This window comes from Serratia sp. CY71090 (assembly GCF_052166845.1).
Taxonomy (GTDB): Bacteria; Pseudomonadota; Gammaproteobacteria; order Enterobacterales; family Enterobacteriaceae; genus Serratia; species Serratia nematodiphila.
In genome coordinates this window covers 1-57671 of the sequence record NZ_JBJNOA010000003.1, presented here as the reverse complement: position 1 = coordinate 57671, position 57671 = coordinate 1, and the positions used below count along the sequence as shown (strand labels likewise).

45 protein-coding genes and 2 pseudogenes (1 of these 47 running past the window's edge) are annotated in these 57671 nt (G+C 53.3%); 33 read left to right on the top strand and 14 right to left on the bottom strand.

All coding sequences use genetic code 11. The annotated features are described in order from the left end of the window. Together ACJ8OK_RS06560 and ACJ8OK_RS06555 are read left to right on the top strand one after the other, a co-directional pair. A protein-coding gene (locus ACJ8OK_RS06560) for a type II toxin-antitoxin system CcdA family antitoxin (RefSeq protein ID WP_078061989.1) crosses the window boundary here: on the top strand, nucleotides 1–132 show its 3' portion. Its footprint begins 111 nt before the window's first position; only the last 132 of its 243 coding nucleotides appear in the window; the start codon falls outside the window, past its left edge; the stop codon is at nucleotides 130–132. Nucleotides 133–134: 2 nt separating this feature from the next. Next, nucleotides 135–443 carry a CcdB family protein gene (locus ACJ8OK_RS06555; protein ID WP_033633716.1) on the top strand — a complete coding sequence of 103 codons (309 nt, stop codon included), beginning with the start codon at nucleotides 135–137 and terminating at the stop codon, nucleotides 441–443. 36 nt (nucleotides 444–479) lie between these two features. Here the strand turns inward: ACJ8OK_RS06555 and fghA are convergent, their stop codons facing one another. Genes fghA through ptrR form a run of 3 tightly spaced genes read right to left on the bottom strand, consistent with a single transcriptional unit; the run spans nucleotide 480 to nucleotide 3411 of the window. Then, nucleotides 480–1322 (bottom strand): S-formylglutathione hydrolase, encoded by an 843-nt coding sequence (gene fghA / locus ACJ8OK_RS06550; protein ID WP_048322602.1) that lies wholly within the window; start codon nucleotides 1320–1322, stop codon nucleotides 480–482. Nucleotides 1323–1336: 14 nt separating this feature from the next. Next, nucleotides 1337–2461, bottom strand: coding sequence for an S-(hydroxymethyl)glutathione dehydrogenase/class III alcohol dehydrogenase (locus ACJ8OK_RS06545; RefSeq protein WP_180295530.1), 1125 nt, complete (start codon nucleotides 2459–2461; stop codon nucleotides 1337–1339). A 29-nt stretch (nucleotides 2462–2490) separates the two neighbouring features. After that, the gene (ptrR, locus tag ACJ8OK_RS06540; protein WP_004938975.1) at nucleotides 2491–3411 is read right to left on the bottom strand and encodes a putrescine utilization regulator PtrR; all 921 of its coding nucleotides are present in this window, start codon (nucleotides 3409–3411) and stop codon (nucleotides 2491–2493) included. A gap of 105 nt (nucleotides 3412–3516) precedes the next feature. Between ptrR and ACJ8OK_RS06535 the strand changes: the two genes are divergently transcribed. The 7 genes from ACJ8OK_RS06535 to mglC all read left to right on the top strand — a co-directional run bounded on the left by ACJ8OK_RS06535 (nucleotide 3517) and on the right by mglC (nucleotide 11888). Next, on the top strand, nucleotides 3517–4674 hold the full coding sequence (locus ACJ8OK_RS06535) for a YbfB/YjiJ family MFS transporter (protein WP_004938972.1): 1158 nt from the start codon (nucleotides 3517–3519) through the stop codon (nucleotides 4672–4674). Between the two features lie 244 nt (nucleotides 4675–4918). Then, a complete protein-coding gene (gene folE / locus ACJ8OK_RS06530; protein ID WP_004938969.1) occupies nucleotides 4919–5584 on the top strand; it encodes a GTP cyclohydrolase I FolE in 666 nt (221 codons plus the stop codon). Between the two features lie 79 nt (nucleotides 5585–5663). Continuing rightward, nucleotides 5664–6836: a DUF418 domain-containing protein YeiB gene (gene yeiB, locus ACJ8OK_RS06525; protein WP_048322605.1), complete on the top strand. Its 1173-nt coding sequence runs from the start codon at nucleotides 5664–5666 to the stop codon at nucleotides 6834–6836. Nucleotides 6837–6963: 127 nt separating this feature from the next. Continuing rightward, complete coding sequence (galS, locus tag ACJ8OK_RS06520; protein ID WP_442530467.1) at nucleotides 6964–8001, top strand: HTH-type transcriptional regulator GalS; 1038 nt, start codon at nucleotides 6964–6966, stop codon at nucleotides 7999–8001. Nucleotides 8002–8265: 264 nt separating this feature from the next. Beyond that, nucleotides 8266–9258 carry a galactose/glucose ABC transporter substrate-binding protein MglB gene (gene mglB, locus ACJ8OK_RS06515; protein ID WP_004938962.1) on the top strand — a complete coding sequence of 331 codons (993 nt, stop codon included), beginning with the start codon at nucleotides 8266–8268 and terminating at the stop codon, nucleotides 9256–9258. Nucleotides 9259–9357: 99 nt separating this feature from the next. Further along, the gene (gene mglA / locus ACJ8OK_RS06510) at nucleotides 9358–10866 is read left to right on the top strand and encodes a galactose/methyl galactoside ABC transporter ATP-binding protein MglA (protein WP_004938959.1); all 1509 of its coding nucleotides are present in this window, start codon (nucleotides 9358–9360) and stop codon (nucleotides 10864–10866) included. 11 nt (nucleotides 10867–10877) lie between these two features. Next, complete coding sequence (mglC, locus tag ACJ8OK_RS06505) at nucleotides 10878–11888, top strand: galactose/methyl galactoside ABC transporter permease MglC (RefSeq protein WP_004938953.1); 1011 nt, start codon at nucleotides 10878–10880, stop codon at nucleotides 11886–11888. A 66-nt stretch (nucleotides 11889–11954) separates the two neighbouring features. On the opposite strand, the gene sanA is transcribed toward mglC, so the two are convergent. The 8 genes from sanA to metG form a co-directional block, all read right to left on the bottom strand. Beyond that, nucleotides 11955–12698, bottom strand: a complete 744-nt coding sequence (gene sanA / locus ACJ8OK_RS06500; protein ID WP_004938948.1) for an outer membrane permeability protein SanA — start codon at nucleotides 12696–12698, stop codon at nucleotides 11955–11957. A 169-nt stretch (nucleotides 12699–12867) separates the two neighbouring features. Beyond that, nucleotides 12868–14565 (bottom strand): NAD-dependent malic enzyme, encoded by a 1698-nt coding sequence (locus ACJ8OK_RS06495; RefSeq protein WP_004938945.1) that lies wholly within the window; start codon nucleotides 14563–14565, stop codon nucleotides 12868–12870. A 221-nt stretch (nucleotides 14566–14786) separates the two neighbouring features. Continuing rightward, the gene (gene cdd, locus ACJ8OK_RS06490; protein WP_033633714.1) at nucleotides 14787–15671 is read right to left on the bottom strand and encodes a cytidine deaminase; all 885 of its coding nucleotides are present in this window, start codon (nucleotides 15669–15671) and stop codon (nucleotides 14787–14789) included. Nucleotides 15672–15808: 137 nt separating this feature from the next. Next, entirely contained in the window at nucleotides 15809–16504 is a 696-nt protein-coding gene (locus ACJ8OK_RS06485) for a CidB/LrgB family autolysis modulator (RefSeq protein ID WP_004938941.1), read from the bottom strand. Next, nucleotides 16501–16908 (bottom strand): CidA/LrgA family protein, encoded by a 408-nt coding sequence (locus ACJ8OK_RS06480; protein ID WP_033633713.1) that lies wholly within the window; start codon nucleotides 16906–16908, stop codon nucleotides 16501–16503. Before ACJ8OK_RS06480 ends, ACJ8OK_RS06485 begins: the two co-directional genes overlap by 4 nt. A 138-nt stretch (nucleotides 16909–17046) precedes the next feature. After that, entirely contained in the window at nucleotides 17047–18261 is a 1215-nt protein-coding gene (locus ACJ8OK_RS06475) for an MFS transporter (protein ID WP_442530466.1), read from the bottom strand. A gap of 131 nt (nucleotides 18262–18392) precedes the next feature. After that, on the bottom strand, nucleotides 18393–19460 hold the full coding sequence (locus tag ACJ8OK_RS06470) for a sugar ABC transporter substrate-binding protein (RefSeq protein ID WP_033633711.1): 1068 nt from the start codon (nucleotides 19458–19460) through the stop codon (nucleotides 18393–18395). Nucleotides 19461–19684: 224 nt separating this feature from the next. Next, nucleotides 19685–21712: a methionine--tRNA ligase gene (gene metG / locus ACJ8OK_RS06465; RefSeq protein ID WP_442530465.1), complete on the bottom strand. Its 2028-nt coding sequence runs from the start codon at nucleotides 21710–21712 to the stop codon at nucleotides 19685–19687. A 159-nt stretch (nucleotides 21713–21871) separates the two neighbouring features. Here metG and apbC point away from each other — a divergent pair, with 159 nt between their 5' ends. Next, nucleotides 21872–22984, top strand: a complete 1113-nt coding sequence (gene apbC / locus ACJ8OK_RS06460; RefSeq protein WP_033633709.1) for an iron-sulfur cluster carrier protein ApbC — start codon at nucleotides 21872–21874, stop codon at nucleotides 22982–22984. A gap of 59 nt (nucleotides 22985–23043) precedes the next feature. Here the strand turns inward: apbC and ACJ8OK_RS06455 are convergent. Continuing rightward, nucleotides 23044–23658 (bottom strand): annotated as a pseudogene (locus ACJ8OK_RS06455) (phosphatase PAP2 family protein); the annotation flags it as partial. 231 nt (nucleotides 23659–23889) lie between these two features. Between ACJ8OK_RS06455 and udk the strand changes: the two are divergent. From udk to dcuC, 4 genes are all read left to right on the top strand, one after another. Then, nucleotides 23890–24531 carry a uridine kinase gene (udk, locus tag ACJ8OK_RS06450; protein ID WP_004938922.1) on the top strand — a complete coding sequence of 214 codons (642 nt, stop codon included), beginning with the start codon at nucleotides 23890–23892 and terminating at the stop codon, nucleotides 24529–24531. A gap of 125 nt (nucleotides 24532–24656) precedes the next feature. Beyond that, nucleotides 24657–25238, top strand: coding sequence for a dCTP deaminase (gene dcd, locus ACJ8OK_RS06445; RefSeq protein WP_004938917.1), 582 nt, complete (start codon nucleotides 24657–24659; stop codon nucleotides 25236–25238). Between the two features lie 44 nt (nucleotides 25239–25282). Then, the gene (asmA, locus tag ACJ8OK_RS06440) at nucleotides 25283–27115 is read left to right on the top strand and encodes an outer membrane assembly protein AsmA (RefSeq protein ID WP_261440685.1); all 1833 of its coding nucleotides are present in this window, start codon (nucleotides 25283–25285) and stop codon (nucleotides 27113–27115) included. Nucleotides 27116–27290: 175 nt separating this feature from the next. Further along, a complete protein-coding gene (gene dcuC, locus ACJ8OK_RS06435; protein ID WP_015377222.1) occupies nucleotides 27291–28643 on the top strand; it encodes an anaerobic C4-dicarboxylate transporter DcuC in 1353 nt (450 codons plus the stop codon). Nucleotides 28644–28673: 30 nt separating this feature from the next. On the opposite strand, the gene ACJ8OK_RS06430 is transcribed toward dcuC, so the two are convergent. Then, on the bottom strand, nucleotides 28674–30257 hold the full coding sequence (locus tag ACJ8OK_RS06430) for a TerC family protein (RefSeq protein WP_033633706.1): 1584 nt from the start codon (nucleotides 30255–30257) through the stop codon (nucleotides 28674–28676). A gap of 611 nt (nucleotides 30258–30868) precedes the next feature. Between ACJ8OK_RS06430 and galU (ACJ8OK_RS06425) the strand changes: the two genes are divergently transcribed. The 13 genes from galU (ACJ8OK_RS06425) (at nucleotide 30869) to ACJ8OK_RS06365 (ending at nucleotide 45471) form a co-directional block, all read left to right on the top strand. Continuing rightward, nucleotides 30869–31765 carry a UTP--glucose-1-phosphate uridylyltransferase GalU gene (gene galU, locus ACJ8OK_RS06425; RefSeq protein WP_033634124.1) on the top strand — a complete coding sequence of 299 codons (897 nt, stop codon included), beginning with the start codon at nucleotides 30869–30871 and terminating at the stop codon, nucleotides 31763–31765. Nucleotides 31766–31818: 53 nt separating this feature from the next. Further along, nucleotides 31819–32712 carry a UTP--glucose-1-phosphate uridylyltransferase GalU gene (gene galU, locus ACJ8OK_RS06420; RefSeq protein ID WP_033633704.1) on the top strand — a complete coding sequence of 298 codons (894 nt, stop codon included), beginning with the start codon at nucleotides 31819–31821 and terminating at the stop codon, nucleotides 32710–32712. Between the two features lie 280 nt (nucleotides 32713–32992). Then, nucleotides 32993–34126, top strand: coding sequence for a polysaccharide export protein (locus ACJ8OK_RS06415; RefSeq protein ID WP_025302165.1), 1134 nt, complete (start codon nucleotides 32993–32995; stop codon nucleotides 34124–34126). Nucleotides 34127–34141: 15 nt separating this feature from the next. Continuing rightward, entirely contained in the window at nucleotides 34142–34576 is a 435-nt protein-coding gene (locus ACJ8OK_RS06410; protein WP_044032106.1) for an arsenate reductase/protein-tyrosine-phosphatase family protein, read from the top strand. A 12-nt stretch (nucleotides 34577–34588) separates the two neighbouring features. Continuing rightward, nucleotides 34589–36763 (top strand): tyrosine-protein kinase Wzc, encoded by a 2175-nt coding sequence (gene wzc / locus ACJ8OK_RS06405; RefSeq protein WP_033633703.1) that lies wholly within the window; start codon nucleotides 34589–34591, stop codon nucleotides 36761–36763. Nucleotides 36764–36989: 226 nt separating this feature from the next. Further along, on the top strand, nucleotides 36990–38102 hold the full coding sequence (locus tag ACJ8OK_RS06400; RefSeq protein WP_228392563.1) for a glycosyltransferase family 4 protein: 1113 nt from the start codon (nucleotides 36990–36992) through the stop codon (nucleotides 38100–38102). Nucleotide 38103: 1 nt separating this feature from the next. Continuing rightward, nucleotides 38104–39432 (top strand): hypothetical protein, encoded by a 1329-nt coding sequence (locus tag ACJ8OK_RS06395; protein ID WP_060559043.1) that lies wholly within the window; start codon nucleotides 38104–38106, stop codon nucleotides 39430–39432. Nucleotides 39433–39437: 5 nt separating this feature from the next. Beyond that, entirely contained in the window at nucleotides 39438–40499 is a 1062-nt protein-coding gene (locus tag ACJ8OK_RS06390; RefSeq protein WP_074469399.1) for a glycosyltransferase family 4 protein, read from the top strand. Beyond that, nucleotides 40499–41584: a glycosyltransferase gene (locus ACJ8OK_RS06385; RefSeq protein ID WP_033633511.1), complete on the top strand. Its 1086-nt coding sequence runs from the start codon at nucleotides 40499–40501 to the stop codon at nucleotides 41582–41584. Before ACJ8OK_RS06390 ends, ACJ8OK_RS06385 begins: the two co-directional genes overlap by 1 nt. Before the next feature lie 105 nt (nucleotides 41585–41689). Next, the gene (wbaP, locus tag ACJ8OK_RS06380) at nucleotides 41690–43123 is read left to right on the top strand and encodes an undecaprenyl-phosphate galactose phosphotransferase WbaP (RefSeq protein ID WP_033633510.1); all 1434 of its coding nucleotides are present in this window, start codon (nucleotides 41690–41692) and stop codon (nucleotides 43121–43123) included. A 32-nt stretch (nucleotides 43124–43155) separates the two neighbouring features. Then, the gene (locus tag ACJ8OK_RS06375; RefSeq protein ID WP_060559049.1) at nucleotides 43156–44286 is read left to right on the top strand and encodes a glycosyltransferase family 4 protein; all 1131 of its coding nucleotides are present in this window, start codon (nucleotides 43156–43158) and stop codon (nucleotides 44284–44286) included. 1 nt (nucleotide 44287) lies between these two features. Next, nucleotides 44288–44872, top strand: coding sequence for a phosphoribosyltransferase (locus tag ACJ8OK_RS06370; protein ID WP_033633509.1), 585 nt, complete (start codon nucleotides 44288–44290; stop codon nucleotides 44870–44872). Then, complete coding sequence (locus tag ACJ8OK_RS06365; RefSeq protein ID WP_060559056.1) at nucleotides 44869–45471, top strand: haloacid dehalogenase-like hydrolase; 603 nt, start codon at nucleotides 44869–44871, stop codon at nucleotides 45469–45471. The genes ACJ8OK_RS06370 and ACJ8OK_RS06365 overlap by 4 nt, the downstream gene beginning before the upstream one ends. Nucleotides 45472–45581: 110 nt before the next feature. Here the strand turns inward: ACJ8OK_RS06365 and ACJ8OK_RS06360 are convergent, their stop codons facing one another. Further along, nucleotides 45582–46883, bottom strand: coding sequence for a cellulase family glycosylhydrolase (locus tag ACJ8OK_RS06360; RefSeq protein WP_079007606.1), 1302 nt, complete (start codon nucleotides 46881–46883; stop codon nucleotides 45582–45584). A gap of 365 nt (nucleotides 46884–47248) precedes the next feature. On the opposite strand from ACJ8OK_RS06360, the gene ACJ8OK_RS06355 reads away from it, so the two are divergent. The 6 genes and pseudogenes from ACJ8OK_RS06355 to ACJ8OK_RS06330 form a co-directional block, all read left to right on the top strand. Beyond that, nucleotides 47249–50257 carry a beta strand repeat-containing protein gene (locus tag ACJ8OK_RS06355; RefSeq protein ID WP_060559062.1) on the top strand — a complete coding sequence of 1003 codons (3009 nt, stop codon included), beginning with the start codon at nucleotides 47249–47251 and terminating at the stop codon, nucleotides 50255–50257. A 391-nt stretch (nucleotides 50258–50648) separates the two neighbouring features. Further along, the gene (locus ACJ8OK_RS06350) at nucleotides 50649–52421 is read left to right on the top strand and encodes a type I secretion system permease/ATPase (RefSeq protein WP_031299834.1); all 1773 of its coding nucleotides are present in this window, start codon (nucleotides 50649–50651) and stop codon (nucleotides 52419–52421) included. 52 nt (nucleotides 52422–52473) lie between these two features. Continuing rightward, nucleotides 52474–53805, top strand: a complete 1332-nt coding sequence (locus tag ACJ8OK_RS06345) for an HlyD family type I secretion periplasmic adaptor subunit (RefSeq protein ID WP_004938859.1) — start codon at nucleotides 52474–52476, stop codon at nucleotides 53803–53805. Nucleotides 53806–53807: 2 nt separating this feature from the next. Beyond that, on the top strand, nucleotides 53808–55184 hold the full coding sequence (locus ACJ8OK_RS06340; protein WP_033633507.1) for a TolC family outer membrane protein: 1377 nt from the start codon (nucleotides 53808–53810) through the stop codon (nucleotides 55182–55184). A gap of 274 nt (nucleotides 55185–55458) precedes the next feature. Continuing rightward, complete coding sequence (locus ACJ8OK_RS06335) at nucleotides 55459–56883, top strand: mannose-1-phosphate guanylyltransferase/mannose-6-phosphate isomerase (RefSeq protein ID WP_060559065.1); 1425 nt, start codon at nucleotides 55459–55461, stop codon at nucleotides 56881–56883. A gap of 12 nt (nucleotides 56884–56895) precedes the next feature. Next, nucleotides 56896–57671, top strand: a pseudogene (locus tag ACJ8OK_RS06330) (phosphomannomutase CpsG); the annotation flags it as partial.

Genomic DNA, 57671 nt, shown 5'->3' with positions numbered 1-57671 from the left:
GACGCATTGAGCGTTCGTGTCAGGGACATTGAGATTCAACAGTGGCGCGAGCAAAATCGTGCGGCGTTAGAAGAACTTAATCGTATCACTGAAGAAAATGGTTTGTTGTCTGATGAATATCGGACATTTTAAATATGCAGTTTACCGTATATGACAATACATATCCGGCATCAGCCTATCCCTACTTACTGGACGTTCAAAGCGATCTTATTGATGCCCTCTCGACCCGGTTAATGATCCCTCTTTATGCTTTGGATAACGTCAGGGTTAAAATTTCTGCACGCTTATGCCCGGAGATTGAGGTAAACGGCGAAAAGTTTCTCGTTATGACGCATGAGATGGCTGCCGTACGTATTTCACAGCTCGGGAAGGCCGTTGGTAATGCCAATGAGCACAGGAATCAAATTAAAGCTGCCATCGATTTTCTGATTGATGGCTTTTGAAGAAATCCGGGCGGTTTAACCGCCCGGATTTTTTTATCAGCGGAACAGGTGCTCGGCGTGGAAGCGCAGGTGATCTTCCACGAAGGTGGCGATGGTGAAGTAGCTGTGATCGTACCCCGGCTGAATGCGCAGCGTCAGCGGCCAGTCGCGCTGGCGCGCCAGTTCGGCCAGCCGCGCCGGCTGCAGCTGATCGGCCAGGAACTGGTCGTCGTCGCCCTGATCGATAAGGACCGGCATTTTCTCCGCGCCGCTGGCCAGCAGATGGCAGCTGTCGTACTGCAGCCACTGGCTTTCGTCGCTGCCCAGATAGGCAGTGAAGGCTTTGCGGCCCCACGGCACCTGGCACGGGTTGACGATCGGCGCGAAGGCCGATACCGAGCGGAAGCGCTGCGGATTGCGAAACGCCATCATCAGCGCGCCGTGGCCGCCCATCGAGTGGCCGAAGATCGACTGACGATCGCTGACGCTGAAGTGCTGTGCGATCAGCGCCGGCAGTTCGGCGCTGATGTAGTCGTACATGCGGAAGTGACGATCCCACGGCGCCTGGGTGGCGTTCAGGTAGAATCCGGCGCCCTGGCCCAGATCGTAGCCTTCATCGTTCGGCACCTCGTCGCCGCGCGGGCTGGTGTCCGGCATCACCAGCACCAGGCCCAGCTCGGCGGCGATGCGCTGCGCGCCGGCTTTCAACGTGAAGTTCTCGTCGTTGCAGGTCAGCCCCGACAGCCAGTACAGCACCGGCGGCGGGTTATCATCGCGCGGCGGCGGCAGGTAGATGCTGAATGTCATGTTGCAATTCAGGCTCTGCGCCGCGTGGCGATAACGCTGTTGCCAGCCGCCGAACATGCGGTGCTCTTCGAGAAGTTCCAATGACAACGTCATCTCTGCCTCCTGGCTTATTGGTCGAAGTGGATGACGGTGCGGATCGATTTGCCTTCGTGCATCAAATCGAACGCTTCGTTGATCTGCTCCAGCCCCATGGTGTGGGTGATAAAGTCGTTCAGCGCGAATTCGCCGTCCAGATAGCGCTCGACGATGCCCGGCAGCTGCGAACGGCCCTTGACGCCGCCGAATGCCGAGCCGCGCCAGACGCGGCCGGTGACCAGCTGGAACGGCCGGGTCGAGATCTCTTCGCCGGCGCCCGCGACGCCGATGATCACCGATTCCCCCCAGCCCTTGTGGCAGCATTCCAGCGCGGAACGCATCACGTTGACGTTGCCGATGCACTCGAAGGAGAAGTCGACGCCGCCGTCGGTCAGCTCGACGATCACCTCCTGAATCGGTTTGTCATAGTCTTTCGGGTTGATCAGATCGGTAGCGCCCAGCTTGCGCGCCAGATCGAACTTGCTGGTGTTGATGTCGATGCCGATGATGCGGCCTGCGCCGGCCATCTGCGCGCCGATGATCGCCGACAGGCCGATGCCGCCCAGGCCGAAGATCGCCACGGTGTCGCCCGGTTGCACTTTGGCGGTGTTGATCACCGCGCCCATGCCGGTAGTGACGCCGCAGCCCAGCAGGCACACTTCCTCCAGCGGCGCTTCCTTGTTGATTTTCGCCAGTGAAATTTCCGGCACCACGGTGTATTCGGAGAAGGTGGAGGTGCCCATGTAGTGGAAGATCGGCTTGCCGTCCTTGAAGAAGCGGGTGGTGCCGTCCGGCATCAGGCCTTTACCCTGAGTGGCGCGGATCGCCTGGCACAGGTTGGTCTTGCCGGATTTACAGAATTTGCACTCGCCGCATTCCGGGGTATAGAGCGGGATCACGTGGTCGCCGACCGCCACGCTGGTGACGCCTTCACCGACCGCTTCCACCACGCCGCCGCCCTCATGGCCGAGGATCGCCGGGAACACGCCTTCCGGATCTTTGCCGGACAGGGTGTAGGCGTCGGTATGGCAGACGCCGGTAGCGACGATCCGCACCAGCACTTCGCCTTTTTGCGGTGGCATCAGATCGACTTCCTCAATCTTCAGCGGCTGGTTCGGGCCCCAGGCAACGGCGGCGCGGGTTTTGATCATCTCCATCATAGTCTCCTCAGTGGTTTTCTTTTAAATCAGGCGATATCGCTAACGTCTGATAAATCGTTGGGGGTGCTTTCATCAACAGCGGCGGTTTCCGTCTGTTCAATAATCAATTCTTTCAGCGCGCGCACGTTCGGCCCGAACGCGTCGCGGCGCCACAGCAGCCAGGTGGCGGTGTCGGCCACGTCCGGCGGCAGGGTGTGAACCCGAACCCGCTCATGGCCCGGCAGCAGGCTGAGCACCGAATGAGGGATCATCGCCAGCCCGGCGCCGCTGGCGACGCAGGCCAGCATGGCGTGATAGGACTGGATCTCCATGATCTGCCCCGGCCGCGCGCCTTCGCGCTTGAACCAGGCCTCCAGCCGCAGGCGGTAGGAGCAGCTGGCGCGAAAGGCGAACAGCGTCTCGCCGTTGGCGTCTTTGGCGCTGTGGATCGGCGCGTGATCGAGACAGGAGATCACCACCATATGTTCAGGATAGGCGATACAGCCGTTCAACTCGTCATAAGGCACCGGGCCGTCGACCAGCGCCGCCGCCAGCGTGCCGGCGCGCACCCGATCGGCGATTTCGCCGGAGGTGCCGGTGGTCAGCGACAGTGAAACCTGCGAGAAGCGCTGGTGGTAAGCCGCCAGCAGCGAGGGCAGGCGGGTGGCGGCGGTGCTCTCCATCGAGCCGAGAGCGAAGTTGCCCGCCGGTTCGCCTGCATGGGTGATGCTCATCGCCTCGTCGCTCAGCGCCAGGATGCGGTTGGCGTAGCACAGAAAGTTATGGCCCATCGGCGACAGGCGCAGGCGCTGTTTTTCGCGGATAAACAGATCGGCGCCCAGCTCCTGCTCGAGCTGGCGCAGCCGGGTGGTCAGATTCGACGGCACGCGGTGCAGCTGCTCGGCGGCGCGGGCGACCGAGCCGGTTTCCGCTACGCAGCAGAACATGCGAAGCTGGGTCAGATCCATAATGTTCTCGTTTCGTGATGAACTTGATTAGTATTATTCAGTTTTTGTGAGTTTAATACTGCGGCATGATACTGGCAACTTTCTTTTAACCTTTTGGATGCCGATATGGCTTTACGTATTGCCTTGAGCGGGTTTGCCGCGCTGATCGTGGCGATGGGCATTGGCCGCTTCGCTTTCACCCCTCAGGTGCCGCTGATGATCGCGGAACATCAGTTCAGCCTGACCGGTGCCGGGCTGGTGGCGGCGATCAACTATTTGGGCTACCTGTGCGGCGCCTACGACGCGATGCGCGCCACGCGCCACGTCGAGCGGCGCCTGTGGCTGGGCGTATGGGGCGCGATGGCGCTGACGCTACTGTCGGCGCTGGCGCAGGATGAATGGACGCACGGTGCGCTGCGCTTCGTCATCGGCTGGGCCAGCGGCTGGGCGATGGTGCTGGTGGCGGCCTGGACCAACGAGCGGTTGGCGCACTATGGCCGGCCGGCGCTGAGCGCGGCGGTGTTCGCCGGACCGGGCGCCGGCATCTTTCTCAGCGGCATGCTGGCGGTGGGCATCAACGCGCTGGGGCTGACGGCGGCGCAGGCCTGGTTGGTGTATGGCGGGCTGGCGCTGGTGCTGGTCGGGGGGATTAGCGCCTTTCTGCCGCGCAGCGGCGAGCTGCATCGCCCGGACGTGGCCCCGGAGCCGCTGCTGCTGACGCCGGCGCTCAAACGCCTGGTGTGGAGCTACAGCCTGGCCGGCTTCGGCTATATCCTGCCGGCGACCTTTTTGTCGCAGATGGCGGCGGCGCGCTTTCCCGCCAGCCTGTTCGCGCAGTTCGTCTGGCCGGTGTTCGGCGGTGCGGCGGTGCTGGGGATTGTCATCGGCATTCTGACCCGCCATCGGCTGACCACTCAGACCCGGCTGGCGATCACGCTGTGGATACAGGCGCTCGGCGTACTGAGCGCCGAAGTGGTGCCGGGCGTGGCCGGCCTGGCGCTTGGGGCGTTGCTGACCGGCGGCGGTTTCCTCTGCGTGGTGCAGCTTGCTCTTCAGCACGGGCGTGAGCTGGCGCCGCGTCATGCGCGTTACATGGCCGGACTGTTGACCACCGGTTATGCGATCGGCCAACTGGTCGGGCCGATGCTGTCGGCGCTGTCGACCGCCTTGACCCATCGGCTGGAGCCGGCGCTGTATGTGGCGGTGGCGGCGCTGTTGGCGGCCGGAGGGCTGGTGGTGAATACCCCGGCGCGGCGGTTGGCGCAAAAAACGGCGACTCGGTGATTAAAATCCATACAAAACGCATGGAAACCCGCAGCCGGCCTGATTGTGCTAAATGCGAATATTTCACCTGCGGATGAAGCACTATCGCTGGATAATCGCCGCGCTCTCATCTACAGTGGGGGCAAAATCTTGACCGGGTTCACGTTATCCACCACGAAAACTCTGCCGTCACGAGAGCAAGCAATTCGCCGGCCGCACGCCCTATCAGGCCGCCGGCGGGTTCCGTCCGCAGGAGAACAAATACATGACATCATTAAGTAAAGAAGCCGCGCTGGTGCATGCGGCACTGGAAGAGCGTGGTCTGGAGACACCGCTGCGCGGGGAAGTGCTGGATCGCGAAACGCGCAAGCGTCGCATCAAAGAGCACATGACCGAAATCATGCAGCTGCTGAATCTCGATCTGTCCGATGACAGCCTGGCGGAAACGCCGCATCGCATCGCCAAAATGTATGTCGACGAGATCTTCTCCGGGCTGGACTACGCCAACTTCCCGAAAATCACCGTCATCGAGAACAAGATGAAGGTGGATGAGATGGTGACGGTGCGCGATATCACGCTGACCAGCACCTGTGAACACCACTTCGTGACCATCGACGGCAAGGCTACCGTGGCCTATATCCCGAAAGACTCGGTGATCGGCCTGTCGAAGATCAACCGCATCGTGCAGTTCTTCTCCCAGCGTCCGCAGGTGCAAGAGCGCCTGACCCAGCAGATCCTGGTGGCGCTGCAGACCCTACTCGGCACCAATAACGTGGCGGTATCGATCGATGCGGTCCATTATTGTGTCAAGGCGCGCGGTATTCGCGACGCGACCAGCGCCACCACCACCACCTCGCTGGGGGGGCTGTTCAAGTCCAGCCAGAATACCCGCCAGGAGTTCCTGCGTGCGGTGCGTCATCACCAGGGGTGATGGCGTTGCGGGGCGACCCGCAAGACGACAACAGGCGCCTGCGGGCGCCTTTTTCATGAGCGGAAGACAGCGATAAAAAATGAACAGTCATCCTCTGCCGCGCATTGCCACGCTGGACTGCGTGCGCGGCATCGCCATCCTCGGCATTTTATTGCTGAACATCAGCGCCTTCGGCTTGCCGAAGGCCGCCTACCTCAATCCGGCCTATCTGGGGATGCCGTCATCGCGCGATGCCTGGACCTGGGCGCTGCTGGATATCTTCGCCCAGGCCAAGTTCCTGGCGATGTTCGCGCTGCTGTTCGGCGCCGGGCTGCAAATGCTGCTGCGGCGCGGCAAAAGCTGGATCCGCGCGCGGCTGTCGTGGCTGGTGTTGTTCGGCCTCGCGCACGCCATCTTCCTGTGGGACGGCGACATTCTGCTGGCCTACGGGCTGATCGGCCTGGTGTGCTGGCGCATGATCCGCGAGGCCAAAGAAACCTTCCAACTGCTGAAAACCGGCGTCGTGCTGTACCTGATTGGCGTGGCGGTACTGCTGCTGCTCGGTTTTGTCTCGCACGGTGAGCCGGGCAGCTTCTGGCAGCCGGGCGTGGCGGAGTTGCAGTACGAGAAGTTTTGGAAGCTGCAGGGCGGTTTCGAAGCCTGGCGCAGCCGCGCCGATCTGCTCTCGTCCAGCCTGCTGGCCATCGGCGCGCAGTATGGCTGGGAGCTGGCGGGGCTGATGCTGTTCGGCGCCGGGCTGATGCGCAGCGGCTGGCTGCGCGGCAGCTATTCCTCCGGCTATTACCTGCGGCAGGCGGCGTGGCTGCTGCCGCTTTCGGTGCTGATCCAACTGCCGGCGGTGGCGCTGCAATGGCAGGTGCACTGGGACTATCGCTGGAGCGGTTTCCTGCTGCAGGTGCCGCGCGAGCTGGGCGCCCCGCTGCAGGCGATGGGCTATCTGGCGCTATGTTACGGTTTCTGGCCCGCGCTGTCGCGCCTGCGCATCGCTCGCTGGCTGACCCTGGTGGGGCGTATGGCGTTAAGCAACTACCTGCTGCAAACGCTGATCTGCACCACGCTGTTTTATCGTTTCGGCCTCTATGAGCAGTTTGACCGGCTTCAGCTGTTGGCGTTTGTGCCGCTGGTCTGGTTGGTCAACCTGGTCTTTTCCGCACTGTGGCTGCGTTACTTCGAGCAGGGGCCGATGGAATGGCTGTGGCGCAAACTGACGCAGTTGGCCGCCGGTGAAGCGGAAGCCAAAGCGCTGAAGTGAGCGCCCGTCGGCAGGTTAAAAAAATGTATGTAAACGTTTTCTTTCCTGTGACGTAATTCACGCAGAGCAGCGTGCCAATCGGGGTAGGATAGCGCCACCGGCCACTACCCCGATTTCAGGATCCCGCATGCCTCCAGTTCATCCGATCACCATTCGCGACGTGGCGAAACGCGCCGGGGTCTCCGTGGCGACCGTCTCCCGCGTGCTGAACCACAGCGCGCTGACCAGCAAAGAGACGCGCGAGCAGGTGCTGCAGGCGGTGGCGGATCTGGGCTATCGCCCCAATGCCAACGCGCAGGCGTTGGCGACCCAAAGCAGCGATACGTTGGGCGTGGTGGTGATGGACGTCTCCGATCCGTTCTTCGGCGCGCTGGTGAAAGCGGTAGACACGGTAGCGCAGAAACACCACAAGTATCTGCTGATCGGCAACAGCTATCATCAGGCGGACAAAGAGCGCCACGCGATCGAAGTGCTGATCCGCCAGCGCTGTAACGCCCTGATTGTTCACGCCAAAGCCCTGAGCGACGCCGAGCTGATCGGTTTTCTGGAGCAGGTACCGGGCATGGTGCTGATCAACCGGATTATCCCCGGCTATGAGCCGCGTTGCGTCGGGCTGGATAACGTCTGCGGCGCAGAAATGGCGATGCGTCTTTTGCTGTCGCAGGGCCACCGGCGCATCGGCTATCTGGGCTCCAATCACCCGATCGAAGACGGGCCGCTGCGCCAGCAGGGCTATGCGCAGGCGATGGCCGCCGCCGGGCTGGCCACGCCCGACAACTGGCGTGCCTACGGTTCGCCGGATCTGCAGGGCGGCGAGACGGCGATGGTCGAGCTGCTGGGGCGCAACTTACAGCTGAGCGCGGTGTTCGCCTACAACGACGCTATGGCCGCCGGCGCTATGGCGGTGTTGAAAGAAAACGGTATCACGGTGCCGCAGCATTTCTCGCTGATCGGCTTCGACGACATCCCCATCGCGCGTTATACCAGCCCCAAACTCACCACGGTGCGCTACCCGATCGTCTCGATGGCCACGCTGGCGACCGAGCTGGCATTGCAGGGCGCAGCAGGCCTGGCGGAGCCGCAGGCCGCTCACCTGTTCATGCCGACGCTGGTGCAGCGCCATTCTGTCGCCCCCTGGCAAAGTGAGGCGACGGTCACTCTCTGACGATTTAATCTTGTGTAACCGTTTTCAATCTGTGAGAAAATTCACAGAATATTAACATCGCGCCGTCTATGCTCTAGGCGTTTTCCGGCGCAAAGGCCCTTGCCGCTGCAACCTTTATCTCGCGCTGACACAGCATTTCTCGGAAATAACAAGATCCACGGACGACAGGTGTTGAGTGGAAATCGCCAGGCCTGGGGTGTACGCACTGCCGGTGACCATTGGCTCAAAGACGAGTAATACCCTACACAGAACCGGAGACTGACAATGAATAAGAAGGTTTTCACCCTGGCCGCCATGGCCGCTGCCATGATGTTTGGCGCCGCAGCCCATGCTGATACCCGTATTGGCGTCACGATTTACAAATACGACGACAACTTCATGTCGGTGGTGCGTAAGGCGATCGAGAAAGACGCCAAGGCTTCACCGGACGTTACCCTGCTGATGAATGATTCGCAGAACGACCAGTCCAAGCAGAACGATCAGATCGACGTGCTGCTGGCCAAGGGCGTGAAAGCGCTGGCGATCAACCTGGTCGACCCGGCCGCGGCGCCGGTGGTTATCGATAAGGCGCGCGCAAACGATATCCCGGTGGTGTTCTACAACAAAGAACCTTCCCGCAAGGCGCTGGACAGCTATGACAAGGCATATTACGTCGGCACCGACTCCAAAGAATCCGGCGTGATCCAGGGCGAACTGATCGCCAAACACTGGCAAGCCAACCCGGCCTGGGATCTGAATAAAGACGGCCAGATCCAGTTCGTGCTGCTGAAGGGCGAGCCGGGCCACCCGGATGCCGAAGCGCGCACCACCTACGTGGTGAAAACGCTGAACGAAAAAGGCATCAAGACCCAGCAGCTGCAGATGGATACCGCGATGTGGGATACCGCGCAGGCGAAAGACAAGATGGATGCCTGGCTCTCCGGCCCGAACGCCAACAAGATCGAAGTGGTGATCGCCAACAACGACGCCATGGCGATGGGCGCGGTGGAAGCGCTGAAAGCGCACAACAAGACCAGTATTCCGGTGTTCGGCGTCGATGCGCTGCCTGAAGCGCTGGCGCTGGTGAAATCCGGCGCGATGGCGGGCACGGTGCTGAACGACGCCGACAACCAGGCGAAGGCCACCTTCGAGCTGGCGAAAAACCTGGCGGCGGGCAAGCCGGCCACCGAAGGCACCCAATATAAAATCGAAAATAAAGTCGTGCGTATTCCTTACGTCGGCGTAGATAAAGACAACCTGTCTCAGTTTGTTAAATAAGAATTGAGATCCCGCTAAGACCCCGCCTGCGGCGCCAACACCAGGGATACCGCCGGCGGGGATGTTTACGACTGCAAGATCGTTAAGCCAGGTGTATTTATGGCCGATAGCTCACGCGAATTTTTGCTGGAAATGACGGATATCTGTAAGTCATTTCCCGGCGTCAAAGCCTTGGACAATGTCAATTTACGCGTCCGTCCGCACTCGATTCACGCCCTGATGGGGGAGAATGGCGCGGGGAAATCGACGTTGTTGAAATGCCTGTTCGGCATTTACAAAAAAGACAGCGGCAGCATTGTATTTCAGGGCCGGGAAATCGATTTCAAGAGCTCGAAGGAAGCGCTGGAACACGGCGTTTCGATGGTGCATCAGGAGCTGAACCTGGTGCTGCAACGCACCGTGATGGACAACATGTGGCTGGGGCGCTACCCGACCAAAGGCCTGTTCGTCGATCAGGACAAGATGTTCAAAGACACTCAGGCGATCTTCGACGAGCTGGATATTGACATCAACCCGCGCGAAAAGGTGGGCAACCTGTCGGTGTCGCAGATGCAGATGATCGAGATTGCCAAGGCGTTTTCCTACGACGCCAAGATCGTCATCATGGATGAACCGACCTCTTCGCTGACGGAGAAAGAGGTCAATCACCTGTTCACCATCATCCGCAAGCTGAAAGAGCGCGGCTGCGGCATCGTCTATATCTCGCACAAGATGGAAGAGATCTTCCAGCTGTGCGACGAGATAACGGTGCTGCGCGACGGCCAGTGGATCGCCACCCAGCCGCTGGAAGGGCTGGATATGGACAAGATCATCGCCATGATGGTCGGCCGCTCGCTGAGCCAGCGTTTCCCCGACAGGCAGAACACGCCGGGTGAGGTGATCCTCGAGGTGAAGAACCTGACATCGCTGCGCCAGCCTTCGATCCGCGATGTTTCCTTCGATCTGCACCAGGGCGAGATCCTCGGCATCGCCGGGCTGGTGGGCGCCAAGCGCACCGATATCGTCGAGACGCTGTTCGGCATTCGTGAAAAGGTGGCGGGCACCATCAAGCTGCACGGCAAGGCGATCGACAACCACAGCGCCAACGAAGCGATCAACCACGGCTTTGCGCTGGTGACCGAAGAGCGGCGATCCACCGGGATTTACGCCTACCTCGACGTGGGTTTCAACTCGCTGATCTCCAATATCCGCAATTATAAAAACAAGCTCGGCCTGCTGGATAACGCGCGGATGAAGAGCGACACCCAATGGGTGATCGACGCCATGCGGGTGAAAACGCCGGGGCATCACACCCATATCGGTTCGCTGTCCGGCGGCAACCAACAGAAGGTGATCATCGGCCGCTGGCTGCTGACGCAGCCGGAGATCCTGATGCTGGATGAACCGACGCGCGGCATTGACGTGGGCGCCAAGTTCGAGATCTATCAGCTGATGACCGAGCTGGCGAAAAAGGGCAAGGGGATCATTATCGTCTCGTCCGAAATGCCGGAGCTGTTGGGGATCACCGACCGCATTTTGGTGATGAGCAACGGCCAGGTTGCGGGCATCGTTAATACCAAGCAGACCTCGCAGAATGAAATCTTACGTCTCGCCTCCCTGCACCTTTAAGGATTCGAATTATGAACGCGCTAAATAAAAAAACCTTATTTACCTATTTCAAGGAAGGCGGCATTTACGTGGTGTTGCTGGTGCTGTTGGCTATCATCATCATTCAGGACCCGACTTTCCTCAGCCTGATGAACCTGAGCAATATCCTGACGCAGTCTTCGGTGCGCATCATCATCGCGCTGGGCGTGGCGGGGCTGATCGTTACCCAAGGCACCGACCTGTCCGCCGGGCGGCAGGTGGGGTTGGCGGCGGTGGTGGCGGCCACGCTGCTGCAATCGATGGATAACGTCAACAAGGTGTTCCCGCACATGGAAACCTGGTCGATTCCCCTGGTCATCCTGCTGGTATGTGCGGTCGGCGCGGTGATCGGCCTGGTTAACGGCCTGATTATCGCCTATCTCAACGTGACGCCGTTCATCACCACCTTGGGCACCATGATCATCGTCTACGGCATCAACTCGCTGTATTACGATTCGGTCGGCGCGTCGCCGGTCGCGGGCTTTGATCCGAAGTTTTCCACCTTTGCCCAAGGCTTCTTGCGCTTCGGCGACTTTAAGCTGTCGTACATTACCTTTTACGCGCTGATTGCCATCATTTTCGTCTGGATCCTGTGGACCAAGACCCGCTTCGGCAAGAACATCTTCGCCATCGGCGGCAACCCGGAAGCGGCCAAGGTCTCCGGCGTTAACGTACCGCTGAACCTGATCATGATCTATGCGCTGTCCGGCGTGTTCTACGCCTTCGGCGGCCTGCTGGAAGCGGGGCGTATCGGCAGCGCCACCAATAACCTCGGCTTTATGTATGAGCTGGACGCCATCGCCGCCTGCGTGGTGGGGGGCGTATCCTTCGCCGGCGGCGTGGGTACGGTGTGGGGCGTGGTGACAGGGGTGATCATCTTTACCGTCATCAACTACGGCCTGACCTATATCGGCATCAACCCGTACTGGCAGTACATCATCAAGGGCAGCATCATCATCTTCGCCGTGGCGCTGGACTCGTTGAAATACGCCAAGAAGAAGTAGAGCTACCGCAGCACAGACGACAAGGCCGGCAAAATATGCCGGCCTTTCTTTTTGGGGCATTACCCGTCAGGGCTGTTTGGCTTTCTGCTTCTCTTCTTTCAGCTTGTGCTCCAGCTCAACCAACTGTTCCGGCGAGACGGCGGGATAGCCCTGGGCGTCTTCCGGCACGGTGTGCATGGCGGAGATCGGGATCAGCGGGCCGAGGAAGCGCGGTTCACGCTTGAGGATGTACAGATCGGTCAGCGCGCCCAGGCGGGCGAAGATCTCGCGGGCGCGCACCGTCATCATGTCCTTCGGCGACGGCACCGCGTAACACTGCGCCTGAATGCCCATGTGCAGGGCGATGAACAGTGCGCGCTCGCAGTGGAAGCGCTGGGTGATGATGATGAAATCGTTGGTGTCGAACACCTTGCGGGTGCGCACGATGGAATCCAGGGTGCGGAAACCGGCGTAATCCAGCACGATATCGCTCGGCGCCACGCCGGCGGCAATCAGATCGCGCCGCATGGTCATCGGTTCGTTATAGCTTTGCTGGGCGTTGTCGCCGCTCAGCAGCAGGTATTTCACCTTGCCGCTGTTATAGGCGTTGATCGCTCCCTGAATGCGGTAACGGTAATACTGGTTGATCACCCCGGTGCGATAATACTTGGCGGTGCCGAGCACCACGCCGACCTGGCGATGCGGCAATTCCTGCAGTTCGTCGTAGACGTAAGGTGCGGTTTTCCAACTGATCCAGCGATCGAGCGCAATAGCCGAACCCATCAACACCGCAATGATGATGAACAGGCTGATGATCAGGCGTTTCCACATGTTGTTGCCTTACGCGCGCCGGGCTGAAAAAGATGGATCAAGGCTACTTTACCTGACCGACCGACGCAAGACGCGAACCGCCTGAAGCACGCGCGCCGCCGCATTTTTCGGCGGTTTTGCCGCACAAAAAAGCCCGGCGGAGCCGGGCTGGGTCATTTCAGCTCACCATTCAGAACGAGGTGCGCTTGTAGCTGCGGTACTGCGGCCGCCAGAAGTTGTGCTCGATGGCTTTCGACAGCGCATCTTCGGAGGTGACGATCGCCACGCCCTGCAGCTGGGCGGCTTTACCCACTTCCATGGCGATGCACTTCGACACGCCCTGAATATCGTCGATATTCGGCAGCAGCGCGCCGTGGCCGTCGGTAGCCAGCGGCGAACAGTCCGCCAGTGCGCGGCTGGCGGCCATCAGCATGGCGTCGGTGACGCGAGTGGCGCCGGAGGCCAGCACGCCCAGACCGATCCCCGGGAAGATGTAGGAGTTATTGCACTGGGCGATCGGGTACAGCTGCTCTTTGTAGCTTACCGGCGCGAACGGGCTGCCGGTCGCCACCAGGGCGGCGCCGTCGGTCCAGTTGATGATGTCTTCCGGGCGGGCTTCCACGCGCGAGGTCGGGTTGGACAGCGGCATCACGATAGGGCGTTCGCAGTGCTTGTGCATCTCGCGGATCAGCTCTTCGGTAAACAGCCCCGGCTGGCCGGACACGCCGATCAGAATGGTCGGCTTGGCGTTGCGCACCACGTCCAGCAGCGAGATGGCGTCGCTGGCGGTTTCCCAGCCGGCCAGGTTGTCGCTCTTCTGCACCAGCTTGCTCTGGAAATCGAGTAGGTTCGGCAGTTTGTCGGTCAGCAGGCCGAAACGGTCGACCATGAACACGCGGGCGCGCGCTTCGTCTTCGCTCAACCCTTCGGACTTCATCTGCGCGATGATCTGCTCGGCGATGCCGCAGCCCGCGGAACCGGCGCCGAGGAAGGTGACGGTTTGATCGCGCAGCTGGCTGCCGGCGGCGCGGCTGGCGGCGATCAGGCTGCCGAGGGTGACCGCGGCGGTGCCCTGAATGTCATCGTTGAAGCAGCAGATCTCGTCGCGGTAGCGGTTCAGCAGCGGGGTGGCGTTGTTCTGCGCGAAGTCTTCGAACTGCAGCAGCACGTTCGGCCAGCGGCGTTTGACCGCCTGAATAAACTCTTCGACGAAGGCGTGGTACTCCTCGCCGGAGATGCGCGGATGGCGCCAGCCCATGTACAGCGGATCGTTGAGGCGCTGCGGGTTGTTGGTGCCGACGTCCAGCACCACCGGCAGCGTGTAGGCCGGGCTGATGCCGCCGCAGGCGGTGTACAGCGACAGCTTGCCAATTGGAATCCCCATGCCGCCGATGCCCTGATCGCCCAGGCCGAGAATGCGCTCGCCGTCGGTGACCACGATCACCTTGACGTTCTGCTTGGTGGCGTTTTGCAGCATGTCATCGATGCGATCGCGGTTCGGGTAGGAGATGAACAGCCCGCGCGCGCGGCGGTAGATATCGGAGAAGTGTTCGCAGGCCTCGCCGACGGTCGGGGTGTAGATGATCGGCATCATCTCGCTCAGGTGCGAGTCCAGCAGGCGATAGAACAGGGTTTCGTTGGTGTCCTGGATGTTGCGCAGATAGATATGCTTATCGTTATCGTTCTTGAAATCCTGATACTGACGGTAGGCGCGTTCCACCTGTTCTTCGATGGTCTCCACCGCTTCCGGCAGCAGGCCGTGCAGGTTGAAGTGGCTACGTTCTTCCTCGGTGAAAGCGCTGCCTTTGTTCAGCAGCGGAAATTCCAGCAGAATCGGGCCGGCGTAAGGGATATAGAGCGGGCGTTTGCTTTCGTATTCTAGTTCCATCAGTTTTACTCTTCACGTATCAGATAACTTTATTGCCGACGATCCTAAGAGATAAAGAGAAGATGTACAGCATTTGTTGCCAGATGATGAACCAGGTTGGCGTAATTATCGACAATCAAATGATTTTTTAACTAAAGAAAGTGTCTCTGGCGGCGTCGGGGCATTGTATTTGGCGGGCGGGGCTGTTAACGGCGGAACCGGATGGCCCCGCCGTGGCGCGCTTAGAAAGCGGCGCGGCTGACGTTCTGGCAGCCCAGCGCCGCCAGGGTAGCGCGGGTGGCGTCCCACTGGCTGAGGATCGCCTTCTGCGGCTCGGCCAACACGGCGCGGCGGATGTTCAGGCAATCGCCGCCGGAGAGGTTCAGCAGGATCAGCGCAGCCTGCAGCGGCGGCAGGCTCGGGTTGAAGGCGGCGTTTTCTGCATAGCGGCCGGCGTAGAGGCTGCCGTCCTGCGTTTCCAGCGCTACGCCGCTGTGGGCGTTGCTGTACGGAGCATGGCTCTGATTGGCCGCCGCCAGCGCCGCCTGCGCCAGCGCATCGTCCAGCGCCAGCCGGTGGCCGTGATCGACCTTGTCCATCAGCAGCGAAGCGATATCCAGATCTTTCGGGCCGAAGGCGTCCGGCAGATAGTCCGCCAGCGTGGTCGGCGCGCGGCCCGGCAGACGGATCTGCAGCTCGCCGCCGCTGTTCAGTTCATTCATAAACTGGCGGCAATGGCCGCACGGCGTGTAGTTGACGGTGACCGAGGCCAGCGCCGGCTCGCCGCGCAGCCAGGCATGGGTAACCGCGCACTGCTCTGCATGCACGGTTTGCTGCAGCGGCGCGCCGCTGAACTCCATATTGGCGCCGAAATAGAGGTTGCCGCTTTGCCCGCGCGCGATGGCGCCGACGTGAAAGTGCGATATCGGGGTTAACGAGCAGGCCGCCGCCAGCGGCAGCAGCGCGAATGCCAGCGCATCATCGTCCAGCCCGCAGCCTGTGCGGATCGCCGCCGCTTGCTCGGCCGTGAACATCGCCGGAAAGTCTGGCGCGTCCAGATAGGGCCGCAGGGCGGATTGCAGTGTCGCGGGCAGTGCGCTGAAAGCGGTGTGAAAACGCGGATGCATAGAAAGTCTCTCTACGGGTTAACGGGATAACATTCTAGGCAGGCCAGAGATATTAAAGTGTGATTAATGTCTCTTAATTGATGAAATTAATGCAATGAAATACATAAATGCGAGACGTATCGCAAGTTTCACCCTATTCAGCCGAACAGGCGCAGCAGCACCGGGAACAGGAACGGTGCCAGCAGCGAGGTGATGATGCCGCAGATCACCAACGCCAGCGAGCCGAAAGCGCCTTCCTGGTAGTCCATCTCGGCGCAGCGTGCGGTGCCCAGCGCGTGGGATGCCGTGCCCATCGCCAGGCCGCGCGCCGAGTGGGTGGTGATTTTCAACAGGTTGAACAGCGTATGGCCGAACACGGCGCCAAGGATACCGACGAAAATGACGCAGACTGCGCTGATCGCCGGAATGCCGCCGAGCGAGTCCGCGACGGCCATGGCGATCGGCGTAGTGACCGATTTCGGCAGGATAGAGGCGGCGATTTCCGGCGTGGCGCCCAGCCACAGGGCGATGGCGCCGCCGCTGATCATGGCGGTCAGGCTGCCGATGAAGCACACCGCGATAATCGACTTCCAGCGCGCGCGGATCTGGTGCAGCTGCTCATAGAGCGGGAAGGCCAGCGCGACGACCGCCGGCTGCAGCAGATCGTTGAGGATTTTGCTGCCCTGAAAGTAGCGTTCATAGGGAATACCGGTGAGCAGCAGCAGCGGGATGATCACCGCCATGGACACCAGCAGCGGGTTGAGCAGCGGCATATTCAGCTTGCGCGCCAGCCAGCGCGCGGCGAAATAGACCGCCAGCGTCAGCGGCAACGACCACCAGATTTCATGGATCATGAATTGTCCTCCGTGTCGTCGGGCTTGCCGGCGATGCGGCGCTCGCGATGAAAATAGTGTGAGGTATAGCCGACCACCACCAACACCATCAGCGTGCTGATGAGGCAAGAGATAACCAGCGGGCCCAGATGCGCGACGATCTGGTCGTAGTATTTCATCACCCCGACGCCGATCGGCACGAACAGCAGTACCATATAGCGGATCAGCAAATGGCAGCCGGGTTTAACCCATTTGGCCGGCATAATCTGGGTAGAGAGCAGGGCGAACAGCAGCAGCATGCCAATGATGCTGCCGGGAATGGCGAACGGCAGCAGCGCCGCCACCGCGTTGCCGACGAACAGACACAGGTAGATAAGGAGCAGGGCCCTCAGGTATTTCCAGCACAGTGTGAGCACGTTGGCCATTGTCTTTTCCCGTTTAACTGATGTATTCATCATACAATTAAACTGTGAGCCATGCCACAGATCGCACTATGAATTCTCGCTATGCCCGCCATGCGCGATCGGCGGGTTGACAGCCCGGAATGGCCGCTACGCGCGGATTCAGCGCGCGTCTTCGGCGGTTGCCGCAGCCTGTTCTGCCAGCCGATGGCCAAGGAAGAAAAACAGCAGGCTAAGCAGCGCGCAAACGATCAACATCACGAACATCAACGGCGGCGCGGCATAGCTGAGCAACATACCGCTCAGAACCGGGTTGATGGCGCCGCCCAGCGCGCTGAGGTTTTGTACTCCATAGTAACTGCCTTTCAGGTGCGGCGGCGCAATGAAGTCGATGAACATGTATTCCACCGGGATAACGATGATTTCACCGAGGGTAAACACCGCCATCGCCGCCAGCCACAGCCAGACCGCCTGGCCAGCCGCCATGAAACCGTGCAGCCCGACGATGAAAAACAGCGTGCCCAGCACCAGCCAGCGCAGCATGTTTTCCTGGCGCATGCCGCGGCTGATCAGGTATTGCAGGGCGATGACGATGCCGGCGTTGACGATCATCACCAACCCAATGATTTTGTAGGCGAACTCGGCGCTGGAGACGGTGATCAGATACTGTGACAGATAGCCGGTGAACTGACCGAACACCACGGCGCCCAGGGTGCTGCCGAGGGTGAAGTAGATAAGCCGCCGATCGTTTCGCAAGATAGTCACCGTCTGGCGGAAGTTGGGGAGTGCCGCCGGTGCGGCGGCGGTTGTTGTCGGGCGCTGTTCCCGGCCGCGCAAGCGCAGGCTTAGCGCCGTCACCGTCGCCAGCGCCAACCCGCCCGACAGGTAAAACGGCAGCAGCGGGCTAAGCCCGGCCACCAGCACGCCGAGCGCAGAGCCGATCGCCCAGCCGACGTTGACCAGCGTGTAGTTGATTGAGAAAGCCTTGATGCGCTGCTCGACCGGCAGCCAGTCGGCGAAGCAGGCCTTTATGGTGATGCTTAACACCGAATAACAGGTATGCAGGATCGCCAGCACCACGATCACGCCGCCGGGGCGCGGGATCCAGGGAATGGCGAAGAAACTCAGCGCGAACAATAAAATCGACAGCAGGATCAGGCGGTTTTTGCTGAATTTGTCCACCAGATAGCCGCCGTACAGGCTGGCGATGATGCCGAGGGTCAGGCTGACGCCCAGGATCACGCCCACGCTCTTCGGCAGCAGATGGAAATGTTCGGTGAGGTAGATGGTGATGAACGGCAGCGTCACGCCGCGGCCGATGGTCAACACCAGCGAACTGGCCAGCAGTACGTTGATCAGCGGGGGGAATCCCTTCATTCGAGGCCTGTCTATGCATACAGTTATTGGGCGATGCAGATAACATAGCGCATTTTGGCGAGGACGGAAGGGGAAAGCCGATAATTAGTTTAAAAACAGAGGCTGCGTCGCCAGCCTCGTCAAAAACAGCATTATTTACCGTGTTCGGCCTGCAGCGTGGCGAACCACGGCTGAACGAAATCGCTGCTGGTGCCCCAGCCGGGGATGATCTTCGCCAGCCCGGCGACGTTGACCGGCCCCGGTTGCGCCAGCAGCAGCGCCTGCGGAATGACCGCCGCTTTGAACTGATAGCTGTCCGGCGTGCTTTCCCCGGCGATCTTGTTGGCCACCAGGCGCAGGTTGACCGCGCCGATCAGCTTCGGATCCACCGCCACGCTGACCTGCCATGGGCTGCCGGCCTCGCGCATCAGCTGCAAATCCTGGTTGGAGATATCGATGCTGTACAGTTTGATTTCGGTGCGGCCGTTCTCTTTCAACGCCTTGTAAGCGCCCTGGGTGAAAGCGTCCCAGGTGCCCCAGATGGCGTCAATCTTGCCTTTCGGGTATTTCGCCAGTATCGCACCCACTTTATTGGCGGTATCTCCCTGCACGTCGGATGAAACCGCGCCAATCGATTCCAGCTCATGAATGCCCGGATGCTGTTTCAGCAACTGCTGGTAAGCGGCCTGGCGGCGCTCCATCGGCGGGAAGCCCGCCACCCAGAGTTTGATGATGTTGGCCTGCCCGTTGAAATCCTTCACCAACTGGCCGAACGAGGCGTTAGCCAGCGAAGCGTCGTCCTGCTGCGAGACGGTGACGCCGGGAACGCGGCCGCTGACGTCGGTATCGAAAGCCGCGACGGCGATACCGGCCGCCGCGATGCGCTTGACCAGGTCGGTGGAATAGGGGGCTCGCCCCTGCGAGAGAATGATGCCGTCATATTTCTGGCTGATAGCCTGGTTGACGAAGTCCTGAAAACGCGCGTCGTCGCCGTTGCTGAGGAAGGTGTCCACCTTGAAGCCCAGCTTGCGCCCTTCCTGAATGGCGCCCGCCAAAAATTGCGTGGTGTTGTCGTCGGATCCGAGGTTGCGGATCACCGCGATGCGCACCGGCCCCTGATGTTGAGCGATGGCGGCCGGCACGGCGGCGTTTTCCGCCGCCTGCAGCGGCAGGGCGGCCAGCAGACTGAGGGCGAGCAGCGAAGTCTTGAGGTTTTTCATTATTATAGGCTCCAAAAAAGCAGGGAAACGATCCCGGTGAAGGTCTGTTATAGCAGTCTTTCTGTCTGGACGTCTATTTTGGGTTTCGGAGCATCATAGCCGGATGCGGCGGGCAGGGGAATCAGGGCGGTTATGACTTTTTCTTCATGCTTATAACGTGGGGGTTGGGGCAATAAAAAAGGGCCGAGCAAGCTCGACCCTCCCTATGCCACGCATCTGCGCGATTACTTGACCTGCATGCCAGGCTGCGCGCCGCTGTCCGGGCTCAGCAGGAAGATCTCTTTCCCGCCTGGGCCTGCCGCCATCACCATGCCTTCTGACACGCCGAAGCGCATTTTGCGCGGCGCCAGGTTGGCGACCATGATGGTCAGACGGCCTTCCAGCGCTTTCGGGTCCGGGTAAGCGGAGCGAATGCCGGAGAAGATTTGGCGCGATTCGCCGCCCAGATCCAGCTGTAGTTTCAGCAGCTTGTCGGAGCCCTCGACAAAGTCGGCGCTCTTGATCAGGGCGATGCGCATGTCCACCTTGGCGAAGTCGTCGAAGGTGATGGTTTCCTGAATGGGATCATCGGCCAATGGACCGGTCACCGGCTTGGCGGCGGCCATGTCTTCCTTCGAGGCATTGACCATCTCGTTGACCTTGTCCAGATCGATGCGGTTGAACAGCGCTTTGAACGCGTTCACCTGATGGCCCAGCAGCGGCTGCGGGATCGCGTCCCAGCTGAGCTCGGCGTTGAGGAACGCTTCGGCGCGTTCGGTCAGCGAAGGCAGCACCGGCTTCAGGTAAGTCATCAACACGCGGAACAGGTTAATGCCCATCGAGCAGATGGCCTGCAGATCGGCGTCGCGGCCTTCTTCCTTCGCCACTACCCACGGTGCCTGCTCATCCACATAACGGTTGGCCAGATCGGCCAGCGCCATGATTTCGCGGATCGCGCGGCTGAACTCGCGGCCGGCGTAGGCTTCGGCGATGCTCTGCGCCGCGTCGACGAAGGTCTGGTACAGCGCCGGATCGGCCAGGCTGTCGGCCAGCTTGCCGCCGAAGCGCTTGTTGATAAAGCCGGCGTTGCGTGACGCCAGGTTCACCACCTTGTTGACGATGTCGGCGTTCACGCGCTGCACGAAGTCTTCCAGATTGAGATCGATGTCATCAATGCGTGAAGAGAGCTTGGCGGCGTAGTAATAACGCAGGCAGTCGGCGTCCAGATGCTGCAGGTAGGTGCCGGCCTTGATGAAGGTGCCGCGCGATTTTGACATCTTGGCGCCGTTCACCGTCACGTAGCCGTGCACGAACAGGTTGGTCGGTTTGCGGAAGTTGCTGCCTTCCAGCATCGCCGGCCAGAACAGGCTGTGGAAGTAGACGATGTCCTTGCCGATAAAGTGATACAGCTCGGTGGTGGAGTCTTTGCGCCAGAACGCGTCGAAGTCCAGATCGCCGCGCTTGTCGCACAGGTTCTTGAAGGAACCCATGTAGCCGATCGGCGCGTCCAGCCAGACGTAGAAGTATTTGCCCGGCGCATCCGGGATTTCGAAGCCGAAGTAAGGCGCATCGCGGGAGATGTCCCACTGCTGCAGACCGGATTCGAACCACTCCTGCATCTTGTTCGCCACCTGCTCCTGCAGCGCGCCGGAGCGCGTCCACGCCTGCAGCATTTCGCTGAAGGCCGGCAGATCGAAGAAGAAGTGCTCCGAGTCTCGCATCACCGGCGTCGCGCCGGAAACGACGGACTTCGGATCGATCAGTTCCGTCGGGCTGTAGGTGGCGCCGCACACTTCGCAGTTGTCGCCGTACTGATCCGGCGATTTGCATTTCGGGCAGGTGCCTTTCACGAAACGGTCCGGCAGGAACATGCCTTTCTCCGGATCGTACAGCTGAGAAATGGTGCGGTTCTTGATAAACCCGTTTTCTTTCAGGCGGCTGTAAATCAGGGTGGACAGCTCACGGTTTTCATCGCTATGGGTCGAATGATAGTTGTCATAGCTGATGCCAAAGCCGGCGAAATCCTGTTGGTGCTCCTGGCTCATCTCCGCGATCATTTCTTCCGGTTTCACACCCAGTTGCTGCGCTTTCAGCATGATCGGCGTGCCGTGCGCGTCGTCCGCGCAGATGAAATGCACTTCGTGGCCGCGCATTCGTTGGTAACGCACCCAGATATCCGCCTGGATGTGCTCGAGCATGTGGCCGAGATGGATGGAACCATTTGCGTACGGTAGCGCGCACGTCACCAATAATTTTTTCGCGACTTGAGCCATAGTGAGAACTTGCTTTCTGTAATGAATAAAAGGGCCTTCGATGTTAACCGATCGCGCTCTTCGCTGCTAGGGCGGTTTCTTACAGGTTATACGCGCCAGCTACCGGGCAGTTCTGATATGCTTAGCCGGAAGCGACTCATTCAAAATCAAGGAGCCGGGATGAACGCAAAATCCCCTGAGCAGACCAACCCCGAAGTTCTGCGCGCCCTGGTGACCGGTGTACTGGCCGCCTTTGAACACCCGACGTTGAAAAACAACCTGACTGCGCTGAAGGCTATTCATCACTGCGCATTATTGGACGACGTACTGCATATCGAACTGACGATGCCGTTTGCCTGGCAGAGCGGTTTTGAAGCGCTGCAGGCGAGCGTCGGCCCTGAGCTGTTGCGCGTGACCGGCGCCGCCGCCATCGACTGGAAGCTGAAACACGATATCACGACGCTGAAACGCGCCAACGGCCAGGCCGGGATCAAAGGCGTGCGCAACATCATCGCCGTCAGCTCCGGCAAAGGCGGGGTGGGGAAATCCAGCACTGCCGTCAACCTGGCGTTGGCGCTGGCCGCCGAAGGCGCCAAGGTCGGCATTCTGGATGCCGACATTTATGGCCCATCGATCCCCAATATGCTGGGCACCGAACATGAGCGGCCGACTTCGCCGGACGGGCAGCACATGGCGCCGATCATGGCGCACGGCCTGGCGACCAACTCCATCGGTTATCTGGTGACCGACGACAACGCCATGGTGTGGCGCGGCCCGATGGCCAGCAAGGCGCTGATGCAGCTGCTGCAGGATACGCTGTGGCCGGATCTGGATTATCTGGTGCTGGACATGCCGCCGGGCACCGGCGACATCCAGCTGACGCTGTCGCAGAACATTCCGGTGACCGGCGCGCTGGTGGTCACCACGCCGCAGGATATCGCCCTGCTGGATGCCGCCAAGGGCATCGTGATGTTCGAGAAAGTGCATGTGCCGGTGCTGGGCATCGTGGAAAATATGAGCGTGCACATCTGCAGTAACTGCGGCCACCATGAGCCGATCTTTGGCACCGGCGGCGCCGAGAAGTTGGTGCAGAAATATAACAGCCGTCTGCTGGGGCAGATGCCGCTGCATATCTCGCTGCGCGAAGACCTGGATCGCGGTACGCCGACGGTGATCAGCCGTCCGGACAGCGAATTCGCCGACATGTATCGTCAACTGGCCGGCCGTGTGGCGGCGCAGATGTATTGGCAGGGTGAAGCGATCCCGACGGAGATTGCCTTCCGCGCGCTGTAATCTGTTTGCGGCAGTGAAAGAACCCGGCTTAAGCGCCGGGTTTTTTTATCGGATAGGGGTAGGTTGTGCAGGTCGGCACGGGTATAAGGGCGTTCGATCTGCGCCAGCGTTTTGGCGATATGCTCCAACAATCCCTGGGTGGGGGCCGGCTGCCGCTGCCCCATCAGCGCCAACGGCAAGGCCAGCGCGATGGCGAAGTGTGACCAGGAGAGATGCGGGCGCGTTTTGCTCCGCTGCAACCGCAGGAACAGGGCGCTGGCCAGGTAGCCTAAAATCAGCCCGCTGATCACCTCGGATACCGAATGCACGCGAATTTCCAGCCGCGAAACGCCGATGGCGAAAGGCAATATCCACCCGGTCAGCAAAGCGATGCTACGTATCGGGTGGGAAAATCGGCCGGTCAACGTCCACAGCAGTGGCGGCCAGATGCTGGCCGCGAGGGCGGAATGACCGCTGAATCCGGTGAAATCATAGCGCTCGCTGCCGATGCCCCAGCCCATAAAGGCCAGTTTGGACAGGCAGACCACCCCGCCGGTGAACCCGAAGATCAGCGCCCACTGCCAACCCGCCGCGCGGGTGGCGGGAGACATGAGCAGCAATAAAAACAGAATCAGCGCGCAGGGCAGCAGCAACATGCTGTCGCCGAAAAAAGTCAGAAAATACCAATCCAGCACATCAATCTCCGATGAAAGGGGGGCGGGGAGCAAAAGTCAGCGCCGGGGAGTGTAACCCGTTACGGTGCGTTGCCCTAGCCGCGAGATTCTTAAAATGCCGCGTGCCCGTGGCGTGGTAGCCCGAATTCGCCCGCCGCCGCGCAATATACAGTGGCGCAATCCCCGGCGACTCCCTATAATTGTCGCGTTTTAGTTCCCCCCTTCACACTATGAAATCAGGTCTTTAATTTTATGACTGACAATCCGCATCAGTGCGTCATTATTGGTATAGCTGGCGCATCTGCCTCCGGAAAAAGCCTTATCGCCAGCACGTTGTACCGCGAACTCCGCGAGCAAGTCGGCGATGAGCACATCGGCGTTATTCCAGAAGACAGTTACTATAAAGACCAGACTCACCTGACCATGGAAGAACGGGTCAAAACCAACTATGACCACCCGAGCGCCATGGATCACAACCTGCTGTTCCAGCATCTGCAGATGCTGAAGGCCGGTAAGGCGATCGAGCTGCCGCTGTACAGCTACACCGAACACACGCGCAAGAAAGAAACCGTCCACCTGGAACCTAAAAAAGTGATCATTCTGGAAGGGATCTTGCTGCTGACGGATATCCGTTTGCGCCAGGAGATGAACTTCTCGATCTTCGTCGACACGCCGCTGGATATCTGCCTGATGCGCCGCATGAAGCGCGACGTCAACGAGCGCGGCCGCTCGATGGATTCGGTGATGGCGCAATACCAGAAGACCGTGCGCCCGATGTTCCTGCAGTTTATCGAACCTTCCAAACAATACGCCGATATCATCGTTCCGCGCGGCGGCAAAAACCGCATCGCGATCGATATTCTGAAAGCCAAAATCAGCCAATTCTTTGAATAATGCCGCTTAATGGCCGGAAATGCGCATTTCCGGCCGACGGCCAACTATTTGCACCCTGGCGTAGACCTTTCGCCCGTTGTGTGGCAATTTTTGTTTAGTTACGCGTTTTGATGGAGAAGAAAGACATGAGACTGTGCGACCGCGATATAGAAGCCTGGCTGGATAGCGAGAAACTGGTGATTTCGCCGCGCCCGCCGCTCGAACGCATCAACGGGGCCACAGTAGATGTCCGTTTGGGCAATCAGTTCCGCGTGTTCCGCGGTCATACCGCGCCGTTTATCGATCTCAGCGGGCCGAAAGATGAAGTCAGCGCCGCTCTGGATCGCGTGATGAGCGACGAGATTGTCCTGCCGGAAGGCGAGGCGTTCTTCCTTCATCCCGGCGAACTGGCCCTGGCGGTGACGTTCGAATCCGTGACGCTGCCGAACGATCTCGTGGGTTGGCTCGACGGCCGTTCTTCTCTGGCGCGTCTGGGGCTGATGGTTCACGTCACCGCGCACCGGATCGATCCGGGCTGGCACGGGCGCATCGTGCTGGAGTTTTACAACTCCGGCAAGCTGCCGCTGGCGCTGCGGCCGGGGATGCTGATTGGCGCCTTGAGCTTTGAGCCGTTGTCCGGCCCGGCGGCCCGGCCATATAACAGCCGGCAGGACGCAAAATATCGCGATCAGCAGGGCGCAGTAGCCAGTCGAATCGACAAGGACTAACGGCGCGAGATGCACCGTCGGTGTGGCGCTGACAAGAGGGTGGCATGAGAAGATTACTGACGACATTGGCGATTTTACTGGTGGTCGTGGTAGCGGGAATGTCCGCGCTGGTACTGCTGGTCAATCCGAATGATTTTCGCGGTTACATGGTCAAAAAGGTCGAGCAGAAGAGCGGCTACCAGCTAACGCTTGAAGGCGACCTGCGTTGGCATATCTGGCCGCAGCTCAGTATTTTGGCCGGGCGCATGACGCTGACCGCGCCGGGCGCGAAGGCGCCGGTGGTGAGCGCGGAAAACATGCGCCTTGACGTCAAACTGTTGCCGCTGCTGTCGCATCAGCTGTTTGTGAAACAGGTGATGTTGAAAAATGCCGTCATTCGCCTCACGCCCGACAGTGAAGAGCACTCGCAAGTGGACGCCCCGATTGCGCCGGCCGGCAGCGGCGCTGATGCGGCAGACACGGCCTGGAAGTTCGACATCGATAACTTGCGCGTCGTGGACAGCTTGCTGATTTGGCAGCGCGCCGACAACGCGCAAATCAATGTCCGGGACATCAATCTTACCCTGCAGCAAACGGAGAAACGGCAGGCGCAGCTGGACATTTCCAGCCGGGTCAACCGCGATCAGCGCGACCTGGCCTTCAGCATGGCGGCCGATATCGATCTGCAGCAGTTCCCGCACCAGATCGGCGCCAAGGTGACCCAGTTCAATTACCAATTGGCGGGAGCGGATATTCCGAACGGTGGTATTCAAGGCGAGGGGAATGCTCAGGTGGTCTATCAACAGACGCCGGCGCAAATTGCCGTCACCCAGCTGAACGTCAGCGCCAATAACAGCCAGTTGACCGGCGATATCAGCGCCAGCCTGGGAGCGGTGCCCGGCTATGTGGTGAACCTGAATTCGGCTAATCTCGATCTCGACGCGCTTTCCGGTTGGCAATCCAGCACCAATACCGCCGAACAGCCCGCCGTGACCGCCGCGCCGGTGATCGCCAGCCAGGTCGACGATCGGCAGCAGAACCTGGAAGCGCTGCGCGATTTCAATGCACAGTTGAATCTGCAGGCGGCGCAGTTGACCTACCGCGGTATGAACGTTACCCAGTTAGCCGTCGCGGCAGATAATCAACGCGGCCTGCTGACGCTGCATAAACTTGCCGGGCAATTGGCCGGCGGTGATTTCTCCTTGCCGGGATCGCTCGACGCACGCGGCAATAAACCGGTGATAAACGTGCAGCCGACCCTGAACCAGGTTGAGCTCGGCGCGGTGCTCAAAGCCTTCGAGATGCCACAGATGCTGACCGGAAAATTCAGCATGAAAGGGGATTTGACCGGCGATCGTCTTTCTTCAGAGTCATTTGAGCACCGTTGGAGCGGTACGGCGCAGCTGGCGATGCAGGATGCGCAGCTGCACGGCCTGAACATTCAGCAATTGATCCAACAGGCGGTGGCGCGCAACGATAACAGCGTGCGCGGGCAAGATAGCTATCAGCGCTATACCGAAGTCAAAAGCGTCTCGGCGCGGGCCAGCCTGAGCCAAGGCACTGTCAAGCTCAGCAGCCTGACGGCGGATTCGCCGTTGCTGGCGCTGACCGGCGCCGGCAGTATCGATATGCCGGGAAAACAGTGCGATATGGCGCTTAATGTGCGCGTCACTGGCGGTTGGCAAGGGCGCGGCGAACTGATCGAGCAACTGCAAAAAACGCCGATCCCGCTGCGGGTCTATGGGCCTTGGCAACAGCTGAATTACCAACTGCAGGTCGATCAGGTGCTGCGTAAAACGCTGCACGATCGGGCCAAAGATGCGCTGAACAAATGGGCTGAAAAGAACAAGGATTCACGCGAGGGTCAGGATCTGAAAAAGCTGCTCGACAAGCTGTAATCCCTCCTGACGCGGGCCGTCTTGCGGCCCGCGTCAGTATCGACGTTTCCCGCGATAATTTCCCTCCGTTACCTTGATGAAGGTCATGAAGACCCGCGCTCAATTTGTGCAGAGTAAGGGCGCATTCTGCTATGACTATGCGCCTAAGCGCGAAAAAATGACGAGTTGAGGAAACATGATAGAGCTTCTTATTGGCGCGGCGGTGGCGGCGGGCGTGGGCCGTTACATCATCAAAGGGTATTCCGCCACGGGCGTCTTGATGGTGGGAGGGCTGCTGCTGCTTGGCATCAGCGCCCTGATGGGGAAAACGCTGTTGCCGTCCGGCGCCGCATCTACCGGCTGGCGCGCGACCGATATGATCGAGTACGTCAAGATTTTGCTGATGAGCCGCGGCGGCGATCTGGGCATGATGATCATGATGCTGTGCGGTTTCGCCGCCTATATGACGCATATCGGCGCCAACGACGTGGTCGTCAAGCTGGCCTCGCGCCCATTGCAGATGATCAATTCGCCTTATCTGCTGATGGTGGCGGCCTATTTTGTCGCTTGCCTGATGTCATTGGCGGTCTCTTCCGCTACTGGACTTGGCGTATTGCTGATGGCGACGCTGTTCCCATTGATGGTGAACGTTGGCATTAGCCGCGGCGCCGCTGCGGCCATTTGCGCTTCGCCGGCGGCGATTATCCTGGCGCCGACTTCCGGCGACGTGGTACTGGCAGCCAAGGCGGCGGAAATGCCGCTGGTGGACTTCGCGTTCAAAACCACGCTGCCTATCTCGATTGCCGCCATCGTCTGCATGGCCGTAGCGCACTTTTTCTGGCAGCGTTATCTCGATAAGAAGAGTGATGAACAGCACCACATCATGGACGTCAGCGAGATCAAAACCCATGCGCCGGGGTTCTACGCGATATTGCCGTTTACGCCGATCCTCGGCGTGCTGATCTTCGACGGTAAATGGGGGCCGGAACTGCACATTATTACCGTGCTGGTAGGGTGCATACTGTTGGCGGCAGCGATCGAGTTTGTGCGCAGCTTCAGCGCCAAACAGGTATTCAGCGGCCTGGAAGTGGCGTATCGCGGTATGGCGGACGCTTTCGCCAGCGTGGTGATGCTGTTGGTGGCCGCGGGTGTCTTCGCGCAAGGGTTGAGCACCGTCGGCTTTATCAGCGGGTTGATCGGGTTGGCGCAGTCGTTCGGTACCGGCGGTTTGATCATGATGCTGGTGTTGGTGGTGATCACCATGCTGGCGGCCATGACAACCGGCTCCGGCAATGCGCCGTTCTATGCGTTTGTCGAACTGATCCCGAAACTGGCGGCACAGATGGGCGTGAATCCTGCCTATCTGGTGATCCCGATGCTGCAGGCCTCGAATCTCGGCCGTACGCTGTCGCCGGTTTCCGGCGTGGTGGTGGCGGTCTCCGGCATGGCGAAAATCTCGCCGTTTGATGTGGTGAAGCGTACTTCAGTGCCGGTAATTGTCGGGTTGGTGGTGGTGATTGTGGCGACGGAGCTGCTGGTTCCCCAGTAAAGGAAGGCCGGGCGATGCCCGGCCTCGATGTTAAACCTCGTACTCCTCCGGTGGAGGAGGCGGGGTGATCTTCACTTTCAAGATGCGGTGGCTGTTGACCTCCAATGGTTCGAACAGGTAGTCACCGATCTTGATTTGTTCTCCTTCTTGCGGCACGCGCTGGCTGTGTTCCATCAACAGCCCCGCCAGCGTATGGTATTCGCGCTTTTCTTCCAGCGGCATCGGCAGGTACAACACCAGATCTTCCAGCGGCATATAGCCGTTGGCGATCCAGCTGCCGTCCTCGTTTTGCTGAATGTCGTGGCGTGCGTCCACCTCTTCACCGGCCTCCGGCAGGTTGCCGGCGATGGTTTCCATCACGTCCGTCAGGGTGACGACGCCTTCGACGGAGCCGAACTCATCGACCACGAAGGCGAAGTGCGTCTGCGCCTGGCGGAATTGCTCCAGGGCGCTTAACAGCGTGAGCTGCTCCGGGAAGATCAACGGTTGGCGTATCAGCGCACGCAGATCCAGCGGCGCCTGCGCCAGTTGCTGTTTGAGAACGTCGATGGTGTGGATCACGCCCAGCGGTTCGTCGCTGGCGCTGCTTTCCACCACCACGATGCGCGTGTGCTGATTACGTTCCAGCAACTGCGTCAGCTTTTCCTGCGGATCGTTCAGCTCAAGGTATTCGACGTCGTGACGCGAGGTCATGATGCTACTGACCGTGCGCTGCGCCATGCCGAGTACGCGTTCGATCATGCGCCGCTCTTGCTGATTGAAGATCTCGCCGTTTTCGCTGTCGCTGTCCGCCAGCAGGTTGGCGGAATGGCTGTCGACTTCCGCTTCTTCATGTTTGCCGCTCAGCATGCGCAGCACCGCTTCGGCGGTGCGTTCACGTAGTGGCCGCACCTTCGACAGGAAGCGACGGCGGTTGAACTGCGCCAGCTGGTTCAGCGCCTCGATCATGACCGAGAAGCCGATCGCCGCGTAGAGGTAGCCTTTAGGAATGTGATAGCCGAAACCCTCCGCCACCAGGCTAAAGCCAATCATCAGCAGGAAACTCAGGCACAGGATAACGATAGTCGGGTGCGCGTTGACGAAGCGCGTCAGCGGTTTGCTGGCCAGCAGCATCAGACCGATGGCGATACAGACCGCGATCATCATCACCGCCAGGTGATCGACCATCCCCACCGCGGTGATCACCGAGTCGAGCGAGAAAACGGCGTCCAGCACCACGATCTGCGCCACGACCGGCCAGAAACGTGCGCCTTTGCGCGCGCCGTGCTGCTCTTCGTCCTTGCCTTCCAGCCGCTCATTGAGCTCCATGGTGGCTTTGAACAGCAGGAATATCCCGCCGACCAGCATGATCAGATCGCGGCCGCTGAAGGGGTGCTCCGCGACGATGAACATCGGTTTGGTCAGCGTCGCCAGCCACGAGATGGAGGCGAGCAGCGCCAGACGCATGACCAGCGCCAGCAATAAACCGACGACACGGGCCTTATCTCTTTGTTGTTTTGGTAATTTGTCCGCCAGAATGGCGATGAAGACAAGGTTGTCTATACCCAGCACGATTTCCAGCACGACCAAAGTGGCCAGGCCGGCCCAAATTGTTGGATCAGCGATCCATTCCATACGCCCAATTTCACCTGTAAGTTCTACGGCTTATGCCGCACGGGAATGATGGGCGTTGAGGCGGCAAAATTCAACTTTAATCGGGTGGATGTGGTTCAGAACAGGAGGATTACCATAAACATCGATCGGCGCCGAGCGGCCAAAGGAATCAAGGGCCTGGGGAGCAAATATCTACCGGGATGCCATGCGCTCAGAAAAGAAACGCCTTATTAAATTTATTTAAATCAAAACATTAAAACAATTTTCTTTGACTATGATTCTTATCGGTATGCGGCACGAGTAGTCTTATTCTGAAAACGTCTGACTGGGGGGATCTAAGGCTTGTATCACTTAGACATTAGTATAAGAATCTTAGTCATATAACGACAGTAACTAACATTGTTTGGTTATAAAGGCACCGTTTTTTTTATTTTTTTGTGAACAGCATGACAGTTCAAACGAAGAATGAGTGCCGCTTTGCATAAAAATTGCCTGGCTCATGCAATGACGTGGGGGGATACGCCATTAACAGTACTTTGGTAGCTGCAAGCCAAGGGCGGTAGCGTGCCCGATTGAATCCCCTTGTTCACGCTGCACAGATGAATGCAGCGCTACGATGAATTGGAATGAAAATGCAAACAAGACTTAAGGCAGTGATCCCCGTTGCGGGCTTGGGAACCCGTATGTTGCCGGCGACCAAGGCTATCCCTAAAGAAATGTTGCCCGTGGTCGATAAGCCTTTAATCCAGTACATTGTTGCTGAATGCGTGGCGGCGGGGATTAAAGATATCGTATTGGTCACGCATTCATCGAAAAACGCGATTGAAAACCATTTTGACACTTCGTTTGAGCTGGAGGCGATGCTCGAAGCGCGTGTGAAGCGCCAGCTCCTGAGCGAAGTGCAAAGCATTTGTCCGCCGGACGTTACCGTGATGCAGGTGCGTCAGGGACAGGCGAAAGGGTTGGGGCATGCGGTGCTGTGCGCCAAACCTATGGTAGGTGATTCTCCTTTCGTGGTGCTGCTTCCGGATGTTTTGCTGGATGATTCTACGGCGGATCTGCGCAAAGAAAATCTGGCTAAAATGATCCAACGTTTTGGCGATACGGGTTACAGCCAAATCATGGTTGAACCTGTGCCGGAACAAGATGTGTCCAAATACGGTGTGGTAGATTGCGCAGGTGCGACGATCGCAGCGGGAGAAAGCGCACCGATGACGGCGGTGGTTGAGAAGCCGGCCCGCGAGGATGCCCCTTCCAACCTGGCTGTCGTCGGCCGGTATGTGCTTGCCGCCGATATTTGGCCGTTACTTGAGAAAACCCCTCCCGGCGCGGGTGATGAGATTCAACTGACCGATGCGATTGCGATGCTGATGGATGAACAAACGGTGGAAGCGTTCCATATGAGCGGTAAGTCCCATGATTGTGGTGACAAGCTTGGCTATATGAAGGCGTTTGTGCAGTATGGGGTGCGTCACGGTTCCGAAGGCGAAAACTTCACCCGCTGGTTGAAGCAGACGTTGGGAAAGTAACAGGCTGTCGCCACTGCGGCTGAAAGCGATCACGAGATTGAATGAGGTCTACCATGACGAAGTTGAAAGCGGTTATTCCCGTTGCCGGATTGGGCATGCGTATGCTGCCGGCGACCAAAGCGATTCCGAAAGAGATGTTGCCAATCGTTGATAAACCGTTGATTCAATACATTGTCAACGAATGCGTCGCGGCGGGGATTAAAGAGATCATCCTGGTGACGCATTCTTCCAAGAACGCCATTGAAAACCATTTCGATACCTCATTCGAGCTGGAGGCGATGCTGGAGGCACGCGTGAAACGGCAACTGCTGGATGAGGTACAGTCGATAACGCCAAAAGGCGTAACGCTGATGCACATTCGCCAGGGGCAGCCAAAAGGACTGGGACATGCCGTTCTCTGCGCTAAACCGTTGGTCGGTGATTCTCCATTTGTCGTTCTGTTGCCGGACATCTTGCTGGATGACGCAAAGGCCGATTTGAAGAAAGACAACCTGTCACACATGATTGCGCGCTTTGAGCAGACCGGTCTGAGCCAGGTTTTGGTGCAAAAGGCAGACGAACACGTGCTGCATGATTATTCCGTGGTTGAGTGTGAGGCCAGCAATCTGAAACCTGGCGAAAGTGCCCGTATCACATCGATTATTGAAAAACCGGCACCGGAAACCAAGTTGGAATCCAACTACTCTGCGGTAGGGCGCTATGTCTTGTCTGCCGATATTTGGCCGCTGCTGGAGACCACGGAACCGGGAGCCTGGGGGCGTATTCAACTGACCGATGCGATTGCAGAATTGTTGAAACGCAAACCGGTCGAGGCGACAGAGCTGGTGGGTGAATCGTTCAACTGCGGTGAAAAACTGGGTTACCTTCGCGCTTTTGTCACTTATGGGTTGCGTCACCCAACCCAAGGCAAAGCTTTCCGTGAATGGGCTGAACGGCTTTCATTATAAATACGTTTGGCTGGAACGTTGTGCCCAGGCATAGCGCTTTCCAAAATCACCTCTCTCTGTGCGTATTGAGGTAATCGTGCGCTATTGCGAGGTAATTGTGTAATAATGCTTTTAGGCCATTTCCAGCATAGCGTATTGGGATTCAACGTGGGCTCAATGAAAGTTTAATCAGTATTGAAACCCATCGACAAATTCTTTTCCGAGTACAACGGCCTGTGCCAGGGTTGGCCGGGAGGGCTCAGTACAGCAAACTTTTTACTTTGATAGTGATGATAATTCGATGGCAAATAAACAGTGGAAACTGATACCGCTCTTGGTATCGATCAGTGTAATCAGCGGTTGTACAATCGTGCCTGGTTCTCACCTTTCAACTAGTGGGAAAGAGGTTGTAAAACAGCAAGATAGTGATTTCGATATCGACAATCTGGTTAATGTCTATCCAATGACGCCTGGTTTGGTTGAGAAAATGAGACCTAAACCCGTTGTCGCGCAACCAAACTCGTCCTTAGAGCGTGAATTGCAAAATTACGAATACCGGATTGGTATCGGCGACGTGTTAATGGTGACTGTCTGGGATCACCCTGAACTGACTACACCGGCGGGGCAATATCGCAGTGCCAGCGATACGGGTAACTGGGTGAATTCGGACGGTACAATTTTTTATCCGTATATCGGTAAGATAAAAGTTGCCGGTAAAACGATGAGCCAAGTCAGAAATGAGATCGCAGGACGATTGGCGCAATACATCGAAAGCCCACAGGTTGATGTGAGTATCGCCGCTTTCCGCTCTCAAAAAGCGTATGTGACGGGGGAAGTAGCAAAGTCGGGACAGCAACCGATCACGAACGTTCCCCTTACTGTGATGGATGCAATCAATGCGGCTGGCGGGCTTTCAGAAAATGCAGACTGGCGTAATGTCATTCTGACACATAATGGAAAAGAACAGCGAATCTCTTTGCAAGCCTTGATGCAAAGGGGGGATTTGACGCAAAACCACCTACTTTATCCGGGCGACATCCTCTACATTCCCCGTAATGACGATTTAAAAGTTTTCGTTATGGGGGAAGTGAAAAAACAGACTACGTTGAAAATGGATCGCAGCGGTATGACACTAACGGAAGCATTAGGTAATGCTGAAGGAATGGATCAGAACTTTGCCGATGCGACGGGGGTGTTTGTCATTAGACCATTACGTGGTATGGAAGGTAAAAAGCTGGCCAATATCTACCAACTTAATGCGTCTGATGCTACTGCGATGGTAATGGGGACTGAGTTTCACCTTCAGCCATATGACATTGTATACGTAACTACCGTACCGATTGCTCGTTGGAACCGCGTCGTCAGCCAATTGTTACCGACTATCGTTGGTTTCAACAACCTGACCGAAGGTACACAGCGTATTCATAATTGGTAGTTAAGGTAAAAGATGATGTTTGATTCTATTCTGGTCGTTTGCGTCGGCAACATATGCCGTTCTCCTACAGGAGAACGGCTGTTGAAGGAAAAACTGCCACATAAGAAAATTGCCTCTGCCGGGATTTCTGCCTTGGTTGGCAAGCCTGCTGATGCTCAGGCTGCAGAAGTGGCTAGAAAGCATGATTTATCATTGGATAATCACCAAGCACAACAGCTGACAGCTGCATTGTGCCGTGAATATGATCTGATATTAGTCATGGAAAAGGGACATGTTGATGCTGTCTGCAGGCTAGCCCCTGAAGTCAGAGGCAAAACAATGCTATTTGCCCATTGGCTGGGTCAACAAGATATCCCAGATCCTTATCGCAAAAGTTCTGAGGCTTTTGAATTCGTCTATAGCCTACTAGCTGAAGGTGCTCAGAAGTGGGCGCTAGCATTAAATCGCTAAACAGAGATTACAATGATTGATAAAAACCGAACGAGTTCCTTGGCAAGTAAGGAAAATGACGAGATCGATTTTGGACGGCTGTTAGGGACGCTAGTCGATCACAAATGGTTAATTGTTAGCATTACATCATTATTTGCCGTCATCGGCATTATATATAGTCTTTTTGCGACACCTATATACCAGGCTGATGCAACTGTTCAGGTCGAGCAAAACGAAGGTAATATGCTGGTAAGTAACCTGTCCCAAATGTTGCCTAACTCTTTGCCAGCATCATCTACAGAGATTGAACTGATTTCCTCTCGCATGATCGTGGGGAAAACTGTCGAAGATCTCCATTTAGATACTGTCGTCACTCAGAAATATTTTCCGATTTTTGGCCGCGGTTGGGCAAGGCTCATGGGTAATAAACCGGGGCAGGTTGCCTTATCCAGGCTCACTGTAGCTGAGCCTCTAGTCGAGAGTGCTATCGAGCTGGAAGTTATTGATGATCAAAACTACGTCGTTACCGTAGATAAAGATAAAATCTTTCAAGGCAAAGTTGGGCGCTTGGAGAATGCAAGCGGCGTTTCTATGTTGGTTAGCGAAATCTCAGCGAAGCCAGGAACAGTGTTTAATGTCAAAAAGCTCACAACGCTGGCAGCAACGGTACAACTTCTTGACGATCTTACAGTAGAAGACAAAGGTAAGGACACGGGGGTTCTTTCACTCACCCTGATGGGGGATGATCCTGTTCTAATCAAAAGAATTATTGAAAGTATCAGCAATAATTACTTGATCCAAAATGTTGAGCGAAAATCAGAAGAAGCGGCCAAAAGCCTTGCTTTTTTGAAGGAACAATTACCGCAGGTTCGCGATTCTTTAAATACGGCTGAAGACAAATTAAACAGTTTCCGCCAAGCGAACGATTCTGTTGATCTGTCTTTGGAAGCAAAGTCTGTTCTTGATACTATTGTCGGGGTTGAGGCTCAGCTTAATGAGTTGACTTTCAAAGAGTCTGAAATTTCGAAATTATACACAAAAGAGCACCCTGCTTATCGTGCTTTATTGGAAAAAAGAGCAACCCTGCAAAAGGAAAAAGATAAGTTAAACCAGCGAGTCAGTAAGATGCCGCAAACACAGCAGGAGATCTTGCGCTTAACTCGTGATGTTGATGCTGGTAAAGAGATTTACATGCAGTTGCTCAACCGTCAACAAGAGCTTTCGATAACGAAAGCGAGCACCGTGGGTAATGTCAGAATCATTGATACCGCTGTCACTCAACCGAAACCGGTTAAGCCGAAGAAGACGTTAATCGTTATCATCTTTACGTTGCTTGGCGGGATCGCTTCCGTTGCCGTAGTACTGCTGAAAAGCGTTCTGCACCGAGGTATTGAAAGCCCAGAACAGCTGGAAGACCAAGGCATCAACGTTTATGCAAGTATTCCGTTGTCTGAGTGGCAACAGAAAAAAGACATAGAGACGTTGATGCGCGGCAATAAAAAAACCAACACGCGTTCAAAAACGTTGTTGGCCGTTGGGAACCCTGCGGATTTGGCGATCGAGGCAGTACGAAGCTTAAGAACCAGTTTGCATTTCGCTATGCTCGAAGCTAAAAATAATGTTCTGATGGTCTGTGGTGCAAGCCCAAATATTGGTAAAACTTTCGTCAGCATCAACTTGGCCGCGGTCATTGCTCAGGCTGGGCAACGTGTTTTAGTCATTGATGCTGATATGCGTAAGGGCTATTCACACTCATTGTTGAATACCGATTGGCATAATGGTTTATCTGATATCTTATCTGCTCAGACCACGATGGCTAACAGTGTCCGCAAAACAGAAATTGAAAACCTGGATTTTATTCCGCGTGGACAGATACCGCCAAATCCTTCAGAGTTGCTCATGGGGGCACGCTTCAATGAGCTGATTGATTGGGCGAGTAAGAATTATGATATCGTGATGATTGATACGCCACCTATTCTAGCAGTTACTGATGCCGCTATTATAGGGCACAGGGCGGGGACTAGTCTGATGATCGCACGTTTCGCATCCAACACGGTCAAAGAAATAGAGGTGAGTATTCGCCGCTTTAATCAAAATGGCATCGATGTTAAAGGCGTTATTCTGAATGCTGTTGAGAAACGGGCCAGCAGCTACTATGGTGATTATGGCTACTATCAATATGAGTATCGTTCAAACGATAAAGCATAGTTGTTAGCAACACATCAGTGCCATACCGGGAAACCGGTATGGCATATGTTCATATATTTGCTATTTGTAATAAGAAAAATGGATGTAATCGGCAAATATATGCATTTATAAATACATTCGATTTGTTTTTTTAAATTTGTCTTCATTTTGAATGATTTTTGATTACCATTCAGACGACAGTCAAATGTTTACATAGAATATTTAAGGTGTATAAGAAATGAAGATAATGATGATCAATACACTTTATCATCCTTATAAGGTTGGAGGCGCAGAGGTATCTGTGCAGTTATTAGCTGAAAAACTCGCTAATATGGGGCATACAGTAAGTGTTGTTACATTGCATAACAAATCCGAACGAGAATGTAAAACCATTAATAATGTAATGGTCACTTATTTGCCTCTCAGTAATGTCTATTGGCCATATGGCGGAGAGAACGTGTCGCCATGGAAGAAAATAGTATGGCATGCAAAAGATCAGTACAATTTCTCAATGAAGCATGCGGTGAAAGAGGAAATAAAAAACTTTCTTCCAGACGTTGTGCATACTAATAACCTGGGCGGTTTTTCAATTTCTGCGTGGGATGCGGTGAAAGAGTGTAAGGTGAAACTGGTTCATACCGCGAGAGATTACTATCTCTTTCATCCTAACTCGACCTTGTTCAAACATGGCAAGGTGATGAGTACGTCAGAATTGAGTGTGAGGTTTTTCTCATTTTTTAAAAAGTGGAAGAGCAAAGCCGTTTTCAGTTTTGTTGGAATCAGTCGTTATATTTCTGATTTGCATACTACAAACGGATTTTTTAATGAAGATAGATGTTCGGTTATCTATAATCCGATAGAACCGCTTCGCTTTGAAGATAGAGAAAGTTCAACTTTTAGAGTCGGATTTATAGGTCGCCTTACTAGCGATAAAGGATTCGATGAATACTGTCGCCTTGCAGATGAATATAAGAATAGGGCAGATGTCAAGTTTTATGCGGCAGGTAGGTTTAATGGCGATGAAGGTAATGCCATGAAAATTTTGGCGGAAAAGTCAAATGTTGAACTGCTTGGTTTTATTGCGGTAGAAGAATTTATGGCAAATGTTGATGCAGTTATACTGCCAACAAAATGGAATGAACCATTTGGGCGTTCAGTTGCGGAGTGTGCGCTTTCTGGGAAGATTGTCTATACTAATTTCATGGGGGGAATTTCAGAAATAGCTGCCATGAGTAGTAATGTTAGGCCGCTAAACTCTTTCAAAGTTGAAGATACACGCACGCACAAAGAACGCAGCGTCGTGGAGAGTTTTGATATTGATAATATCGCGAAACGATATGTAGAGGTTTACAATAACTAAAATGAACACATCAACCTCAAAGATATTTATATTTTTTATTCTGACGTACCTGGCATTAGCTTCATTAAATGGGCTGGTTACAATTTTTGCTTATAATACTACTCGTTTGATCTTACTCTATAAAGATTTCTTCTCGATAGTATTTCCGTTGTTGATGATTTTCTTTTTTGTTGCAAATGGATATAAGGCAGGTAGGCAGTTCACCACATTGATGCTAACGCTTTTAGCGATTTGTTTTTTTATCCTTTCATATATTTTGGCGACCTTACTCTTTTCAAAATTTGATATGACAAGGATTGCTATACAGTTTCGAGTTGAACTCTTCGCAATTTCGGCAATATTGATCGCAGCGTTAGCGAGTATGTTTAGCACTGAAGAGAAAAAAAACATAGTATCTGTTTTTATTAAGTTTTATATTATTTTTTGTTCGATTAATGCGTTAGCCACTATTGCTGAGTTCTTCTCGGCAGAGCTTATTTTCCAGGTTCTGGGGTTCAATCCTGGCCCGATGTTAACCGCGTTTGGTAAAGACAATGGCCTTGTTTTACGCACTACAGATGGTTATTTAAGAGCTCTGGGTTTATTGACAACACCTTTCAGCCTCAGTGAATATCTTTTCTTTGGCCTCGCTCTTGCCTCATTTGTTTCAGTCAAGCGAAGAGCGCTATTTACATTCTTAATGATCGCAGGCATTCTTTGCTCTACATCAAAAACAGCTTTCGTGATGATGGTAATTTATGTTCTTTATATGATTATTAATAGACTTGTCTCGAATCAGAGAGCGTTGAGATTCATTACTTGGATTACTGTTGTTGTTTCCATTGTTTTTTTCCTTTCCGTTACTAACACATTTATATATGAAGTGTTTTCTTCAAAGGAAAATACATACGCCGAAAACAGTATTTTCTTGCGTATTCTTTATATTGAGCAAGTGTTAGATTCAGCCTACTCTATTTACTTTGGCTCTGGTTATGCTGTGAACGGTAGTGGTATGGTTGGGGTTGAAGATAATACAACGGCGATTCCGCTAGACAGTTTGTACATTTACCTTCTCTCAAATTATGGATTTGTTGGCGTACTGGTATTTGTTTTCGGTGCTTTTTTACTGTTGGTTAGTTTGTATAAGAAGACATCTACCGTATTACCACACGGTGTCTATTTGTACTGGTTGATATCATTGCTAACAAACTTTGCCTATAATAATCCATTTACCAACTATCCTGGTTATATATTCCCGATAATAATAACTGCGCTTTTAGTTTCACTTAAACCGGAAGAATACTCCGATGAGGAGGGCAGTGCTAATCCAGTTTATACAAAAGTGAGTTAACGATTGTGATCTATGTTAATGGCCGTTTTTTAACGCAAGAGGTGACAGGCGTTCAACGCTTTGCTATTCAAATCTTACTTAATTTGATTAAGATCCGAGATGATATTGTTGTGCTTTGCCCTAAAACTACGCCAGATAATGAGATTACTAAGGCGTTTAATATAAAGAGAATCGGGCGCCTATCCGGACAGTTATGGGAGCAAACAGAGTTATTTCTCTTTATGGTGCGAAATGGAAATGTGCTTTTAAGTTTTTGTAATACCGCTCCAATAGGGTTCTTTAACAATATCATTGTTCATCATGATATAACTTATCGAGTTTATCCCAAAAGTTACTCACTAGGTTTTAGATTTTTTTATAGAATTTTTTCACCGTGGCTTTTAAAAAGAGGGAAAAAAATCATTACTGTCAGTGATTTTTCTCGAAATGAAATAGAGCGGGCCTACGGAATTGAGAATATTGATGTTGTCAATAATGCAGCTACTGAGGTTTTCTTTCCACGCAAAATTACTGAGCCAGACAATCCATATATTCTATGTGTATCTTCTCCAAGCGTTCATAAGAATTTTAAACTGATAATTGATAGTTTTGAAAAAATAAATAATAGTTTAGGTTTGGAGTTAAAAATTGTCGGTGCATCGAATAGAAATTTTTCAACAGTTACCTATTCTGCAGTGAGTAATAATTCATATATAAAGTACTATGGCCGAGTTACTGATGAGGAACTGGCAGTGCTTTATTCAGGAGCCTTTGCTTTCGTTTTCCCATCCCTCTATGAAGGTTTCGGAATTCCATTGCTTGAGGCTCAATCTTGCGGTTGTCCTGTTATTGCATCTAATACAGCATCAATGCCGGAAGTGTTGAACGATAGTGCGCTTTATTTTTCACCAACTTGTTCTGAAAGTTTAATTTCACAGATAGAGAAACTATACCATGATGGTGGTTTAAGGGATTCACTGATTAAACGAGGTTTTGAAAACGCTAAGCGATTTAATTGGTTGGCGTCGGCTAATAAAATAAATAATATACTTGAAGGCTACGCAAAAGATAAGCCCTGGAGTGATTAGTGAAAATATTGCATGTCGCCGAAACAATAAAGGGTGGTGTTGCGACAATCATGCGACAACTGGTTATGGAACAGCAAGATACTGAAGATGAGGTATTATGCATTGTTCCGAGACAACAGTTATCTGAACTGGTTGGTGTTAGAGAACATGTGCTTTCTCCATTCAATAGAACTGGAAGAAATACCATGTCATTATTTTTGCTTCTGTTTTGTTTTCTGCGAGTTGTTTTAAATAAAAAACCGGATGTAATTCATTTACACAGTAGTTTTGCTGGCTTTTTATGCCGTTTGGCTTTGCCTATAATATTTGTTTTTTATCACCCCAAAGTGATTTACTGTCCGCATGCCTTTGCTTTCTTAATGGATATTCCTGTTTATAAAAAGCGAGTCTACGCATTTATTGAGCGCATGCTAGAGAAAGTGACGGATAAAACTATTTGTGTCAGTGAATATGAATATAGGGAAGCCATAAAATGGGGGCTTAATCCAGAGCGTTTAGTCATTATCTATAATGGTGTTCAAGATCCTTTGATAGTAACGCAAAAAAGCCCTTATAAATACGCGAATAAAAAGAATATTCTCTTTGTTGGACGGACGGATCACCAGAAAGGTTTTGATCACGTTCTAAATATAACCAATTTGCTTTCTCAGAATGAGGATATACATATCACTGTGATCGGAGACTATGTTATAGAGTATAAGAGTCTTCCTGTATATGGTGAAAAAATAACGTACATAGGCTGGTTGAAGTATGAAGATATTGCACCTTATTTTTTCCATGCAACAGTCTTACTGATGCCAAGTCGTTGGGAGGCCTTCGGCCTTGTTGCCGTAGAGGCGCAAAGTTACGGTTTACCCGTTCTGGCTTTTGAACGAGGTTCACTGCCAGAAATTATTATAAATGGTGTCACAGGTTTTTTAGTTGATTATGGGGATATAAAAGGTTTTTCTACCGTTATTTGCGATAAAAATTTGGATTTTTGGAAAACGATGAGCGAAAGAAGTTATGATAATTACAGTAAAAACTTCAAAAGCTGTTTTATGACACAGAAAGTAAGTTCACTTTATCGTGAAGTTATAAAATAAATATCTAGCTTATCTAATTCATATGAAATTAATTTGACTCGCTGTTCGGTAATTACCTGTCTCTATAACGTGTTGAATTTTATAAAATAGTATTCGGGATGCATAATGAAAAAAACAAATGTTTTTTTTGGCGATTTTACGACAAAACTAATGCTAGCATTGTCAGATATTTTCTTTTTTAACATATCGGTCTATCTTTCGTATTTCATTCTTTACAAATTATTTGATGGGTTAAATAATTATATACCTCAGGATGAGTTTTTTATTCGTTCTGTTGCGCAGTTTGTTATATCTGTAGTGTGTGTTCTTTGGTTCTGGACAAGGCTTAGACACTACACATATAGAAAGCCATTTTGGTTTGAGCTCAAGGAAGTTCTCAGAACGCTAGTTATTTTTGCTGTTCTTGATTTAGCTCTAGTTGCATTTTCTAAGTGGAACTTTTCTCGTTCAGTTTGGGTGTTATCATGGATGTTGATAATTATTTTAGTGCCGTTGGGGAGAGCATTAACAAAAAAAATCCTTAACAAGATGGGGTTGTGGAAAAAACAAACCATAATCATTGGCTCGGGAAGAAATGCCTTTGAAGCCTATGCAGCATTGCAAAGTGAAGAAGTTCTTGGATTTGAAGTTGTTGCCTTTGTGTGTACGGATAAACCATGCGAAGATAATTATTTTGGCATCCCGGTCATTAATTCGGAAGAAGAGCTGTGGCGTTGTGTCAATGTTGAGAGTACGCAATTTATCGTCGCACTTGAATTTGAACAACATGCGCTACGTGATTGGTGGTTGAAAGATCTGGCTAAGCATAATTGTCGGTCGGTTTCTGTTATCCCAACTCTTCGTGGTGTTCCTCTTTATGGCACCGATATGTCATTTATTTTTAGTCATGAAGTAATGATTCTGCGGGTAAGCAATAATTTAGCCAAGCGTTCATCACGCTTCATTAAGCGCACATTTGATATTATTGGCTCATCTCTTATTTTGGTTGCACTTTCTCCCGTGTTGATTTTCTTGACTTACAAAGTTTCAAGAGATGGTGGTCGTCCTATTTATGGGCATGAGAGAGTGGGGCACAATGGAAAGAAATTTAAATGCTTAAAGTTCAGATCGATGGTTCTAAATTCTCAGGAAGTACTTGCAGATTTATTGGAGCGAGATCCTGAGGCCAGAGAAGAATGGAATAAAGACTTTAAATTGAAAAACGACCCACGTATTACAAAGATTGGCGCTTTTATTAGAAAGACAAGCCTGGATGAGTTACCTCAATTGTGGAATGTACTTCGTGGTGAAATGAGTCTAGTTGGCCCAAGACCGGTTATTGAAAAAGAATTGGAACGTTATGCAGGTGATGTCGATTACTACTTCATGGCGAAGCCAGGAATGACAGGATTGTGGCAGGTCAGTGGCCGTAATGATATTGATTATGACACGCGCGTGTATTTTGATGCATGGTACGTTAAGAATTGGGCGCTTTGGAATGACATTGCGATTCTATTTAAAACTATAGGTGTTGTATTAAAGCGTGATGGCGCATACTAACTTTATAATAGTTTATTTTATGGGAATGGATAATGAGAATCGCACTCGATAGCCGATTTATGCAAAAGGTTAGTCAAGGGACTGGAACGTACACAATAGAATTGGCGAATAACTTGGTTTCGTGCATAAATCGCGATGATAAGTTATTGCTTCTGGCGGACGATCCTGCCATTGTTTTAACTAAGCAGGCTGGGCAACCTTTCTTAAATGATAATCGTGTAGAAATAAAGAAGTTGATATCAGGTTGGACGCCTATGAACCTTCTCGGCGGATTTGCACTTGCTGAATGGCGCAATAAATGCGATCTCTTGCATACAAATTATTTATCACCCTTGGTTACAACCAGAAGTACGAAACATGTTGTGACTGTTCATGATGTCATGTTCCGTACGCACAAACAGTACTTCAATCCTAAGTTGACTAAAGGATTGGAAATTTTCACGCCGCCTAGTTTAAAAAAAGCAGATCATATAATTGCAGTTTCTCATTATACGAAAGATGAGATAATCAAGAACTTCGGTGTTAATGAAAATAAAATTACGGTTGTGCACGAAGCTGCGAGCAAGCAGTTCCACGTGAAAGATAAAGTAAAATCTAATGATGTAATCGCTAGTCTGGGTGTGACTAAGCCATATTTTCTTTTTGTCGGGCGGTTTGCCGCGATTAAGAATATTGATAGTGTTATTGCTGCATTCGAGAGACTTGCCGATGCTGATGTGCAGTTAGTTTTGGTTGGAGGGTTCGATCCGGCATTTCCTAATCCTGCCTTGGAAAATAAAATATTTAATAACCCGGATAAAATAAAAGTCCTTCGAGGTGTCTCGAATGAGGACCTTGTTCATTTGTATAACAACACGCTTTGCCTGGTATTTCCAAGTTTTGCCGAGGGATTTGGTTTGCCTATTCTAGAAGCGATGTCTTGCGGGGCCCCTGTCATCACCTCTACCGCAGGTTCCTGCCCGGAAATAGCTGGTGATGCAGCATTATTGGTTAATCCAAATGACCTTTCTCAGTTAGTTAGTGCTATGGAGAATGTTTTTAATGATGCTCAGTTACGTGCCTCTTTGTCAGAAAAAGGTTTAAGAAGAGCTGATACTTTCAGTTGGCAGCGATGCGCAACGGAGACTTACTCTGTTTATGAAAATATCATAGGAAAGTTTTGATATGAAAGTTATTACGGCTATCGGCAAAGATTTCGATTCGTTATGTGATCGGTTGTCTAAAGAAATAATTAAAGAATTTTCCCCTGATGTTATTATTGGTGTTGCCACTGGTGGACGCTATGTCGCTGAGGAAATTGGGAAAAAAATTAATGTTCCGCTTGTTATAATAAAAAGGCAGCGAAATTCTACTAAGAAGAAGTCCAAGTTCAGAATGGCTTCTTTTTTGCCTTTCCTCCCAAGGCCGATAAATGACTTATTGAGAATAGCGGAAATAAAATTCAACGAACGTAAGTTCAGAAAATCCGGAAGAATATTGTCAGTAGGAGCTGTGGCGCATATCTCCGGCGACTTGGAACACCTGCGAAAAGGTAAGAGAATTCTAATTGTTGATGATGCCGTTGATAGTGGTGGTACGTTTATTGATTGCATCAATTTTCTCCAACCGTATCTTTCATCGGATTCGGTCGTTAAAACTGCTGCGTTAAATGTCACATTTGACGAGCCTGCTTTTATTCCAGATTTTTATCTTTATAAGGGCTATCTTATTCGTTATCCCTGGGCTAGTGATGTTAGGAGAAAAGGTTGAAATCCGTATATGATCTTGATGGCACACTTGTGCCATTTAACACTTTTAAAGTATGGGTTGTTCTGTCTTTTTTCATCTCTATTTTTTTCCTTAGATGGTATTTTTTATTCTCTATTATTAAATTCGCCATATGCAGGAAAATTGGGAGAATGGATCGCGTTGGATTTAAGGTGGCTTTATTAGCGATTCAGCAACGCACCAAGTTTTGGCCCTATGTCGGTAAGAAGTACGGAAAATGGTTGGCCCGCCATTCTCTCCGAAAGGATTTGCTCGTTCTAGGTGATAATTCGACTAAGTGCTTGGCAACTGCAGCGCCGGATATTTATGTGTCCTCTTTCTCTCAGGAAGTTAATGATTTTGATGTCACTATATGTGCACATTTTTGCCACTCAGGTGAATTTGTCGAAACATTAAATGTAGTGAAGCTTAAATTCGTTCGGGAGCAATTTTCTGAGGAACCAGATCTTTTCTTTACTGATCATTATGATGATATCCCGTTAGCTATGGCTGCTAAGTTTACCTATATTGTTTCTCCATCAATAAAGTCCGAGAGATTATTTTCCGACATGCTCAATGCAGGGCGTTATACGATAGTATAACGGTACTATTTTAAAAATGATAAAAGCGAGACTGTGTTTATCGTCTCGCTTTTTTTTCGGCTTTAAACCACCTCCAAAGGAGGTTATTTTTCATTTGGTTTAATGCGGATTTACTCGTTGCCGAATGTTATCACTGGCGTGTCTGCGCTAACCGCTGGTTGACTTTTTTGCGTTGGGTCTTCAATAACGAGAGCCGTAATTTTCTGCGAAGATGGTTTACTACTCGTCATGAGCGACATTATTCTTCCCGTTGTGGAATTCCTTCCCTCCTGCGTATCATTCTTTTTCCAACTAACCCTGGCTTCTTTTTTTCCATTGCTAAAGATTAAATTCACTTTACCATCGGTTGTCACATTGTAATTTTTTACCGAGTAATTTTTTATTAAATCGGCAATTTTCTCGTATGACTCCATGCTTGGCTTTTTACTCCCATTTTTCCTGAGCAATCCAAATCTATGCTCTATATTTTGGTTGTTATCACCATCATCGCTTAAGTCATACCACCAAACTCCTTTTATATATCCCCTGGCTTTTGCAAGAAGAGTATATTTGACAACATATTGGGCTACATAGTCCTCGCTGTACCCAAATTTCCCCGCATTGGTTGGTACGCCAATTTCAGTGATGTAAATAGGGACCTCTTTGCCTACGAGCCTCTTCAATTCTTCTTGATACCCATCGATTTTTTCAATGTTTCCTTCCGGGGTAGTCAGCGATTTATCACTGGATTTAAAGCTATACGGATGTATTGATATCCCATCTATATAATTGAGCATGCCCAGCTTTATCAAGTCATCGGACCATTTTAATCCATCGTTTCCTAAAGGATCGAAGGAGCCTGCAAGCACGATAGCTCCGGGGTCTGCCCTCTTTATCGCTATAGAGGCCTGCTTGATGAGTTTGTAGTAGACCTGAGCTGGAGGAGGGGCTGGTGATTTATTATGCGTGCCGGTGCCAACACTCCACTCATTCCAGATCTCATAATACTTGACCTTTCCTTTAAATCTTTTTGCTGTCCAGTATGCATAATTTGCATAAGCTGCGATAGATTCATCGTTGCTGGCATATCCACTTTTATCATAGAGATCATTGCCATAGGCTAGAACGGCAATGGGGTTCATACCATAGTTTTTATTTGCAACTAAGAGAGACTTATCTACACGTATAAGTTTATCTACAGGTTGATAGGTGCCTTTCTGTTGTTCAACTAACCCCCAAAGGTAATCATCACGAAAGGAATTAAAACCATAGTTACTTATCAAGTTCAAATAATGATCTTGCTCTTCTGGATACCAGCGTAGGTGTGTGTTAATGCCAATCTCGAAGGCATAACCGATTTTCAGAGGCAGGGTGGCAAGAAGTGTGCCGAGTATAAATTTGAGAGAGAAGGGGGGCAGTTTCATGAACGTCATCGTCTTATCTCGCTGAGGTCAGTGTGAAAATAATAGATTGGTTTTACAGGTATTTTTACGCTTTCAAGCGCGAAAGTAACTAAGGTTATTCCTAATGTTAGCTAAGCAATCACTCGTTAACTAAATGCAGGAAAGATTAGTATCAATCTGCGCTATTAGGATTATTTTTATATTTTCTTTCTCATCTTGACATCATTGAATTTAGATACTTTCTTTGTATGTATCTACTGCTTTAACCATAGGAGTATTGAAACTGACGACTCATTGATTTTCATGCATTTTTGTTTTGCTTGTTCTTGCTTTGTTCTTCAGCGGCAAATTGCTGTCTGTAACGTTTTTTGAATGGCTTCTCTAGGAGAATACACATGTCATCTCTTGTCTCACAGCAGACTGGTGCTGCGCTTTACTATGCTGTTCTTGGTAAAGCAGCATCCGCGGCGACGTTCGATAGTGCCGGGCAACTTCTTGAAAATGGTGGAACTTCAGCGCAATATGTCGCTCAGATTCTCTCTTCCAGTGCAGGTCAGGCGTTATATAGCGGGAAGAGTACTAGCGATATTGTGAGTGCGATATATACCAACGTTTATGGCTCAGCACCTAGCGCCGGTGTTTTAGCTGCTTTGCTTGCTGGAGGGCAGCCCGCGGCAAATATCGTTGGCGGTTTAGTCAGTGATCTCTTAAATTACAATGGCTTTGATTCAACCATACTTTCTCAACAAACTGCATTTGATAATAAAATCGATGCCGTATTGTATCCTTCGGCGAATACTGCAGCCGCGGCCGGTAATGGCGCTTCTGATGTATTAGCGATCTACTATGTTCTTGGGTCCGTGCAATCAGCTGCGGGTGTCAACTATTGGGGGGCGGCAATTAATGATGGTTCCAGAACATTCTCCGTCGCCGCTCAGAGTTTTGTTAATGAGCGCAGTTATATTAACACTTTGAGTAATCAGGATTTTATTACCAAGCTCTTTACTCAAGGTTTTAAACGGCCGCCAGATAGCACCGAGTTAAATACTTACTTGACGGAACTGCAAGGCGGAGCAACGCGTGGTGATGTTATTGTTGATTTCATCAACTCGTTGCGTGGCAGTGTCAGCAGCTCTGATGCCGCCGCTAAACAGGCGTTTACACTGGCAACAACTGCTTACACTGCTGGCAGCTTACCTGGCTTGAATTACCAGGAACAGGCTGCTGCTGTGTTCCTGGCCGTGCCGGAGCGCGGCATTGACGCCGTAGGTTTGGATAGCTGGAGCAAGTATCTGGCATCTGGCGCGGCATATACTAAGTTTATTACCAGTGCATTAGCTTCTGATGAATTCCAGCGGAAAGGCGCACAGCTGACTGGTGATAACTTTATCCAACATGTTTACACCGCTGTTCACGGTACTGCAGCTACGCCGGCTCAGCTGGCGCTTTACAGTGCTTTGGGGACTGATAAATCGGTTATTACCCAAGCCATCATTAATGACCTGCGGACTTCAACGGCTACTGACGCGGTTACTGTCACTCAGCAGCACGCATTTGAGTTTGATATCGGTACCAGCCTGTTGTACAAAACCGCGGCTAGCCTGACGACTACAGCCGCCGGTGGTAACGCTACGGGTACTGTGAACACCGGTATTTCTCATCAAATCAGCAACGCCGAAACAGCGGTACTGACGAATGTCCAACTGAACGCCAATGCCGCCAGCACCGTGAACCTGAAGTTCGCCGACCATCTGGCGAATCTGACTATCAACGGCACCAGCGCAGCAACGGTCAACCTGTCTGACAACGGCGTTAATCCAGGCGTAGATATCACCGTCAATAACGGCAACGTCATCCTGAATGCCAGTTCGGGTGCGGATGACGTAGTCGTCACATCGACGGCAAACATTGCGGCCGGCACGGCGCAGTTTAACCTTGGTGCCGGCAACGATAGCCTGCACTGGGCAGGGAACGGCGTTTCCGGCGGAGCTAACACCGTCGCCAACACCGTCAAGGCTGACGGCGGCACGGGGACGGACTCCATTTCCGCCAACTTCATCACCAAAACCGTGGTGACCAACCAAAACGCCTTGGGCATTCGCTCCAGTACTGTTTCGAGTAATGCCAACAACTTCTCGAACTTTGAGAAGATCGACCTGACCGGCTATATCGGCAAGTCTGTCGGCACTTTGACTACTACGCCGGCGATTGGGTCACCGACCACCACAACCGTTACTACGCCGAACAACACCTTTGACTTTGGCTTGACCAACGGAACGTCCACGGTGGAAGGGACTAACGGCGGCACGGTTACGCAGAACGCGGCGGCCACCAATCTGGGCACGCAAGGATTTGTGATCTCCGGGTTGGCTAACGTCAACGTCATCAACGCCGCCGGCGGCAACGCTGCGCAGCTGGAAGTGAAAGGAGACGCCACTTCAGCCAGTACGCTGAACTTCACTTTCGTGCAGAACGCCACCGATCACTTCAACATCAACTTTGATGCGGTGAGTTCCGCCAACGTGAATGCTGGCGCCATCACTCTGAACAGCAGCAGCAGCCTGATTGGCGGTACTCCGTTGAGCACGGTGAACGTGGCTTCAGGCGGTACAGGTAGCTTTGACAACATTCTGTCATTGGCCGGCACCAATGCGCAGGTTCAGACCATCAACGTGACCGGTGATCACGCGCTGGATCTGACCCTGGGCAGCGGTTTCAGCAACGTGCGTGATATCAATGCGTCCACCAATACCGCTGGGCTGAATCTCGACTCCAGCCATGGCGGTACCGGTGACGGTATCATCATTCAGTTGCTGAACATTCTGCCGCTGAGCGTCATTACCACCAACCTGTTGGCGCCGGTGCTGTCGGCGTTGGGCCTGAACGGCTACCAATTGACCGTAGAAGGTTCCAGTGCTGCCGATACCCTGGGCGTGATTGGCAACACCACGCTGACCGGTGGCGCAGGTGCCAACATCTATGACATCAAGGCGAGTAACACGCAGGCGGGTGTGACCATCAAGGACTTTAGCAGCCTCAAAGACAAGATTGTCGATGTTAACCATGGCGGTCTGACTATCTCCAATGACGCCAGCGGCACGGCGGTTGCGGACTACGGCACTCGTTCCGCAGACACATTGGATGCGCTGTTGGGGACGCTGGTGGGCGGTTTGACCAACGGCGTTATCGGCCTGCTGGGCGGCATTCTCGGTCTGGACAGCAGCAACTCGCTGACGTCGAAAGTGGGTGTGGCATCCGTAGTATTCAGCGGTGGCGGTAATACTGCCAGCTCTTATGTGATTATCGACAACAACGATAACCATGCGCTGGATCTCAACGATACCGTGGTATACCTGACCGGGCAGAACCACCAGCAATTGGTGGATACTCTGCACTACGCGTAAGTAGGGGTTCCAGTGGGAAATAATTCCCATTGAAACTGTTAGCCAATAAATAATACGGGGTGTGTGAACACCCCGTATTCTTTGAATTTTGTGAACCACGTCATTATCTCTGGTTTATTCCCTTTCGTACTAAACTCGCTTTGCCCTGTCTACTATTTACCCTACTGTTTTCATTTGTTTTTTTCTGTGGTTCGTGAGGCGATTTTTTTTGCTTACGGCCTTGCTGATATCCGCTTTCTCTACCTATAGTTAGAAAAAGTATCTGCAGTCTCGAGCATGTCTGGGGTGGGGGTTCTTTAGGATTTATTTTATTTTTTCCCTTTTTAGGATTTTCCTTATAAGAGTCCAATGCGGATTTTGACTGACAGTGCACATGATGTAAGGGCAGAAAGTGAATCAATTTATACCGCGCAATGAAATTGCGGATGTTATACGGACTCGCAGTAAGGTTTTTTGGACCGTTGGCATATTTACCGCATTTATTAATTTATTAATGCTAGTTCCTTCTATCTATATGCTCCAGGTTTATGACCGGGTGCTTCCTTCTCGTAATGAAATCACGCTGTTAATGCTGACGCTGATCATGCTGGGCATGTTCGGCATGATGTCGCTGTTGGAATACGTGCGCAGCATGGTGGTGATCCGTATCGGCAGTCAGCTGGATATGCGTCTCAACACGCGAGTCTACACTGCGGCCTACGAGGCGAATCTGAAAAACGGTTCGTCTGACGCCGGCCAGATGCTGAGCGACTTGACCAATCTGCGCCAATTCCTTACCGGCAGCGCGCTGTTCGCCTTCTTTGATGCGCCGTGGTTTCCGATCTATCTGTTGGTGATATTCCTCTTTAACCCTTGGTTGGGGCTTTTCGCCCTGGTCGGTGCACTGTTGCTGATCGCATTGGCGGTGATCAACGAAATGGTGTCGAAAAAGCCGCTGGCGGAGGCCAGCAAGCTGTCGATTATGTCCGGTACGCTGGCCAGCACCAATCTGCGAAATGCCGAAGTGATCGAGGCTTTGGGGATGTTGCCTAACCTGAAACGCCGGTGGTTCGGTCTGCACCAGCGGTTTTTGAACAGTCAGCGCATCGCCAGCGAACGCGCATCGCGGGTCACATCGATCACCAAGTTTGTGCGCATGTCGCTGCAATCGCTGGTGCTGGGGCTGGGGGGCTGGCTGGCGATCGATGGGCACATTACGCCCGGTATGATGATCGCCGGCTCCATTTTGATGGGGCGAACGCTGGCGCCGATTGAGCAGGTTATTAACGTCTGGAAGAGCTACAGCGCGGCGAAGCTTTCTTATGGCCGGTTGGTCAAGCTGCTGGAAACGCACCCGCAACGTGGTACCGGTATGTCCTTGCCGCGTCCGGAAGGGGTACTCGCAGTAGAAGGCGTTACCGCCACGCCGCCGGGCTCCAAAGGCGATGCGGTATTGCATAACGTGAGTTTTGCCATCCAGCCCGGTGACGTGCTGGGGATCATTGGCCCGAGTGCGTCGGGGAAATCGACGCTGGCGCGTTTGCTGGTCGGCATTTGGCCGGTCAGTGAAGGGATTGTTCGGTTGGATAATGCCGACATCTATCAGTGGAACAAGGATGAATTGGGGCCGTATATCGGCTATCTGCCGCAGGACATTGAGCTGTTTGCCGGGACTATCGCCGAGAATATCGCTCGCTTTAACGATATCGACTCAGAGAAAGTCATTGAAGCCGCTAAGCTGGCCGGTGTGCACGAACTGATCCTGCGTTTCCCTAACGGCTACGATTCGGTGCTCGGCAACGGCGGCGCTGGGTTATCCGGTGGACAGAAACAGCGTATCGGCCTGGCGCGCGCCTTGTACGGCGATCCTTCGCTGGTGGTATTGGATGAGCCTAACTCCAATCTGGATGATGCGGGCGAGAAAGCGTTGAACCAGGCGATTATGTTCCTCAAGCAACGTAATAAAACGGTGGTTCTGATTACCCATCGCACCAATTTGCTGTCGATGACCAGCAAGTTGTTGCTGTTGGTGAATGGCAACGTCAACGCGTTCGGCCCGACTCAACAAGTGCTTCAGGCGTTGGCCAATGCGCAAAAAGCCCAGACGCAACAGCCTCAGCAAGCGGTGAGGGCGGTAAATTCTGAGCCGGATGAAGGCAACATCCCAAAAACGCAAATTAATTAAGCCGTGAATTGCCTGATGGCTTTATTGCCATCCGCAGTTTAAAGGAGTTGGTATGTCGACGCATATTGGCGAGCCGCAAGACTCGTATATTGAAGAGATCCCGCAGGACGAACGGCGGTTTACCCGGATGGGCTGGCTGGTAGTGGGAATTGGTCTGTTCGGATTTCTGGCCTGGGCAGCGTTCGCCCCTCTGGATAAAGGGGTGGCATCACCGGGATCGGTAACCGTTTCCGGCAACCGCAAAACGGTGCAGGCCCCGGCCAGCGGCATCATCAAGAACATCGCGGTGAAAGACGGCGACAAGGTGAAAGCCGGTGAGGTTCTGGTGCAATTGAGCCAGGTGCAGGCACAGGCTCAGGTTGATTCGCTGCGCGATCAGTACTACACCACGCTGGCCACTGAAGGGCGTTTACTGGCTGAACGCGATGGTCTGAGCAAGGTCACTTTTTCCCCTGTTTTCACCCAGGTTAAGGATCAGCCGCGCGTGGCCGAAATCATCGCGTTGCAAACGCAGCTGTTCGCCTCTCGCCGCCAGGGGCTGCAAAGTGAAATTGACGGTTATAAGCAGTCGATGGATGGGATCCGCTTCCAGTTGAAAGGCCTGCAGGATTCGCGCGCCAACAAGCAGATCCAACTTTCCAGCCTGCGTGAGCAGATGAACAGCATGAAGCAACTGGCGGCGGACGGTTATTTGCCGCGCAACCGTTATCTGGAGGTCCAGCGCCAGTTCGCTGAGGTGAACAGCAGCATCGATGAAACCATCGGGCGGATTGGTCAATTGCAAAAGCAGCTGCAGGAATCTCAGCAGCGTATCGATCAGCGCTTCGCCGACTATCAGCGCGAGGTCAGGACGCAACTGGCGCAAACCCAAATGGACGCCAGCGAGTTCCGCAACAAGCTGCAAATGGCCGACTTCGATCTGGGCAACACCGCCATCACCTCACCGGTGGATGGCACCGTGGTCGGATTGAATATTTTCACTCAGGGGGGCGTCGTGGGAGCGGGTGACCACCTGATGGACGTTGTACCCAGCCAGGCGACGCTGGTGGTGGATTCTCGCCTGAAAGTCGATTTGATCGACAAGGTGTACAACGGGTTGCCGGTGGATCTGATGTTTACCGCCTTCAACCAAAACAAAACCCCGAAAATTCCGGGGACGGTCACGCTGGTTTCCGCCGACCGCCTGGTCGACAAAGCCAATGGAGAACCTTACTACCAGATGCAGGTCACGGTCTCGCCGGAGGGCATGAAGATGCTCAGTGGCGAGGACATCAAGCCGGGGATGCCGGTCGAGGTGTTCGTGAAAACGGGCTCACGCTCGCTGCTGAGTTATCTGTTTAAACCTATTTTGGATCGCGCTCATACTTCATTAACCGAGGAATAATTTTGATTCAATCAAAACGACAGGCTGCCGGTCTGGTTATCGGCACCCTTTTGTTTGCGATATCTGCGCCGGTTTATTCGATAGGGATTTTAGACGCATATTCGCTGGCATTAGAGAAGGACCCGACTTTCCGGGCGGCTATAAAAGAGAAAGAGGCGGGAGATGAAAACGAAAACATCGGCAGGGCGGGGCTGCTGCCGAAGGTATCGCTGAACTATCAGAATTCGCCGCGCAACTGGCAGACGCAAAAGTACCCGCAGAGCGACTTTTTCGGCAACGTGTCGGAGGTCACCCGGCGGCAGCAATATCGCAGTTATTCCAGTTCGATCACGCTGACGCAGCCGCTATTCGACTATGAAGCGTACGCGCGCTACAAAGCCGGTGTGGCACAGACGATGATGTCGGACGAGCGCTATCGCGGCAAGTTGCTGGATCTCGCTGTTAGGGTGATTAACGCCTATGTCGAAGTCGCCTATTCCAAGGATCAAATCGCGTTGGCCGAAGCGCAAAAGGCGGCTTACAAGGAACAGCTGACCTTGAACGATCGCCTGATGAGCGCGGGTGAAGGCACCATTACCGACGTATCGGAAACCCAGGCGCGCTACAGCCTGGCCGAAGCGCAGGTAATTGAAGCGCGCGACGCGCTGGACGCCGCACAGCGCGAGCTGGAAGTGATTATCGGTATGCCGCTGAACCAACTGGATGAATTGCAGGTTTTGCGGCCGGGCAAGTTCAAGGTGGCACCGCTGATCCCGTCCAGGTTCGAAGATTGGCAGAAGATCGCGCTGGAGAACAACCCGGTGCTGGCCGCGTCGCGTCATGGCGTGGATGCCGCCAAGTATGATGTCGAAAGGAATCGTGCGGGCTTTATGCCGCAGGTGCAGCTGTATGCTTCGCATTCGGAAAACGACTCCAGCAGCGATAATACGGTTAACCAGAAATACCGTACCGACAGCATCGGCGTGCAGGTCAGCATGCCTATTTATTCCGGCGGCGGCGTTTCGGCGTCGACCCGGCAGGCGGCGGCGCGCTATGGCCAGGCGATGTATGAAATGGATGCACAGACGGGCACCACGCTCAACGATCTGCGCAAGCAATACAATTTGTGCATCAGCAGCCGCGCCAAGGTAGCGGCCTATGAATTGGCGGTACAATCGGCTACTACACAGGTGACGGCGACTCGGCAGAGCGTGCTGGCCGGGCAACGCGTCAACGTCGATGTGCTCAACGCCGAACAGCAGCTCTATAGCGCCCAACGCGATCTGGCCTCCGCCAAGTACGCCTACATCAAATCATGGATCACCTTGCTGAGCGACTCCGGTACGTTGGATGAAAAAGACGTTATGCGGGTCGCGCAGTATTTTGCCCGCAGTCGTTAGCAACATATTCACTATGAGCATTAATCTGAAAGAGCAGCGCTATGCTGCTCTTTTTTCGTTAATACGTTATGTTATCGGCAGGTTGTTCCTCCTGTGTTTTTACTCGTCGGGTTTATTTCTGAACATCATTCCTGTAAAGGGCTGTAGGTTAGAGGAATTGATACTTTTAGCAAAAACGCGGCGATGGGTTGATGATCGTATGAATTTTAGAATGATGACGTCAGTGACGTGTAGCGTCTTCGTTTAGGAAAGATGGCGGAGTAAAGGGTAGATAATGTCCAAATTAATCCCTGTGGTTATGGCCGGCGGTGCTGGGAGCCGTCTGTGGCCGATGTCGCGAGAATCGTTCCCTAAACAGTTTCTTTCTATTGATGACAGTGGGATGAGCCTGCTGCAACAGACGTTACAGCGCTTGTCGGGGCTGGGCGGTATTGAAATTGCCGCTCCTTTGGTCATTTGCAATGAGGAACATCGTTTTTTGGTTGCCGAGCAATTGCGTGAAATCGGACAATTAGCGACCAATATCATTTTAGAGCCCGTAGGGCGCAATACTGCGCCGGCAGTGGCGTTAGCCGCTCATCTTGCAGCGGAAGAAGACGAAGACAGCATGCTCTTGGTGCTGGCTGCAGATCATCTGATCACGAAGGTCGATAATTTTCACGCGGCGATCCAGACGGCTATCTCGTTTGCAGGCAATAACCATCTGGTCACGTTTGGCATTATTCCGGAACATCCGGAAACCGGGTACGGCTACATCAAACGCGGCAGTCACCTGTCCAATGATTGTTTCAAGGTTGATGCATTCGTGGAAAAACCACGTTTGGAGAAAGCGATCGAATACCTCGCCAGCGGAGATTATAGTTGGAACAGCGGTATGTTCATGTTCAAGACCGCCAAGTTCTTACAGGAATTGCGGCAGTTCAGCCCCGACATCTTTAGCACAACCCAGCAGTCTGTGGGTAAGAGCCAACGCGACATGAATTTTATCCGGGTTGAGCAAGACATCTTCAAACACTGCCCAAGTGATTCCATCGACTATGCGGTGATGGAAAAAACGCGTGATGCCGTAGTGATTCCCATTGATGCCGGCTGGAGCGACGTCGGCTCTTGGTCTTCATTGTGGAACGTTTCCGAAAAAGATCCGTTGGGCAATGTCAATGTGGGTGACGTTATTTCGATCGACTCCAGTGACAATTACATCTCTTCGGAGTCTGCGTTGGTGGCAACCATTGGGTTGGAAAACCTGATCGTGGTCAACACCACTGACGCCTTGCTGATCGCTCACAAGGATAAAGTACAGGATGTAAGGAAAGTGGTTGATGAGCTTAAAAAGCGCAATCTTCATCATTTTCGCCAACATTCCACCGCCTACCGGCCCTGGGGAAAGATTTGCGACATCGACAGCGGCACGCACTTCCAGGTGAAGAAAATCATTGTGCGGCCAGGGGAGGGGTTGTCGGTGCAACGCCATCTCCACCGTGCCGAACATTGGATCGTTGTGAGTGGGACAGCAAGAGTTAACGTTGATGATCAAGAGTTCTTCTTGTCGGAAAATCAGTCTACCTTCATTCCTGCAGGCAGTGTCCATACGCTAGAAAACCCGGGAAAAATCGATTTGGAAATGATCGAGGTCAGGTCGGGGCGCTATCTGGAAGAAGATGATATTGAGCGTTTGCAAGATCGCTATGGCAGAATTTAACAGGGTTTGGTAATGCAAAAATTGACGTGTTTTAAAGCTTATGACATCCGGGGAAAGCTGGGCGAAGAGCTGAATGAGGACATCGCGTATCGTATTGGACGTGCCTATGGCGAGTTTTTGAAGCCCAAACGGATCGTGTTGGGCTGCGATGTGCGGTTGACCAGTGAAAGCCTGAAACTGGCGCTGGCGAAAGGTTTACAGGATTCTGGCACTGATGTGATAGACATCGGTTTAACCGGTACCGAAGAAATCTATTTCGCCACAACCTATTTAAAAACCGATGGTGGCGTGGAAGTGACCGCCAGCCATAATCCTATCGATTACAATGGCATGAAGTTAGTGCGCGAAGGCTCTCGCCCAATCAGCGGCGATACCGGGCTACGAGCGATTCAAGAACTGGCGGAGAAAAATCACTTTCAGGCGCCGGCAGCAACGCGCGGTAGCTATGTCCGCCAGGACGTATTGGGGGCTTATGTAGAGCACATACTGTCTTACGTCGACGTGAAAAACTTCAAGCCGTTGAAGCTGGTGCTCAACTCGGGCAACGGTGCGGCAGGGCATGTGATTGATGCCATCGAGGCGCAACTCAAGGCGCGGGGCGTGCCGTTGGAGTTTATCAAGGTGCATCACCAGCCGGACGGGGCTTTCCCTAACGGTATTCCCAACCCTTTGCTGCCTGAATGTCGCGCGGATACCGCCGATGCGGTGCGTGAGCATGGCGCTGATATGGGGATCGCGTTCGACGGCGATTTCGATCGCTGCTTCCTGTTCGATGAAAAAGGCGATTT

Bases quoted from the DNA above. Each gene is read 5' to 3' on its own strand.
- ACJ8OK_RS06555 (WP_033633716.1), top strand. From the start codon at position 135: ATGCAGTTTACCGTATATGACAATACATATCCGGCATCAGCCTATCCC.
- fghA (WP_048322602.1), bottom strand. From the start codon at position 1,322: ATGACGTTGTCATTGGAACTTCTCGAAGAGCACCGCATGTTCGGCGGC.
- ACJ8OK_RS06545 (WP_180295530.1), bottom strand. From the start codon at position 2,461: ATGGAGATGATCAAAACCCGCGCCGCCGTTGCCTGGGGCCCGAACCAG.
- ptrR (WP_004938975.1), bottom strand. From the start codon at position 3,411: ATGGATCTGACCCAGCTTCGCATGTTCTGCTGCGTAGCGGAAACCGGC.
- ACJ8OK_RS06535 (WP_004938972.1), top strand. From the start codon at position 3,517: ATGGCTTTACGTATTGCCTTGAGCGGGTTTGCCGCGCTGATCGTGGCG.
- folE (WP_004938969.1), top strand. From the start codon at position 4,919: ATGACATCATTAAGTAAAGAAGCCGCGCTGGTGCATGCGGCACTGGAA.
- yeiB (WP_048322605.1), top strand. From the start codon at position 5,664: ATGAACAGTCATCCTCTGCCGCGCATTGCCACGCTGGACTGCGTGCGC.
- galS (WP_442530467.1), top strand. From the start codon at position 6,964: ATGCCTCCAGTTCATCCGATCACCATTCGCGACGTGGCGAAACGCGCC.
- mglB (WP_004938962.1), top strand. From the start codon at position 8,266: ATGAATAAGAAGGTTTTCACCCTGGCCGCCATGGCCGCTGCCATGATG.
- mglA (WP_004938959.1), top strand. From the start codon at position 9,358: ATGGCCGATAGCTCACGCGAATTTTTGCTGGAAATGACGGATATCTGT.
- mglC (WP_004938953.1), top strand. From the start codon at position 10,878: ATGAACGCGCTAAATAAAAAAACCTTATTTACCTATTTCAAGGAAGGC.
- sanA (WP_004938948.1), bottom strand. From the start codon at position 12,698: ATGTGGAAACGCCTGATCATCAGCCTGTTCATCATCATTGCGGTGTTG.
- ACJ8OK_RS06495 (WP_004938945.1), bottom strand. From the start codon at position 14,565: ATGGAACTAGAATACGAAAGCAAACGCCCGCTCTATATCCCTTACGCC.
- cdd (WP_033633714.1), bottom strand. From the start codon at position 15,671: ATGCATCCGCGTTTTCACACCGCTTTCAGCGCACTGCCCGCGACACTG.
- ACJ8OK_RS06485 (WP_004938941.1), bottom strand. From the start codon at position 16,504: ATGATCCATGAAATCTGGTGGTCGTTGCCGCTGACGCTGGCGGTCTAT.
- ACJ8OK_RS06480 (WP_033633713.1), bottom strand. From the start codon at position 16,908: ATGGCCAACGTGCTCACACTGTGCTGGAAATACCTGAGGGCCCTGCTC.
- ACJ8OK_RS06475 (WP_442530466.1), bottom strand. From the start codon at position 18,261: ATGAAGGGATTCCCCCCGCTGATCAACGTACTGCTGGCCAGTTCGCTG.
- ACJ8OK_RS06470 (WP_033633711.1), bottom strand. From the start codon at position 19,460: ATGAAAAACCTCAAGACTTCGCTGCTCGCCCTCAGTCTGCTGGCCGCC.
- metG (WP_442530465.1), bottom strand. From the start codon at position 21,712: ATGGCTCAAGTCGCGAAAAAATTATTGGTGACGTGCGCGCTACCGTAC.
- apbC (WP_033633709.1), top strand. From the start codon at position 21,872: ATGAACGCAAAATCCCCTGAGCAGACCAACCCCGAAGTTCTGCGCGCC.
- udk (WP_004938922.1), top strand. From the start codon at position 23,890: ATGACTGACAATCCGCATCAGTGCGTCATTATTGGTATAGCTGGCGCA.
- dcd (WP_004938917.1), top strand. From the start codon at position 24,657: ATGAGACTGTGCGACCGCGATATAGAAGCCTGGCTGGATAGCGAGAAA.
- asmA (WP_261440685.1), top strand. From the start codon at position 25,283: ATGAGAAGATTACTGACGACATTGGCGATTTTACTGGTGGTCGTGGTA.
- dcuC (WP_015377222.1), top strand. From the start codon at position 27,291: ATGATAGAGCTTCTTATTGGCGCGGCGGTGGCGGCGGGCGTGGGCCGT.
- ACJ8OK_RS06430 (WP_033633706.1), bottom strand. From the start codon at position 30,257: ATGGAATGGATCGCTGATCCAACAATTTGGGCCGGCCTGGCCACTTTG.
- galU (WP_033634124.1), top strand. From the start codon at position 30,869: ATGCAAACAAGACTTAAGGCAGTGATCCCCGTTGCGGGCTTGGGAACC.
- galU (WP_033633704.1), top strand. From the start codon at position 31,819: ATGACGAAGTTGAAAGCGGTTATTCCCGTTGCCGGATTGGGCATGCGT.
- ACJ8OK_RS06415 (WP_025302165.1), top strand. From the start codon at position 32,993: ATGGCAAATAAACAGTGGAAACTGATACCGCTCTTGGTATCGATCAGT.
- ACJ8OK_RS06410 (WP_044032106.1), top strand. From the start codon at position 34,142: ATGTTTGATTCTATTCTGGTCGTTTGCGTCGGCAACATATGCCGTTCT.
- wzc (WP_033633703.1), top strand. From the start codon at position 34,589: ATGATTGATAAAAACCGAACGAGTTCCTTGGCAAGTAAGGAAAATGAC.
- ACJ8OK_RS06400 (WP_228392563.1), top strand. From the start codon at position 36,990: ATGATGATCAATACACTTTATCATCCTTATAAGGTTGGAGGCGCAGAG.
- ACJ8OK_RS06395 (WP_060559043.1), top strand. From the start codon at position 38,104: ATGAACACATCAACCTCAAAGATATTTATATTTTTTATTCTGACGTAC.
- wbaP (WP_033633510.1), top strand. From the start codon at position 41,690: ATGAAAAAAACAAATGTTTTTTTTGGCGATTTTACGACAAAACTAATG.
- ACJ8OK_RS06375 (WP_060559049.1), top strand. From the start codon at position 43,156: ATGAGAATCGCACTCGATAGCCGATTTATGCAAAAGGTTAGTCAAGGG.
- ACJ8OK_RS06370 (WP_033633509.1), top strand. From the start codon at position 44,288: ATGAAAGTTATTACGGCTATCGGCAAAGATTTCGATTCGTTATGTGAT.
- ACJ8OK_RS06360 (WP_079007606.1), bottom strand. From the start codon at position 46,883: ATGACGTTCATGAAACTGCCCCCCTTCTCTCTCAAATTTATACTCGGC.
- ACJ8OK_RS06355 (WP_060559062.1), top strand. From the start codon at position 47,249: ATGTCATCTCTTGTCTCACAGCAGACTGGTGCTGCGCTTTACTATGCT.
- ACJ8OK_RS06345 (WP_004938859.1), top strand. From the start codon at position 52,474: ATGTCGACGCATATTGGCGAGCCGCAAGACTCGTATATTGAAGAGATC.
- ACJ8OK_RS06335 (WP_060559065.1), top strand. From the start codon at position 55,459: ATGTCCAAATTAATCCCTGTGGTTATGGCCGGCGGTGCTGGGAGCCGT.